The sequence below is a fragment of the Pseudomonas sp. NBRC 100443 genome, from assembly GCF_030268185.1.
Taxonomy (GTDB): Bacteria; Pseudomonadota; Gammaproteobacteria; order Pseudomonadales; family Pseudomonadaceae; genus Pseudomonas; species Pseudomonas citronellolis.
In genome coordinates this window covers 1-54,479 of the sequence record NZ_BSQE01000018.1, presented here as the reverse complement: position 1 = coordinate 54,479, position 54,479 = coordinate 1, and the positions used below count along the sequence as shown (strand labels likewise).

The following is a 54,479-nucleotide window of genomic DNA, read 5'->3' as shown; positions in this document are numbered from 1 at the left end:
CAGCAGCTGAGCCTGGAACAGGCCCTGGACCTGCCCGAGGAGCTGCTGGCCGAAGTGCAGGACGCCTTCCTCGAAGAGGACGGCGAGCTGCCGCCGGTAGCGGCTCTGGCCGGGCGCTTCGAGGGCCGCGTGCCGCAGGGCGTGCTGCATTGCGTGCGCGCCGCGCTGCAGGCCGAACTGGAAGTCTGAGACCGGCGCCGGCCATGCTGGCGCTCTGATGGCTGACAGAAAAGTGGCGTTTCGAGGCGACAAACTTGTGACGCGCTTCGCAACGGGCTAAGGTGTGCCCAAGACCTCCACCAGAAGAGGCGGACGTGCCACACCATGCCTGGCTCGACGACGTGCGCGCCAACCCCTACGCCGAACAGCTCGCCCGCGGTTTCCGCCGCCTGCGCTTCGACGCGCCCGTGGAAGGCGAGTACCGCGCCTACCTGCTGGAAGACAACTTCGCCCTCAAGTGCAGCGCCCTCGGCTTCGCCGTGCTGGCCTGGCTGGCGCTGGCGGCCATCGACCTGCTGCTGATCCCGGGGCCGGAGCACTGGAGCATGCTCGCCGTGCGTGCCGCGGTGCTGGTGCTGCTGGTGGTCTGCGGCGGGCTGATCCTGCAACGGCGCTTCGTGCGCCTGGTGGTGCCGCTGAGCCTCGCCTGCATCCTCGCCGTGGGCATCGGCGCCGCCGTGGTGGTGGGCATCGCCCACCGCGTCGACCCCGGCTATCCCTACGAGGGCCTGCTGCTGGTCAGCATGGCCGCCTACTTCCTGGTCGGCCTGCGCTTTTCCGAGGCGCTGGGCTCGGCCTCGCTGATCCTCCTGGCCTACCTGGGCTGCGAGCTCTACGCCGGCCTGGCGCCGGCCAAGCTGCTGAACAACCTGGTGTTCCTGCTGCTGGGCAACCTGGTCGGCGCGGTGGGCTGCTACCTGCTGGAGTACAAGTCCCGCGAGCACTTCCTGGTCAGCCGGCTGATGCGCCAGATGGCCGACCACGACGCCCTCACCGGCCTGCACAACCGGCGCAGCTTCGACCGCCAGCTGGGGCGCCTGTGGCGCCAGGCCCAGCGCGACGGCACGCCGCTGTCGCTGCTGCTCTGCGACGTCGACCACTTCAAGGCCTACAACGACCGCTACGGCCACCAGGCCGGCGACGAGGTGCTGCGCAGCATAGGCAGGGCCCTGGCGGCCAGCGCGCGGCGGCCGCTGGACATGGCCGTGCGCCTGGGCGGCGAGGAGTTCGCCGTGCTGCTCTACGGCACCGACCTGGACGAGGCCCGGCAGCGCGCCGAGGTGCTGCGCCAGGCGGTGCAGAGCCTGGGCATCAGCCACGAGGGTTCGAGCACCGCCGCGGAGGTGACGCTGTCCATCGGCGTTTCCTGCCTGCAACCCGGCGCCGCCTCGGCCCTGCAGGCGATCTACGCCCACGCCGACCGCGCCCTCTACGAGGCCAAGGCGTTCGGCCGCAACCAGGTGGTGGCCTGACCCATTCGGTCCCCCGTCCTGGCGCCGCCGGTGACTGCGCCCGCCGGCACGCCGGTGCTAGGATGCCGCCGACCCCGCAGCCGAGCGCCCGCCATGCAGCGACTGATCCAGGCCAACGGCCAGCCCCACTACGGGGTATTCGCCGATACCCCGCAGGACGTCAACCACCGCGACTTCGACTACCGCTCGCCCATGGGGCGCAAGCTGGGCGCGCTGAGCAAGTGGCGCAACTTCCACCAGTTCCAGTACTTCGGCCTGATCAGCCCGCAACTGATCGGCGGCTGCGCCCTGGCCGAACTGAGCCTGGTGGCCGTCGGCTTCGTCTACCTCTACGAGCCGCGCAGCGGGCGCATGCTCGAACGTCGCTTCAAATGCCCGCTGGGCCTGGGCACGCGCTTCTCGCAGCGCCCGGACGACGGCGCCTGCGAACTGCGCCAGGGGCGCAACCGGCTGCGCCTGGAGAACTCTGCCGGGCCGCTGCGCAAGCGCCTGTTGGTGGAACTGGACGACGGCACGCGCATCGACGCCTGTTTCGACGAGGCTGAACCGGCCTTCCAGCCCATGAGCCTGTGCACGCCCGCGGCGGTGAACGGCTGGGTATACGCACGCAAGGTCGCCGGGGTGCGCTGCGAGGGCCAGGTGCGCAGCGCCTTGGGCGATTTCGACCTGCGCGCCATCGACGCCTTCGCCCACCACGACTGGTCGGCCGGCTACATGCGCCGCGAGACCTTCTGGAACTGGGCCTGCCTGTCCGGCGAAGCGCAGGGGAGGCGGGTGGGGCTGAACCTGTCGTGCGGGGTCAACGAGACCAGCTTCACCGAGAACTGCTTCTGGCTCGACGGCGAGCTGTGCAAGGTCGACAGCGTGCGTTTCGAGTTCGACCGCGACCGGGAGCTGGGCCCCTGGCGCATCCGCTCCTTCGACGGCCAGGTGGACCTCACCTTCGAGGCCCGCGGCCTGCACCGCGAGCGCCTGAACCTGGGCCTGCTGGCGAGCAACTTCAAGCAGATCTTCGGGCGCTTCCGCGGCGAGCTGTGCCCCCATGGCCGCGCGCCGCTGGTCATCGACGACCTCTGGGGCTTCGTCGAGGACCAGTACGCCAAATGGTGAACGGGTAAAGCCCTGCGACAAAATGTCATTGTACGGGCTTGATTAGCCGACTAATAATTAGCCAAATCAATTAGCCTGAAACTGCTGCAGCACAATGACAGATAAAGACAAGCACTACTTCGGCACCCAACTGGCCCAGGCCTCGCGTGCATGGCGCGCCGAACTCGACCGCCGCCTCAGCCACCTGGGGCTTTCCCAGGCCCGTTGGCTGGTGCTGTTGCACCTGGCGCGCAATTCCGGCATCCCCACCCAGCGCGAGCTCGCGCAATCGGTCGGCGTCGAAGGCCCGACCCTCGCGCGCCTGCTCGACGGCCTCGAATCCCAGGGCCTGGTGCGCCGCCAGGCGGTGGCCGAGGACCGCCGCGCCAAGCGCATCTGCCTGACGCCCAAGGCCGACGTGCTGATCGCCGACATCGAGAACATCGCCGCCAGCGTACGCAATGACGTATTGGCCGGCATCGATGAGTCGGACATAGCAATCTGTCAGAAAATCCTCTCCCGCATCCTCTCCAACCTGGAAAAGAACTGAGCGATTCTTCACACTTTTTCGAGTAGAATTGCCAAACTTCTGACGGCTCCTACGGGGGCCGTCATCCGTTCGGAGTGGTACCCAGACCTTTCGCCGGGTTTCCGACGAATTGTCTTGACCTAGACGGGGCCTGCGCCTAATCGTGATAGCAATGAGCCTTTATGGCGTTGCCGGGCCAACCCACGTCCCGGATGGGCGTCTATATTGCATGGACAGCACGACCGATCGCACAGCGAGGTCAAGGATGGCCTGCAGACCTGGACACAACTGGGATGGGACCTATGGCTCGACTCACTCGCTTGCCGCTGGCAATGGCCGTACTCTCGGCACTCATGACTTCCCAGGCCCATGCTCTGGGGCTCGGCGACATCACCGTGCGCTCGGCGCTGAACCAGCCGCTGGATGCGGAGATCGAACTGCTGCAGCCCGGCGACCTGAGCAGTGACGAACTCATCGCCCGCCTGGCCGACATGGCCACCTTCGAGCGCATGGGCGTGGACCGCACCGCCTTCCTGCAGAACCTGCGCTTCACCCCGGTGATCCGTAACGGTCGCGGTTACATCCGTGTGGTTTCCACCCAGCCGGTGCATGAGCCCTACCTGAATTTCCTCCTCGAACTGGAGCGTCCCAACGGCCGCCTGCTGCGCGAGTACACACTGCTGATCGACCCGCCGGGCTATGCCGATGGCAGCTATGCCCAGAGCGCTCCCACGCGCGGCGCCGACAGCGGATCGGCAGCCAGCCGCCCGGCCAAGCGCAGTACGGCAGCGCGCCCGGCACCCGTTCCAAGCGTGCCCGTCGCCGCGGGCGAGGGGCGCTACACCACTGCCGCGGGCGACACCCTGTGGAGCATCTCCGGCCGCCTGGGCGCCAAGGGCGCCGCCCGCCAGGCGCTGATGACCCAGCTGCAGCAGCTCAACCCGCAGGCGTTCATCGGCGGCAACCCGCACCGCCTGCGCCTCGGCTACCAGTTGGTGCTGCCCGCCGGCCAGGCCGCGCCTGCGGCTGCCACGAACACCGCTGCCGCCGCGCCGACCAGCGCCGCGCCTGCCGCGCCGGCGCCGAGCGAGGCGACTGTGGCCCAGGCCCAGGGGCAACTGGCTGGCCTGACCGCCGAGCGCGAGCGCCTGAACCAGCGCATGGACACCCTGCAACAGCAGCTCGACACCCTGCAGAAGGCCCTGGAAAGCCGCGACCAGCAGGTGCAGAGCCTGCAGGCCGAGCTGGCCCGGCGCCAGGCCGAGCAAGCGGCCGCGCCGGCCAGCGCTCAGGTGCCTGAAGCCGCGCCTGCCGCACCCGTGGCTGCACCGGCTGCTGCGCCTGCGCCGACGGCGGAAGCCGCCAAGCCGGCGCCCCAGGCGCCCGCCGCGCAGGATGAAGAAAACGCTTCCCTGAGCCGCTATTGGCCGTGGGCCGCCCTGGCAGCCCTGGTGCTGGCCCTGGGCCTGGTCTACAAGCGCCGGCGCAAGCCCAGCGGCGACGAGCCGCCCCAGGCGCAGCCCGAGGCCGTCAGCCTGCCGCCGCTGGCGCCGGCCCGCCCGGCAGCACCGGCCAGGCCGGTGGTGGCTTCCGCCGTCGAGCCGCTGGCCAGCGTCAACGAAGCCTCCCTGGCACGGCTGCCGGCGGCCAGCAGCGACAGCCTGGAAGGGGCGAACATCTACATCGCCTACGGCCGCTTCGGCCAGGCCCGTGACATGCTGGTCAAGTCCGTCGCCGCCGAACCGCAGCGCCGCGACCTGCGTCTGAAGCTGCTGCTGGTGCTCGCCGAGCTCGGCGACCGGACCGCCTTCCACGAGCAGGAGCGGGCGTTGCAGGCGATGGGCGGCGACCAGAAGCAGATCGACCAGCTCAAGGCCCGCTACCCCGCCATGCTCGAGCGCGAAGACGAGCAGGCCATCAGCGACGGCCTCGGCGAATGGGACGGGCTGGAACTGGGCGACATCGGCGAGCACCCCGCGCCGGCACAGCCGCCGCTGAGCGACGCCGGCGACCTGAACCTGGGCGAACTGTCCCTGGACCTGGACTGGAACAGCCTGGACGCCTTCGATTCGCCCAAGGGCTCGCCGGCCAAGGGCGGCAAGGACCACACCGACGATCTGCTGAAGGATTTCCGCAGCAACCTGCGCGAGTTGCCCGAAGTCACCGAGTTCGACCTGGACGACGAACAGGCCGGCGCCTTCGGCCTGCCGAGCCGTTCCGGCGGCGAGCAGGACAAGTTGCTGGCCAGCCTCGACCAGGCCCGTGCCTGCATCGACCGCGGCGACCTCGACGAGGCCTACCGGATCCTTGAGCAGGTGTTGCAGAAGGGCGACAAGCAGGAACAGGAAGAGGCCCGCGAGCTGTTGGCGCGGATTGCCTGAAGCATCCTGAGTCATCCGGAGCCCGGCCTTGTGCCGGGCTTTTTGTTGCCTGAAGCCGGTGAGGCTCGGCGCTCGGGCTTTCCCCTCACCCCAGCCCTCTCCCGGAGGGAGAGGGGGCAGTACGTGCCGGCTGGGAGTGAGGTTTCAGCCGGAGAATCCTTACTCTCCGGCTAACTCCAATCTCCCCGAGCACACCGAACGGTCCCCTCTCCCTCCGGGAGAGGGTTAGGGTGAGGGAGCCGCAGGCCTGCTCCCTCAATCCCGAGGGGAATGGCGCGGGGGAGCAACTGTCTTGCAGGCCACGCCGGAGGGCTCTTCGTAGGAGCGAGCCGTGCCCGCTCGTACGGTAGGAGCGGATCTCATCCGCGAATCGCGCTGGGATGTCCGGCTATCGCGGACAAGGTCCGCTCCTACAGGGGAAGGAATACCGTGCCTCCCGGCGACCTGTAGGAGCGGGCCCTGCCCGCGATATCGCGCGCAGGGCGCGCTCCTACACCACCACACACCCCGTAGGATGGGTTGAGCGAAGCGATACCCATCACTGTGGCCGCATGGGTTTCGCAGGCTCAACCCATCCTACGAAGAGCGCCCTGGCGCAGTCGGCAAGACAGTCGCTCCTACACCCGCGTCCGACCGTAGGGCGAATAACCGTTCGCGGTTATCCGCCGCCAGCCGGAACACCTGCGCCCGAGGACGGCAGGGCTCCCTCAGAAATTCCGCCCCAGGTTCAGGTACACCGCATGCTCGTCGGCATCGTTGAGCCCATAGCTGAACGACAACGGCCCCAGCGGCGTCTCGAAGCCGAGCATGATGCTCATGGCGTTGATATAGCCGGTGTCGTAGCTGTTGTCGTTGTTCCACACCCGCCCGCGTTCCAGGCTGCCGCCGAGGTAGAAGGGGAAGTCCAGGGGCAGGAACGAACGCTCGGTCATGCGTCGGTAGTAGATCACCCGGCCGAGGCTGTAGTTCTGCCCGGCCAGGGCGTCCTGGCGGAAGCCGGAGAGCTCGCGCGCGCCGCCGAGCAGGAAGCTCGACACCACCACCTCGGCGTCGTCCAGGGTGCGCCCGTAGCCGCCGCCGAGTACCCAGGTGTTCGGCCCGCTGCTCAAGGCCTTGTCCAGGCGCAGTTCCCACTGGCGGTAGCGGTCGTCGTCGCCCAGCGACGGCGTGTGCTCGCGGTAGCTGGCCTGGATGTCCTCGCCCTCGCGGGGGAAGTCGACGTTGTCCATGGTGTCGAAGGAGTACTTCAGCTCGGCGTAGCCTTCGTTGAAGTGGAAGTCCGGCAGGTCCTGCTGGCCCACGCGCACGTCGGCCTTGCCGAAGGCCTGGGCCACGCCCAGGCGGATCTCGCCGTTGTTGGCGATCTGCCGGCCGAGGTTGAGGCCGTAGCCGTAGCGCTCCAGGCGGTATTCGGCGATGGGGTCGTCGTTGTCGGTGGCCTCGACGTTGCGCGCCTCGTTGAACAGGTAGGGCGCCACGAAGTAGCGCGAGCCGGCGTCCAGCGGCTGGTAGAACTCGCTGTAGAGTTCCTGCTGGTCGCCGATCTGCAGGCGCGTCAGCCATTCCGCGCCCAGGCGGTTGATGCCGTTGACGCGGTAGCTGGCGCCGACGTTGAAGGTGCTGTCGCCGCGCAGGTCGTCCGACAGGTTCAGGCCCAGGCGCAGGTAGTCGGTGCCGCTGCGCTTGCCCAGGGCATGGATGACCAGGGCGTTGCCGTCCTTCTCGCGGACCACGCGGTACTGCACCTGGTCGAAGTAGTCCAGGCCGTAGAGGGTGCTCATGTCGCTCTGCAGGCGCTCCAGGTCCAGCGGCTGGCCCAGCGGCTGGCGGATGTAGTGGCGGATCACCTCGTCGCCGACCTTGGAGTCGTTCTCCACGCGGATGCTGCCGATCACCGGGGTGCGCTCGTCCGGCGTGCGCGCCTCGGCCAGGGCCACGGCCTCCTGGTCGCGGGGCTTGCGCAGGGCGGCCAGGCGCGTGGCGAGGATGCTGGTAGCGCGGTAGCCGGCGTCGATCAGCTGCGGCACGCGGCCGAAGTCGGTGGAGCTGTAGCCGCTGAGCGGCGGCTGGATGAGCACGTCGTCGGGCTTGAGGGTGGCCAGCTGCGCCTCGGAATTCTTGCGCGTCATCAGGGTGACCGACTGGTTGAGCATGTCCACCACCGTCGTCAGTTGCTTGCGCTCCAGCAGCGGGTTGCCGATGTCGACCACGATGACCACGTCGACGCCCATCCTGCGCGCCACGTCCACCGGGATGTTGTCGACCATGCCGCCGTCCACCAGCAGCTTGCCGTCGACCTCCACCGGGGCGAACACCGCCGGGATCGACATGCTGGCGCGGATCGCCTGGGGCAGGTGGCCGCGGTCGAACACCACCTTCTCGCCGGTGGCGATGTCGGTGGCCACGGCGCGGAAGGGGATGGCCAGCTTGTCGAAGTCGCGGGTACCGCTGGTGTGCACCAGCAGGCTTTCCAGGAGCATGGTCAGGTTCTGCCCCTGGATGGCGCCCAGTGGCAGGCCGAGGGAGCCGTCGTCGCGGAAGCTGAGCTTCTGCTTGACCAGGAAGTCGCGGTCGTCCTGCTTGCGCCGGAAGGGCACGTCCACCCGCGGCGGCGAGTCGGACAGCGCCTGCTGCCAGTCCAGGCCGAGGGCGATGCGCTCCAGCTCCTTGGGCGTGTAGCCGGCGGCGTAGAGCCCGCCGACCACCGCGCCCATGCTGGTCCCGGCGATGGCGTCGATGTGGATGCCCTGTTCGTCCAGGGCCTTGAGCACGCCGATGTGGGCCAGGCCGCGGGCGGCGCCGCCGGACAGCACCAGGCCGATCTTCGGCGGGTGCCCGGCGGCGAGGGTGGACAGCGGAAGGAACAGCAGCAGGGCGAACAGCAGGCGGCGCATGGGGCGGGGTCCGATCGGGCTTCCAGGCGGCTATTATAGGCATCCCAGAGCAGGAGCCCGGTCGCCATGAGCCAGCCCAGAGCGGAAATCGTCATCACCTATTGCACCCAGTGCCAGTGGCTGCTGCGCGCCGCCTGGCTGGCCCAGGAACTGCTCAGCACCTTCGCCGACGACCTCGCCCGGGTGAGCCTGGAGCCCGGCACCGGCGGGGTGTTCCGCATCACCTGCGACGGCGAGCAGATCTGGGAGCGCAAGGCCGACGGCGGCTTCCCCGAGGCCAAGGTGCTCAAGCAGCGGGTCCGCGACCGCATCGACCCGCAGCGCGACCTGGGGCACAACGACCGGCCGTGAGTCGGGTGTTTCGTTAGTGAGCTATCTTTTCCTGCCTTATATCAAAGGCTGCCGGCGTCGCGCGCAATAGCCTGTGGGCAACTCATTCTCCCCAGGGGAGGGTTGCCACATGAGCATCATCGTCACCGGGGCGGCCGGCTTCATCGGCAGCAACCTCGTCAAGGCGCTGAACCGGCGTGGTGAAACCGACATCATCGCGGTCGACGACCTGACCGAGGGCGACAAGGTCCGCAACCTGGCCGACTGCGACATCGCCGACTACCTGGACAAGCGCGACTTCGTCGAACGCTACGCCCGCGGCGGCTTCGGCGTGGTCCGCGCGCTGTTCCACCAGGGCGCCTGCTCCAGCACCCTGGAAGGCGACGGCCGCTACCTGATGGACAACAACTACCGCTACAGTTGCGACCTGCTGGAAGCCAGCCTGAAGCTCGGCGTACCGTTCATCTACGCCTCCTCGGCGGCGGTGTATGGCGCCGGCCGCGACTTCCGCGAGCTGCGCGAGTACGAGCGGCCGCTGAACGCCTACGGCTACTCCAAGTTCCTCTTCGACCAGCGCGTGCGCCGCGCCCTGCCGCAGGCGCGCAGCCAGATCGTCGGGCTGCGCTACTTCAACGTCTACGGCCCGCGGGAGCAGCACAAGGGGCGCATGGCCTCAGTGGCCTTCCACTGCTTCGAGCAGTTCCGCGCCAGCGGCAAGGTGCAACTGTTCGGCGAATACGGCGACTACCTGGCCGGCGGCCACCTGCGCGACTTCGTCTACGTGGACGACGTGGCGCGGGTCAACCTGCACTTCCTCGACAACCCCGGCCGCAGCGGCATCTTCAACCTCGGCAGCGGCCGCGCCCAGCCCTTCAACGACGTGGCCCTGGCAGTGATCAACAGCCTGCGCGCGCAGCAGGACCAACAGCCGCTGGACCTGCAGCAGGCCATCGCCCAGGGCCTGCTGGAATACATCGAATTCCCCGACAGCCTGCGCGGCAAGTACCAGTGCTACACCTGCGCCGACATCGCCTTCCTCCACGAGGCCGGCTACCGCGCGCCCATGCTGGGCGTGGAGGAGGGGGTGGAGCGTTATTGCCGGTGGTTGCTGGAACAGGCCGCCTGAGGCCCGCTCAGGCGGTGGGGTCCTGGCCGAGCACCTTGCCCAGCGCCACCCGGGCGTCTTCCAGCTGCACCAGCGAGGCGTGCCGTGCGCCCAGGGCGTCGTGGTTCTTGATCGCGGTGAGTATCGCCTTGTGCCGCGGCAGCGCCAGCTCGTGGAAGTTGGGGCGCTGGTTGGAATAGCGCATCGATTCCCTCAACGCCAGCGACAGCATGTTGCACAGGTAGGCCAGCAGGTCGTTGTGGGTGGCGTCGGCGATGCGCGTGTGGAAGTCCAGGTCCGGCTGCAGACGTTCCTCGTGGGTGCGCGCCGCCTCCATGCGTTGGTAGGCCTCTTCTATGGCCTCCAGGTCTTCCTCGCTGGCGTTGGTCGCGGCCAGGGCCGCGGCGGCCGGCTCGATGACCCAGCGCACGCTGGATAGGGTGCTGAAGAACTCCTGCTGCGGGGTGCACTGCATCAGCCAGTGCAGCACATCCGGGTCGAGCATGTGCCAGTCGCGCTTGGGCCGCACCAGGGTGCCCAGACGGGGCCGCGCGTAGATCAGGCCCTTGGCCGTGAGCACGCGCATGGCCTCGCGGAACACCGGACGGCTGACCGCGTACTCCTCGCACAGGCTGGCTTCGGAAGGCAGCTTCTGCTCGGGCTGCAGCCGGCCGGAAACGATCTGCATACCCAGGTCCTGGACCAGGGTGGCATGCATGCTCTTGCGCGGTTTGGGCTTGCGGTAGTCCATGTGCTCGGGCGGCGATCCATGAGGGCTGGGCGCCGCATCATAGCATCGCCGCCGGCACTGGCGCCCGGCCTGCGCCGGGAGCCCCGGCTTCAGTGGGAGTGGCGGGGCACGGCGCTGCCGCGGCAGCCGACCAGGAAGTCGAAGTCGCAACCTTCGTCGGCCTGCATCACATGGTCCACGTAGAGCCGCGCGTAGCCGCCGCTGATCAGCCTCGGTGGCGGTTGCAGGTCGGCCAGGCGAGCGGCGAGTTCCTCGTCGGGGATGTCCAGGTGCAGGCGGCCCTGGTGGCAATCCAGCTCGATCCAGTCGCCCTCGCGGACCACCGCCAGCGGGCCGCCGGCGGCGGCCTCCGGGGCGACGTGGAGGACCACGGTGCCGTAGGCGGTGCCGCTCATGCGCGCGTCGGAGATACGCACCATGTCGGTCACGCCCTGGGCCAGCAGCTTGGCCGGCAGGCCCATGTTGCCGACCTCGGCCATGCCCGGGTAGCCCTTGGGCCCGCAGTGCTTCATCACCAGTACCGAGCTGGCGTCCACCTCCAGCTGCGGGTCGTTGATCCGTGCCTTGTAGTCCTCGAAATTCTCGAACACTACCGCGCGGCCGCGGTGGCGCATCAGTTCGGGGGTGGCCGCCGAGGGCTTGAGCACCGCGCCCTTGGGCGCCAGGTTGCCGCGCAGCACGCAGATGCCGCCATCGGCCACCAGCGGCTTGTCGATCGGGCGGATCACCTCCTCGTCATACAGAGGCGCCTCGCGGCAGTTGTCCCATAGCGCCTTGCCGTTGGCGGTGAGTGCGGCGGGATGGGGAAGCAGGCCGTTCTCGCCGAGGCGGCGGATCACCGCGGGCAGGCCGCCGGCGTAGTAGAACTCCTCCATCAGGAAGCGCCCGGAAGGTTGCAGGTCGACCAGGGTCGGGGTGCTGCGGCCGACGCGGGTCCAGTCGTCCAGTTGCAGGTCCACACCAATGCGCCCGGCGATGGCCTTGAGGTGGATCACCGCGTTGGTCGAGCCGCCGATGGCGGCGTTGACGCGGATAGCGTTCTCGAAGGCCTCGCGGGTGAGGATCTTCGACAGCCGCAGGTCCTCGTGGACCATGTCGACGATGCGCATGCCGGACAGGTGGGCCAGCACGTAGCGGCGCGAGTCCACCGCCGGTATGGCGGCGTTGTGCGGTAGCGAGGTGCCCAGCGCCTCGGCCATGCAGGCCATGGTGGAGGCGGTGCCCATGGTGTTGCAGGTGCCGGCCGAGCGCGACATGCCGGCCTCGGCGGAAAGGAATTCGTTGAGGTCGATCTGCCCGGCCTTATAGGCCTCGTGCATCTGCCAGACGATGGTGCCGGCGCCGATGTCGCGGCCCTTGTGCTTGCCGTTGAGCATGGGCCCGCCGGTGACCACGATGGCCGGCACGTCGCAGCTGGCGGCGCCCATCAGCAGGGCGGGAGTGGTCTTGTCGCAGCCGGTGAGCAGCACCACGGCGTCCACCGGGTTGCCACGGATGGCTTCCTCCACGTCCATGCTCGCCAGGTTGCGGGTGAGCATGGCGGTGGGGCGCAGGTTCGATTCGCCGTTGGAGAACACCGGGAACTCCACCGGGAAGCCGCCGGCTTCCAGCACGCCTTTCTTCACGTGCTCGGCGATCTTGCGGAAGTGCGCGTTGCAGGGAGTCAGCTCGGACCAGGTGTTGCAGATGCCGATGATCGGCTTGCCCTGGAACTCGTGGTCCGGGATGCCCTGGTTCTTCATCCAGCTGCGGTACATGAAGCCGTTCTTGTCGGCGGTGCCGAACCACTGGGCGGAGCGCAGGACGGTTTTTTTGTCAGGCATGGGATAGGTGCTCTTATTGTATTACTAATTTGTCGGTGTTTCGGCAATCTACTGCGTGATTTGCGCTTTGTGAAGGGTTGTTGTGATTAATAGTAATACTATATAGTCGATTCTACCGAGCTGAAGGCCTGCCAGAAATGCCTCGGCCGTGCGCAGTTCCCATTACAAGAACAATCGGAGTCCCCGCCATGATTCAGGAACAGCGGCTCGTCCGCCGGATCACGCTGAAACTCATTCCCTTCCTGGTGCTGCTGTACCTGGTCGCCTACGTGGACCGTTCCGCCGTCGGTTTCGCCAAGCTGCACATGGGGGCCGACGTGGGCATCGGCGACGCCGCCTACGGCTTCGGCGCCGGTCTCTTCTTCATCGGCTATTTCCTCTTCGAAGTACCCAGCAACCTGTTGCTCGACCGCTTCGGCGCACGCCGCTGGTTCGCCCGCATCCTGATCACCTGGGGCGCCATCACCATCGGCATGGCCTTCGTCAGCGGGCCCAACAGCTTCTACGTGATGCGTTTCCTGCTCGGCGCCGCCGAGGCCGGCTTCTTCCCCGGGGTGCTGTACTACATCACCCAGTGGTACCCGGTGCGCCACCGCGGCAAGATCCTCGGCTTCTTCATCCTTTCCCAGCCGCTAGCGATGCTGGTGACCGGGCCGCTGTCCGGCGCACTGCTGGGGCTCGACGGTCACTTCGGGCTGCATGGCTGGCAATGGCTGTTCATCTGCATCGGCACGCCGGCGGTGCTGCTCGCCTGGCCGACCCTGCGCCTGCTGCCGGACGGCCCGGACAAGGTGCGCTGGCTGAGCGAACCCGAGCGTGCCTGGCTCAAGGAGCAGTTGCAGAACGACCTGCGCGAGTTCGGCCAGACCCGCCACGGCAACCCGCTGCACGCCCTGAAGGACCGCCGTGTGCTGCTGCTGGCGCTGTACTACCTGCCGGTGACCCTGAGCATCTACGGCCTGGGCCTGTGGCTGCCGACGCTGATCCACCAGTTCGGCGGCAGCGACCTGGTCACCGGCTTCGTCTCGGCGGTGCCCTACCTGTTCGGCATCATCGGCCTGCTGGTGGTGCCGCGCAGCTCCGACCGCCTCAACGACCGCTATGGCCACCTCGGCGCGCTCTACGCCCTGGGCGCCCTGGGCCTGTTCCTCAGTGCCTGGCTGAGCGTGCCGGTGCTGCAACTGGCGGCGCTATGCCTGGTGGCTTTCGCGCTGTTCTCCTGCACGGCGGTGTTCTGGACCCTGCCGGGACGCTTCTTCTCCGGCGCCAGCGCGGCGGCCGGCATCGCGCTGATCAACTCCATCGGCAACCTCGGTGGCTACCTGGGCCCGTTCGGCATAGGCGCGCTGAAGGCGTACACCGGGAACCTGGCCTCGGGCCTGTACTTCCTGTCGATGGTGATGCTGCTGGGCCTGGTGCTCACCGGCGTCGTATACAGCCGCCTGGAGCGGCGCCAGCGCGAAGGCGCGGCGCTGGCCGGCAGTTCCCGTTGAACCCGACAACCGACAAGCGAGCAAGAGCATGCGACTGATCCAATTCGAAACCGCCGCCGGCGAACGCCGGGTCGGCGTGGTGGAGGGCCGGCGCGCCCTCGAGGTCCAGGACGCCAGCAGCGTACGTGTCCTGGCCCTGGCAGCCATCGAGGCCGGCCGGGACCTGACCGGCGAAATCCTGGCCAGGGGCCAGGGCGAAGCCCACGACTACCCGGCGCTGCTGCGCGAGGGGCGCGTCCTGCCGCCGCTGGACCACGAGGACCCGGCGCACTGCCTGGTCACCGGCACCGGCCTGACCCACCTGGGCAGCGCCGCCACCCGCGACAAGATGCACCAGCAACAGGCCGAGGCGGCTGCCGTCACCGACAGCATGCGCATGTTCCAGTGGGGTGTGGAGGGCGGCCGCCCGCCTGCCGGCCAGGCTGGTGCGCAGCCGGAATGGTTCTACAAGGGCGACGGCGGCATAGTCGTGCGCCCCGGCGCCGCGCTGCCGCTGCCGGATTTCGCCGAGGATGCCGGCGAGGAGCCGGAACTGGTCGGCCTCTACGTCGTTGGCCCTGATGCGCGGCCCTACCGTGTGGGCTTCGCCCTGGGCAACGAGTTTTCCGACCACGTGATGGAGCGCCGCAACTACCTGTACCTGGCGCATTCCAAGCTGCGCTTCTGCAGCTACGGCCCGGAGCTGCGCCTGGGCGAACTGCCGCGCCACCTGGAGGGCAGCAGCCGCATCCTGCGCGACGGCCAGGTGCTGTGGGAGAAACCCTTCCTCTGCGGCGAGGAAAACATGTGCCACAGCCTGGAGAACCTGGAGTTCCACCACTTCAAGTATGCGCAGTTCCTGCGCCCGGGCGATGTCCACGTGCATTACTTCGGCACCGCCACCCTGTCGTTCGCCGACGGCGTGCAGGCGCGCCCCGGCGACGTCTTCGAGGTCAGTCTGGGCGAGTTCGGCGAGCCCCTGCGCAATGGCATCGCTCCGGCCGCCGAGACTCCGCGGCCGGGGCTCGTCCGGGCGCTCTGAGCGCCCACCCCCCGCGCGTCGGCCAGGCGCCTATCCGGGGCCTGCAGCGCGGCTTCCGCCACGGCCCCAGGTCCGACCCGCCCCCCAGGGGCCATGCGGGCCCACGAGGCCCGGCAGTTTTTTCCGTAGAACCAGGAGACCCTCCATGTTCGGACACAACTTCATCGGCGGCGCACGCACCGCCCAGGGCAACCTGACCCTGCAAAGCCTCGACGCCAGCACCGGCGAGGCGCTGCCCTACAGCTTCCACCAGGCCACCCCGGAAGAGGTGGACGCCGCCGCGCTCGCCGCCGAAGCGGCCTTCCCGGCCTACCGCGCGCTGCCCGACGCGCGCCGCGCCGAATTCCTCGACGCCATCGCCGCCGAACTGGATGCCCTGGGCGAAGACTTCATTGCCATCGTCTGCCGCGAGACCGCCTTGCCGGCGGCGCGTATCCAGGGCGAGCGCGCTCGCACCAGCAACCAGCTGCGCCTGTTCGCCCAGGTGCTGCGCCGCGGCGACTACCACGGCGCGCGCATCGACCGCGCGCTGCCGGAACGCCAGCCGCTGCCGCGTCCGGACCTGCGCCAGTGCCGCATCGGCGTCGGCCCGGTGGCGGTGTTCGGCGCCAGCAACTTCCCGCTGGCGTTCTCCACCGCCGGCGGCGACACCGCAGCGGCGCTGGCCGCCGGTTGCCCGGTGGTGTTCAAGGCCCACAGCGGACACATGGCGACCGCCGAGCACGTCGCTTCGGCCATCGTCCGCGCGGCGCAGGCCACCGGCATGCCGGCCGGGGTGTTCAACATGATCTACGGCGGCGGCGTCGGCGAGCGGTTGGTCAAGCACCCGGCGATCCAGGCCGTCGGCTTCACCGGCTCGCTCAAGGGCGGACGCGCGCTGTGTGATCTGGCCGCGGCCCGGCCGCAGCCGATCCCGGTGTTCGCCGAGATGAGCAGCATCAACCCGGTGCTGGCGCTGCCGGCGGCGTTGGCCGCGCGTGGCGAGCAGGTGGCTGCGGACCTGGCCGCCTCGGTGGTGCTGGGCTGCGGGCAGTTCTGCACCAACCCCGGCATGGTGATCGGCATCGCCTCGGCCGAGTTCTCCGCCTTCGTCGCCAGCCTAACCGGGCGCATGGCCGACCAGCCGGCGCAGACCATGCTCAACGCCGGCACCCTGAAGAGCTACGAACGCGGCATCGCCGCCCTGCACGCGCACGCCGGCATCCGCCACCTGGCCGGCCAGCCGCAAAAAGGCCGCCAGGCGTTGCCACAGCTGTTCCAGGCCGACGCGCGCCTGCTGATAGAGGGGGACGAACTGCTGCAGGAGGAGGTCTTCGGGCCGGTCACCGTGGTCGTCGAAGTGGCCGATGCCGCCGAGCTGCAGCGTGCCTTGCAGGGGCTGCGCGGCCAGCTCACCGCGACCCTGATCGCCGAGCCGGAGGACCTCTCGTGCTTCGCCGCCCTGGTGCCCCTGCTCGAGCGCAAGGCCGGGCGCCTACTGCTCAACGGCTACCCGACCGGCGTGGAAGTCTGCGACGCCATGGTCCACGGCGGCCCCTATCCGGCCACCTCGGACGCCCGCGGCACCTCGGTGGGCACCCTGGCCATCGACCGCTTCCTGCGCCCGGTGTGCTACCAGAACTACCCTGACGCACTGTTGCCCCCCGCCCTCAAGGACGCCAACCCGCTGGGCATCGCCCGCCTGGTGGACGGCGTCGCTAGCCGCGAGCCCCTCTAGCCGCCCCGACATCGGCTGCATCGCCCGCGCCGGCGGGCGATGTATCGGTTGTTTTGCCTGGTACGGGTAGCTGTTGCCGTACCCGGTGTCGGCCGTCGCAAACTTTGCTTAAGACGCCCCTGCACGCCATGTGATTTATGACTGTTCGGCACATGGGGTGGTAAGGGGAGTGCTGCCCGGGTTTTGTTCATTTCTCTATTGGCTGCGGGATTCTTCCTGAGGCTAGGTTTTGTCCGCGTAATTGATTGCCTTGTGTTAGTTATCGTCGTGGGTGACTGACCGAGGAGGTGAACGTGGCAATCCATGGATATCTGCGTAAGGCAGGCAGCAGCGGCGAAGCGAAGAAAGGTACGTATCGAGGTTGGGTCAGGGAAGCTGGTCGAGCGAATGGCGTGGCAAGCAAGACCGATGCATAGGGAGTGTGCGGATGAGCAGAATATATTGCTATGCGGACGAGTGCGGCTTTACCGCGGCGGATTTGTTTTGGACTGTCGCGATTGAAACTACGTTGGAAGAATTGGGGCTCGATGATGTTGCCGCTGCTTTGGCTATCATTGGCGGTATGAATATCGTGGCACCGCCCCGTGGAAAACTCGCGGGCACTACACCCAATACGAGTTTGCTGTCCTTGCATTTGCGGCGTGTGCTGAAAAAGAAAAAAATTCCGGGTAGCTTGCGATTACCAAGCTTGACTGGCTGGGCGCCACCCAGAATAGCCTATACAAAGAGCGTAGGGGCATTCATCGCTCGAGCTATACCGGTTGTAGGTTGGGCCTATACGGTGGTCGAAATCGGGACGATTGCATATAAAATCGTCACGAAGTACGACTCGCTTGTTTCGACCGAGGACAGGTTCTTTTGAATGTATTGCCCGAACTGCCAATAGATAGAAAGTTGCTGGACGAGGTTGTGATCTTCTATCAGGAGAGTCTTGGCTTCGGAAAAAGAGACTTCGAGACGCTCAGTTTCGCGACCCGGATCAATCAAGACCTGGGCGTCGATGGCGATGACTCCAATGATCTGGTTCCGCCTTTCTTCCAGCATTTCCAGGTGGACACCGCGGAATACGATTGTCTGCGTTACTTCCGCCCCGAAGGATTCGGTCCCTTCTACAGGAGACCGAAAGACAAGGCGCGCCAAGGTGACAAGGCCTTTACGTTCGGCATGCTTTACCAGGCGGCCCTGATGAAGAAGTGGTGCCAGGCGGCATTCGAGTCGGCCCAATGGCGGAGCGAGAGGCTCTATGTGCGGACGGAGGAATTGCCTGTGAAGGGGTTCGTCATCCGCAATTGATGGCTACCAGGCTTCGCGCCGATTGCGTTCCCTCTCCACATGAACCGTGTTGCGGATGTATCGGTTGTTTTACCCAGTCTTTACCAAGCGCTGACAACCGACAGGCCCCGGACGAGCGATGATAGGCACCATGAAAGGCGGGTGCTTGGGCGCCCGTGTCCGGAGGTGCAATCAAGATGTCGTCGCAAGCCGTGTTCAAGTCGATCGCCGCTGCCTTGGCCCTGAGCCTGTCGGCCGCCGCCGTGGCCGGACCGCCCGGTTATGGTCCCGGCCCGGGGCATGGCTGGGGGCCGGGCCCCGGGCATGGCCATGGCCTGCCGGATTATGCGCGGTCGCTGTGGATCGGCAGTGCGCTCTATTTCGTCGCTGCGGGCACCTACTACCTGTGGAACGCCGACCGTCGCGAATACGTGGTGGTGGAGCCGCCGCCGGCGGTGCAGCAGGCGCCGGCAGGCGTGAGCTACGACGTGATTGCCTACCCGGCGCGCGGGCAGACGCCCGACCAGCAGAGCCGCGACCGCTACGAGTGCCACACCTGGGCCGTTGGCCAGAGCGGCTTCGACCCGGCCGCGGCCAGCCAGGCGCCGGCACCGGGTGTGGCGGATACCTACCGGCGGGCGCTGGGCGCCTGTCTGAACGGGCGCGGCTACAGCATCAACTGAAACAACCGGCCCCGGGCCGGACCGAACAGGTCGCTTCGCAGGCAATCGTGCGGTGATTCCTTGGCAATCCCTCCCCAGGGCAAGGAGTCGGGTTACGCATGCTGCGGGGCGGCCTTCTTATTTTTCCCGACGCTATTGGAGCGGAATCATGCCCTCACCCCAGCCCTCTCCCGGAGGGAGAGGGGGCCGTTCGGAGCGGGGCTGAGTCCGGAGCCATCCTGAAACGTCTACGGCGTATTCGCCGAATCGCGGACAGAGTCCTGCACCTTCCGGCAGTGCCCCGTAGGATGGCGTTGAGCGAAGCGATACCCATCGCCATGGTCCGATGGGTATCGCAGGCTCAACCCATCCTACGAAAAGCGCCCCGGTGCGCTGGGCAAGACAGTTGCTCCTACAGCTCCAGGGAAGCACGGGCGTAGGAGCGGACTCCGTCCGCGATTGGATTCACCGGCCACGCCGGACGTCCCGGCAGCACAGGCTAAGCGGCACTACGCGCACTGAGGAAGGTGGCGAAGATGATCAGCGCGCCACCGGCCAGCATCCGCAGGCTCGGCTGTTCGCCGAACAGCACGGCGGCGAAGGCGATGCCGTAGACCGGTTCCAGGGCGAAGATCACCGCCGCGGTGCGCGCCTTGATCAGTTGCAGGCTGGCGACGAACAGGCTGTGCGCCACGCCCGTGCACAGCACCCCCAGCAGCACCAGCCACAGCCAGTCCAGCGCGCGCACCTTGGGTAGTTCGAACAGGGCCAGCGGCGCCAGGCAGAGGACGATGGTGAGGTTCTGCGCGAAGGCCGAGAGGATCGGGTCCAGCCCGCGCACGCTGGCGCGGTTGGCCAGCGACAGCAGGGCGAACAGCAGGCCGGAGGCGATGCCCCAGAACAGCCCGGCGGTGGCGCCCTGGCTGAAGTCCAGGTTCGGCGTCACCAGCACCAGGCCCAGGCACACCAGCCCCACCACCAGGTACTCGGCGCGACGGATGCGTTCGCGGAACAGCAGCCCTTCCAGCAGCACGGTGAAGGCCGGGAAGCTGGCGAAACCCAGGGTGGCCACGGCGACGTTGCCCACCTTCACCGCGAGGAAGAAGGTCAGCCAGTGCGCGCACAGCAGCAGCCCGCTGCCGGCCAGCGCGGCGGCCTGGCGCAGGCTTGGCCGCGGTTGCGCCGCCAGGTGCCCGGCGAAGGCGCCGCCCAGCGCCGCCAGGCCGAACAGCGCGCGGCCGAAGACGATCACCAGCGGGGCGGCGAGGATGAGTTTGCCGAAGATGCCGCTCAGGCCGAACATCAGGGCGCCTACGTGCAGGCCGACCAGGGCCGAGCGGGGTGTCAGTCGGGGAACGCGCATTGCTTCTCTATCTATCGCGGGATCGCAGGTGCTCGATGAGCCAGTCGCCTGGCGGTTGAAGGCCTCAGGCCAGGCGCGCGCCGTTGGGCAGCGGCTTGTCGAAGCCGGCCAGCACCACTTTGTCGTCGCTGTCGTAGACGCCGGTGACCAGCACTTCCGAGCGCACTCCGGCGATGGACTTGGGGGCGAAGTTGCAGACGCACAGGACCTGGCGGCCGAGCAGTTCGTCGAGGGAATAGTGCGCGGTGATCTGCGCGCTGGAGGTCTTCAGCCCCAGCGGGCCGAGGTCGACCTGCAGGATGTACGCCGGCTTGCGCGCCTTGCTGTTGGGTTCGGCGTGGACGATGGTGCCCACGCGCAGTTCGACGCGTTCGAAATCCTGCCACTCGATGGTCTCTGCCGACATCGCCGATCTCCTCAGCTCATCTGCTCAATGATGGGGCGGCAGTCTAGGGCGTGGCGGGGCGTTTGTCTGTCGCGCGGCTAGCGGGAATTGTCGCGCGCCTCGCGGCGGATCTGCCGCGGCGTGCTGCCGAACTGGCGGACCAGTGCGGCGGTGAAGGCGCTCTGCGAGGCGTAGCCGACCCGCGCGGCGATCTCGCCCACCGCCAGGTGCGTGGCGCAGAGCAGTTCGCGGCCCAGTTGCAGGCGGCGCTGGCGCACGTAGTCCATGGGCGTCTGCCCGGTTTCGGCGAGGAAGCGGGTGTGGAAGCGCGCCGCCGACAGCCCGGCCAGCTGCGCCAGGTCGGCGACCTGCAGCGGGTGCCCGGCGTGGCGGTCGACGTAGGCGTCCAGGCTGGCCAGCGGCAGGCGCGCCGGTTCCTCGGCGGCGTGCATGCCGGCCAGGCTGGCGAGCAGCAGCAGGGCGCCCTGGCGGGCGATCACCGGGTCCTGCAGGGGGCTGGCGGCCAGCCAGTGCACCAGTTGCCCCTGGGCCGGGTTCAGGGCCAGGGCGGCGGGGCGTTCCAGCAGGCGGCGGATGCTCTGCGCGTGTTCGCCCAGGCCGCGCAGCAGCAGGTCCTCGTCCTCCAGGTCGAACACCAGGCACTGGCTGCCGCCGGGGGCGGCGCAGGCGTGGTGCGCGCCGCGCGGCACCACCGCGAAGTGCTGGCGGGTGACGCGGCTGCCCAGGCCGTCGACCTCGAACTCCAGGTCGCCGGACAGCCCCAGGACCAGTTGCGCGTGGTCGTGGCTGTGGGCGAGGTGCTCGTGGCTGTAGCGGCGCAGGGAGAGGATCTGGCTCATGGCGGGCTCCGGGGGCAGGCCCACAGTCTAGCGCGGCGCAGGCTGTCACGGGACTGTCGCACGGCCGTCACGCGCGGGTCACCGCCGGGCCGGAAAATCGACTAAACCCCGCCGGAGGCCGCCCATGACCAGCGCCCAACGCCTGATGCCGACCAAGAAACAACGGGTGCGCACCCTGTGGATATCCGACGTCCACCTGGGCACGCGCGACTGCCAGGCCGAGCACCTGGCGGGCTTCCTCAAGCGCTACCACGCCGAGCGCATCTACCTGGTGGGCGACATCATCGATGGCTGGAAGCTGCGCGGCGGCATCTACTGGCCGCAGGCGCACACCAACGTGATCCGCCGCCTGCTGACCATGAGCAAGCGCGGCACCGAGGTGATCTACGTCACCGGCAACCACGACGAGTTCCTGCGCCGCTACTCCACGCTGCTGCTGGGCAACATCCGCCTGGTCGACGAGATCGAGCACACCACCGCCGACGGCCGCCGCCTGCTGGTGATCCACGGCGACCAGTTCGACGTCATCACCCGCTACCACCGCTGGCTGGCGTTCCTCGGCGACTCGGCCTACGAGTTCACCCTGACCCTCAACCGCTGGCTGAACCACTGGCGCAGCCGCTACGGCTATGGCTACTGGTCACTGTCGGCGTACCTCAAGCACAAGGTGAAGACCGCGGTGAACTTCATCAGCGACTTCGAGGAAGCCATCGCCCACGAAGTCCACAAGCGCGGGCTGAACGGCGTGGTCTGCGGGCACATCCACCACGCAGAGATCCGCCGGATCGGCGAGGTGGAATACCTCAACTGCGGCGACTGGGTGGAGTCCTGCACGGCGCTGATCGAGCACTGGGACGGCAGCATCCAGCTCTACCGCCTGGCCGAGGAGCAGCTCCAGCACGCCAGCGAGGCCATCGTCGCCGAGCCGGCGGCATGAGGCTGCTGATCGTCAGCGACGCCTGGGCGCCGCAGGTGAACGGCGTGGTGACCAGCCTGCGCGCGCTGGTCGCCGAACTGGAAGCGATGGGGCACCAGGTGCGCCTGCTGTCGCCGGCCGAGTTCCGCAGCCGGCCCTGCCCGAGCTACCCGGAAATCCCCCTGGCCTGGGACCTGTGGAAGGTCGGCCCGGCCATCGAGGCCTTCGCCCCGGACTGCGTGCACTTGGCCACCGAGGGCCCGTTGGGCTGGGCCGCGCGGCGCTGGCTGTTGCGCCGCGGCCTGGCCTTCACCACGGCGATCCACACGCGCTTCCCGGAATACCTGAACAACCGCTGGGCCTGGTTGCCGCTGGCGTTCGGCTATGCCGTGCTGCGCCGCTTCCACGCCCCCAGCGCGGCGGTGCTGGTGAGCAGCGAGCGCATGCGTGGCGCCTTCACCGATTGGGGCGTGCAAGGTCTGGAGTTGTGGCGCAAGGGCGTGGATATCACGCAATTCCAGGCGGGACCGGGGCCTGTCGAGGGCCCGGTGTTCCTCTATGTCGGGCGCCTGGCGCCGGAGAAGAACCTGGAAGCCTTCCTCGACCTGGACTTGCCCGGGCTCAAGCGGGTGGTCGGCGACGGCCCATTGCGTAGCGCATTGCAGGCGCGTTATCCCCAGGTGGAATTCCTCGGCTACCGCCATGGCGAGACGCTGGCCGAAGCCTATCGCGCGGCCAGCGTGCTGGTGTTTCCCTCGCGTACCGACACCCTCGGCCTGGTGATGTACGAGGCCCTGGCCTGCGGCACGCCGGTGGCCGCCTTCCCGGTGCCGGGCCCGCTGGACGTGCTGGAGGAGGGCGTCACCGGAGCCATCGATCCCGACCTGGGCAAGGCCTGCCTGCGCGCCTTGCGGCTGGACCGCCAGGCCTGCGCCGAGTGGGCCGCCGGGCAGTCCTGGCGGCTCTCGGCGCAACAGTTCCTGGCCCTGCAGCGGCCGCTCGGCGAGCCGGGCGGAGTGGTCGAGGCCGAGGTCCTGGCCGACTGAGGCCTAGTGGAACAGGTCGCGGTCGCTGTCCAGGCTCTGGTCCACCAGCCACTTGCCGTGGGCGATGGAGGCGTGCTGCGCGGCGTCCAGATCGGCGAGGAAGGCCATCTTCGTCGGCAGCGGCTGGCGCCGCGTGCTGCGTCCGTCCGGGGCGATGATCTGGCAGCCGCCGGCATAGGGCGTGGGCAGCCCCGGGTGTTCGAAGACGCGGGCGATGATGGTGTAGTCGCGATGGGTGCATTGCAGGGTTTGCATGGCATGGACCTCGCTGTCGGGCCAGGGGGCGCCGCCTGCGCCATTGCCGGCGCCAGGCGCCGCGCCGCTCTGGCGTGGCTGTCCCGCCGGTGGCGGGGCCTGTGCTTTCGCGTATCCCCACCTTAGAACAGCGGGCCGGCCGTGCAAGGACGGGGCGACGAAGGGCGCCGCGGCACTTTTCTTCCGCCGCGCCCGGCGCCAGACTGTCGGCATGCCTATCCATAGACTTTCCCGCCTCGGCGACCTCGCGCCCGGCCAGTGGGACGCCCTGCTGCCGGACGCCCAGCCGTTCCTGCGCCACGCCTTCCTCGCCAGCCTGGAGGACAGCGGCAGCGTCACCGCGCGCACCGGCTGGCGCCCGGCGCACCATGTGCTGCTCGACGACGCCGGGCGGCTGCGTGCGGCGCTGCCGGCCTATGTGAAGGCGCATTCCTACGGCGAATACGTGTTCGACTGGGGCTGGGCGGACGCCTGCCAGCGCGCCGGCATCCGCTACTACCCCAAGCTGCTGGTGGGCGTGCCCTTCTCGCCGGTGAGCGGTGCGCGCCTGCTGGGCTCGGACGAGGGCATCGCCGAGTTGCTGGGCGTGCTGGCCGAGGGCACTGCGGAAGGCGTGTGGTCCGGCGTGCACGTGAACTTCACCGATCCGCGCGCCGACGGGCTGATCGCCGCGCAGGGCTGCTGGCTGGAGCGCCTGGGCTGCCAGTACCACTGGTTCAACCGCGGCTACCGGGATTTCCAGGACTTCCTCGACGCCCTGGCCTCGCGCAAGCGCAAGCAACTGCGCAAGGAGCGCGAGCAGGTGGCCGGGCAGGGCATGGAGTTCCGCTGGATGGAGGGGCCCGAGCTGGCCGAGGCCGACTGGGACTTCGTCTACGCCTGCTACGCCAGCACCTACGAGGTGCGCGGCCAGGCGCCGTACCTGACGCGGGAGTTCTTCAGCCTGCTGGCCGAGCGCATGGGCGAGGCGATCCGCGTGGTCTTCGCCCGCCGCAACGGACGGCCGGTGGCCATGGCCTTCAGCCTGGTGGATGGCGACACCCTCTACGGGCGCTACTGGGGTTGTCTGGCGGAGTACGACCGCCTGCACTTCGAGACCTGCTTCTACCAGGGGCTGGACTATGCCCTGGCCGCCGGGCTGCGCCGCTTCGACGCCGGCGCCCAGGGCGAGCACAAGCTGATCCGTGGCTTCGAGCCGGTGCTCACGCGCTCCTGGCACCAACTGGGGCACCCGGGCCTGCGCGCCGCGGTGGACGACTTCCTCGCCCAGGAGCGCGCCGGCATCCGCGCCTACGCCGAGGAGGCGCGGGCGGCGCTGCCTTACCGGCAGGCGGAGTAAGGGAAAGTCGGGTAGAAGGTCGGCCCCCGGCCGCTACGACAGGCTCGCGGGGTGGCCAAGTCGGCCAGGGACCGAGACCGGGTCGGGGGCTCAGACGTGGCTCGCCTGGCCGCCCCATTCGAGGAAGCGCACGCGGTGCGTGGTGCCCTCGTGGTCCTGGTACACGAGGTAGGCGGGGACCATGCCCACCTTGTGCGAGTTGTCGGTACGGTGCAGCACCTTGTCGATATCCAGCGACATGCCGTAGTGATATTCGACCGTCGGAAGGTCGGCGCCCGGCTCCTTGATCGCGTCCTGGGCGAAGACCATGGGAGCGAGGCTGGAAAGCACCGCCGATACGACAGAAGCAATCTTCATTCTGGTGGTCCTCATAGCGAAGGGGATGAAGCCCCGCCCTGGAGCACTGGCATCCGATGTCTGGCCGCGGGTCCGGGGGCGGGCAGGGGGCGATGCGTCAGGCGTCCACCGCGTGGCGGGGCGTGGAACAGATATGACCACCGAACCACCCCACGCGAGAAATTGATGTGCTTGCTAATGATCATCGACCAGGGTGATGCGGCGACTTGTCGCAGGGTTCGGGATGGAGGCTTAAGGCTTCATTAACGGACTGGGCGATATGCCGCAGGAATCCTGTAGGAGCGGGCCCTGCCCGCGATTCGCGCGCAGGGCGCGCTCCTACAAGGTGCGGTGCTTTGCGAATGGGCAGGGCAGGAGATTCGGCGTCAACCTGTAAGCGGGCCCTGCCCGCGATTCGCGCGCAGGGCGCGCTCCTACAAGGTGCGGTGCTTTGCGAATGGGCTGGGCAGGAGATTCGGCGTCAACCTGTAGGAGCGGGCCCTGCCCGCGATTTCGCGCGCAGGGCGCGCTCCTGCAGCCAGACCGCGTTCCAGAAGGGGTAGTCGCCAACCTTGGCCACCAGGCCGGCACGTAGGGGATTGGCGACGACGTAGCGTGCGGCGGCACGCAGGTCCTCGTCTCGGCGCAGTGCGCGATCATGATACGCCCGTGCCCATAGTGTTCCGGACCTGCCCAGGCACTGGTTCACGTGCCGGGCACTGCATGATTTCAGACGGTTCACAAGACTGTTCAAGCTCGCCCCAGAACCGATCTGGAGCAGCCAGTGGGCATGGTCGGGCATCAGTACCCAAGCCAGCATATGGCTGTCGTCGAGGAGCCTCGGGTCGCCGAAGCAGCGCGCTGCCGCACAGGCGGCAGGAAAACAGCGAAAAATGGGGGTGCGGTCGTATGTGGTGGTCGTAACCAGGTAGGTCGTATGAGGTTGGGAAAACCGACCTTTGCGCAGCGCCGAATGGCCTGGGGATTGCTCGTCCATATTCAGTCCTCAGGGGAAAGGACTGAATATCGCTTCCAACCCCTGAGGAAAGAGCGCTGGCCGCCACCGAATGCGCTGCCTGCCCTGTAGGAGCGGGCCCTGCCCGCGAAATCGCGCGCAGGGCGCGCTCCTACAGGGGGGATTGCGGGTTAATCCACCCCCACGAACCCGCCGGTCTGGTGGCGCCACAGGCGGGCGTAGAGGCCGCCGTGTTCGATCAGCTCGGCGTGGCTGCCGCTTTCGACGATGCGGCCGTGTTCCAGCACCACCAGGCGGTCCATGCGGGCGATGGTGGAGAGGCGGTGGGCGATGGCGATCACCGTCTTGCCCTGCATCAGCGTCTCCAGGCTTTCCTGGATGGCCGATTCCACTTCCGAATCCAGCGCCGAGGTGGCTTCGTCGAGGATCAGGATCGGTGCGTCCTTGAGCAGCACGCGGGCGATGGCGATGCGTTGGCGCTGGCCGCCGGAGAGCTTCACGCCGCGCTCGCCGACGTGGGCGTCGAGGCCGGTGCGGCCCTGGGCGTCGTACAGCTGCGGGATGAACTCGCTGGCGCGGGCCTTGCGCACCGCCTCCTGCAACTCCTCCTCGCTGGCGCCGGGGCGGCCGTAGAGCAGGTTGTCGCGGATCGAGCGGTGCAGCAGCGAGGTGTCCTGGGTGACCATGCCGATCTGTGCGCGCAGGCTCTCCTGGGTCACGTGGGCGATGTCCTGGTCGTCGATCAGGATGCGCCCGCCTTCCAGGTCATACAGGCGCAGCAGCAGGTTGACCAGGGTCGACTTGCCGGCACCGGAGGGCCCGACCAGGCCGATCTTCTCGCCCGGGCGCACCACCAGGTCCAGGCCCTGGATCAGGCCGCTGCCCTTGCCGTAGCTGAAGTCCACCTCGTCGAAGCGCACCTCGCCGCGCGTCACCACCAACGGCTTGGCGTCGGGCGCGTCGACCACCTGGCGGGGGATGGCGATGGTCTGCATGCCGTCCTGCACCTGGCCGATGTTCTCGAAGATGCCGCCGACCACCCACATGATCCAGCCGGACATGTTGTTGATGCGGATCACCAGGCTGGTGGCCAGGGCGATGGCGCCCACCGAGATCAGTTCCTGGCTCCACAGCCACAGCGCCAGGCCCGTGGTGCCGGCGATGAGGATGCCGTTCATGATGGTGATGCTGACGTCCATCGAGGTCACCACGCGCCCGGCGCGCTGGGCCTTGTGCGTCTGGTCGGCGATGGCTTCGCGGGCGTAGTCCTCTTCCTGGCGGGTGTGGGCGAACAGCTTGAGGGTGGTGATGTTGGTGTAGCCGTCGACGATGCGCCCCATCAGCTTGGAGCGCGAGTCCGAGGCGGCCACCGAGCGGCGCTTCACTTGCGGCACGAAGTAGGCGAGGGCGCCGACGTAGGCGATCACCCAGAGCACCAGGGGGATCATCAGCCGCCAGTCGGCCTCGGCGAACAGCACCAGGGCGCTGATGGTGTAGATCGCCACGTGCCAGAGCGCGTCCACCACCTGCACCGCCGAGTCGCGCAGCGAGTTGCCGGTCTGCATGATGCGCTGGGCGATGCGCCCGGCGAAGTCGTTCTGGAAGAAGCCCAGGCTCTGCTTGAGCACGTAGCGGTGGTTCTGCCAGCGGATCAGGTTGGTCATGCTGGGGTTGATGCTCTGGTGCACCAGCATGTCGTGCAGGGCGTTGAACAGCGGGCGCAGCACCAGCGCCACCGCGGCCATCCAGGCCAGTTCGTTGCCGTGCAGGCGGAAGAAGTCGGCGGGCGCGGTGTTCTGCGCCAGGTCGACGATGCGCCCCAGGTAGCTGAACAGCGCCACCTCGATCAGGGCGACGATCAGGCCGACCACCAGCAGGACCGAGAACACCGGCCAGACCTGGCGCAGGTAGTAGGTGTAGAAGCGCCAGACGTCGGCCGGCGGCATGTGCTCGGGGGCGTCGCGGAAGGGGTCGATGAGCTTTTCGAAGCGGCGGTAGAGCATGATGTCTCTCGGTTGTCGCGGGCCCGTCCCGGGCCCGCCGTTTCAGGCCTCCGTCAGCGTGGGAATCGGGGATTCTCAGAGACGCTTGGCGGAGAGTATGACCACCGGCTCGGTGGGCACGTTCTGGTACATGCCGCGGTTGGTGGTGGGCACCTTGGCGATCATGTCGACCACGCCCATGCCGCGCACGACCTTGCCGAACACGGCGTAGCCGAAGTCGCGCTGGCCGTGGTCGAGGAAGTCGTTGTCGGTCAGGTTGACGAAGAACTGGCTGGTGGCCGAGTTCACGTCGCTGGTGCGGGCCATGGCCAGGGTGCCGCGGGCGTTGAGCAGGCCGTTGTCGGCCTCGTTCTTGATCGGCTTGCCGGTGTCCTTCTCCTGCATCTTCTCGGTGAAGCCGCCGGTCTGCACCATGAAGCCGGGGATCACCCGGTGGAAGATGGTGCCGTTGTAGAAGCCGCTGTCGACGTAGCCGAGGAAGTTCTTCACGCTGATCGGCGCCTTGGCGCTGTCGAGTTCCACCTCGATCTCGCCCAGGGTGGTGGAGAGCAGCACGTGGGGTTTCGCCGGGTCGGCGGCGAGCGCCGAGGTGGCCAGGACGAGGGTACAGGCGGCGAGCAGGAAGCGTTTGAACAGGGTCATTTTGCGGATGTTTCCTGAGATGTTTTAGGAATGGTCTACCTGCTCGAGGAAGTCGAGCAGGGTGCTGTTGAAGGCTTGCGGCTGGTCCAGCGGGGTGGCGTGGCGCGAATCCTCGATCACCACCAGGCGCGCGTTGGGCAGGCGCTCCACATAGGCCTGCTTGAGCGTCACCGGGGTGTAGTCGCGGTCGGCGCTGACCACCAGCGTCGGACAGGTTATGCGCCCCAGGCGCTCCTGCACACCCCAGCCGATGATGGCGTGCAGGCTGGAAAGGTAAGCGCGTTTGTCGTTCTGCGGCCAGCGCTGCTCGATCTTGCGCCGCAGGTCGGCCTGCTCCGGCTTGGGGAACAGCAGCTTGCCGAGGGCCTTGCCCACGGTGTCCAGGCCCAGCACGTGGGCGAGGAACAGCCGGCGCGCCACTTCCAGGTATTCGCGCAGGGTGCGCGGCTTCACTTCCGGGGCGCTGTTGACGATGGTCAGGCTCTTGAGCAGTTCCGGCCGGCGGGTGGCCAGCTCGAAGCCGATCATCCCGCCCATGCTGATGCCTACCAGGTGCACCGGGGCCAGGCGCAGTTCCTCGATCAGCGCCGCCACGTCCTCGGCGAAGCCGGCGATGCTGTAGCGCTCGCGGGGCTTGTCGGACTGGCCGTGGCCGCGCACGTCGAGGGCGATCACCCGGTGCCGCCGGAGCAGCTCCGGCACCTGGTACTCCCAGTCGCGGCTGCTCGAGCCCAGGCCGTGCACCAGCAGCACGGGCGTGCCCTGGCCGCTGTCCTCGAAGTACAGGCGCTGGCCGTCGTGGTGCAGGTAGGGCATCGGCGATTCTCCGGGTCAGGCGCTCGGCGGCGCGGCGAAGGGGGCGTCCAGGGGCACGTTGGCGAAGGTCTTCAGCAGTTCGACGAGGATCTGCGTGGCCGGGCCCAGGGGTTTTTCCTTGTTCGGGTAAAGATAGAAGCGGCTCTCGCGGGTGACGCCCTGGATCAGCGGCAGCGGCTTGAGCGAGCCGTCGCGCAGTTCGCGCTCGATCATGTGCCGCGGCAGCCAGGCGAAGCCCAGGCCGTTGCCGACGAAGGTGGCGGCGGTGGCCAGGCTGCCCACCGTCCAGCGCTGCTCGGCGCCCAGCCAGCCGACGTCGCGCGGCTGCAGGCGGCCGGAGTCGCGGATGACCACCTGCATCTGGCTTTCCAGGTCCTGGTGCGTCAGCTCGCGCTGCAGGCGGTGCAAGGGATGGTCCGGGTTGGCCACGGCGACGAATTCCACGGTGCACAGGTCGGCGCCAAGGTAGCCGGCGATGTTCAGCCCGCTGATGGCCAGGTCCGCGTGGCCCTGCTGCAGCGCCTCTTCGACGCCGGAAAGCACCTCCTCGCGCAGCAGTACGCGGCAGCCGCGGCTCTGCGGCACGAACGCGGACAGCGCGCGGACCAGGCGCAGGGTGGGGTAGGCGGCGTCCACCACCAGGCGCACTTCCGGCTCCCAGCCCTGCTCCATGTGGTGGGCCAGTTCCTCCAGCTGGCCGGCGCTCTTCACCAGTTGCCGCGAGCGCCGCAGCAGCACCTCGCCGGCCTCGGTGAGCACCGCCTTGCGGCCGTCGATGCGCAGCAGCGGCACGCCGAGCTGCTCCTGCATGCGCGCCACCGTGTAGCTGATGGAAGACTGCGAGCGGTGCAGGGCCTCGGCGGCCTGGGCGAAGCCGCCATGGTCGACCACCGCCTGCAGCGTGCGCCATTGATCCAGGGTAACGCGGGGCGCTTTCATCCTCGCCTCCTCTTGTCTAATCTGGCGCTCTGCCTGAACCGAGCGAGACCGCCACATGAAAAGAATCTGCTGTGCGTTGCTGCTGTCGCTGCCGTTGACCGCCCTGGCCTACCCGATCGAGGTGGAGAAGTCCCTCAACGGCACGGAGATCGACGTCCAGACCCAGGACATCGGCGACAGCATGGGCGCCGTGCTGTTGCAGAACTACGGCAAGCAGGACGTGGCCTGCACCGCGGTGTTCCAGAACGGCCCGGAGTCGCCCAAGGTGCGCAAGACGGTGCTCGCCGCCGGCAAGTCCAGCAACCTCACCGCCAGCTTCGGCCGCGCCATCATCAAGCTGCGCATCAAGCTGACCTGCAACCCGGCCTGAGCCGGCAGCGCATGTTCTCCAGACTAGGAGCAGACGCGGTACAAATCAACTAAATCGATATTTTGAAGCAATTATTTCTGCTTTTTTATCGATAAGTCATTCCATAAGCTGACCTCCATCGACGCAAACGACCGCTGGAGGTCAAGCCCATGTCCCGTGTTCTGGTAATCGAAAGCAGCGCCCGCCAACAAGGTTCGGTCTCCCGCCAGCTGACCGCCGAATTCATCGCCAACTGGCGCGCCGCCCACCCCGCCGACGAGATCCAGGTCCGCGACCTGGCGCTGGAACAGGTGCCGCACCTGGACGCCGACCTGCTGGGCGGCTGGATGAAGCCGGCCGAGCAGCACAGCGCCGCCGAACAGGCCGCGCTGCAGCGTTCCAACCTGCTCACCGAGGAACTGCTGGCCGCCGACGTGCTGGTGCTGGCCGCGCCCATGTACAACTTCGCCATCCCCAGCACCCTGAAGTCCTGGCTGGACCACGTGCTGCGCGCCGGCGTCACCTTCAAGTACACCGAGACCGGCCCCCAGGGCCTGCTCGGCGGCAAGCGCGCCTACATCCTGACCAGCCGCGGCGGCGTCTACGCCGGCGGCCCGCTGGACCACCAGGAGCCCTACCTGCGCCAGGCCCTGGCCTTCATCGGCATCCACGACGTCACCTTCGTCCATGCCGAGGGCCTGAACATGGGCCCCGAGTTCGCCGAGAAAGGCCTGGCCAAGGCCCGCGAGCAACTGGCCGCGGTGGCCTGACCCCTGATTCCGGCTTACCACTTGCGCGCCCGTCGCTCCTGGGCGCGACGCCCGGTCGACGCACTTCCCCCCTGCGAATGTCGACCGGGCTTTTTCTTTGCCGGGGTTCGCGATGACATGGGGCGCCGGCCCTGCCGGCGGGATCGCGGATGAATCCTATCCACGTCGTTCCCATGTAGGAGCGCGCCCTGCGCGCGAATCGCGGGCAGGGCCCGCTCCTACAGGCCGACGCTGAACCTCCCGTTCATGCCGGACAGTACCCTGGCCCTTTCTTCGCCCCGGCAAAACCGCTATGTTCCACGCCCCTTTTCGGTGCGCCTGTCCGGTCATGCCTTACCTGCTTTTCGTAACCGTCCTCTGGGCGTTTTCCTTCAGCCTGATCGGTGAATACCTCGCCGGCCAGGTCGACAGCTATTTCGCCGTGCTCTCCCGGGTGCTGCTGGCCGGCGCGGTGTTCCTGCCGCTGACGCGCTGGCGCGAGGTGGCGCCGCGCTTCATCGGCGGGGTGATGCTGGTCGGCGCGCTGCAGTTCGGCATCACCTACGTCTGCCTGTACCAGAGTTTCCGCGTGCTGACGGTGCCCGAGGTGCTGCTGTTCACCGTGCTCACGCCGCTGCACGTGGCGCTGATCGACGACGCCCTGAACCGCCGCTTCAACCCCTGGGCGCTGCTGGCCGCGGCGGTGGCCGTGCTGGGCGCGGCGATCATCCGCTACGATGGCGTCAGCGGCGACTTCGTCGAAGGCTTCCTGCTGCTGCAACTGGCCAACGCCACCTTCGCCGCCGGCCAGGTGCTGTACAAGCACCTGGTGGCGCGCTACCCGTCGGACATCCCGCAGTACCGCCGCTTCGGCTACTTCTTCGTCGGCGCGCTGCTGGTCGCGTTGCCCGGCTGGATGCTGCTGGGCAACCCGGCCAAGCTGCCGACCACCGAGGTGCAGTGGCTGGTGCTGCTGTTCATGGGCCTGCTGGCCACTGCCCTTGGGCAGTTCTGGTGGAACAAGGGGGCTACCCTGGTAGATGGCGGCACCCTGGCGGTGATGAACAACCTGCACGTGCCGGTGGGGCTCCTGATCAACCTGCTGATCTGGAACGAACATGCCGACCTGGTCCGCCTGGCCCTGGGCGGCGGGGTGATAGTGGCGTCGCTCTGGGTGAACCGCCTGGGGCTGGCGCGGAGGGCCGTGGCATGAACATTTCCGGTCGCGGCGTCGTCCTCTCCCTGGCCGCCTCGGTGCTCTTCGTCACGCTGCCGGGCTACCTGCGCTGGCTGGCGCCGCTGGACAGCATCCAGATCGTGGCGCACCGGGTGGTCTGGTCGATCCCCATGGTCCTGCTGCTGGTGGCCTTCACCGGCCAGGGCGGCGTATTGCGCGAGGCCGGCCGGCGCCTGCTGCGCGAGCGCTGGCTGCTGCTGTGCTTCCCGCTGAGCGCGGCGATGATGCTGGTGCAGTGGGGTGTGTTCATCTACGCGCCCATGGTCGGCCAGACCCTGCAGCTGTCCCTGGGCTACTTCCTGCTGCCGCTGACCATGGTGCTCTGCGGCCGGCTGTTCTACGGCGAGCGCCTGACGCCGCTGCAGGGCATCGCCGTGGCCTGCGCGCTGGTCGGCGTGCTCCACGAACTGTGGCTGACCCGCGCCTTCTCCTGGTTCAGCCTGATCACCGCCCTGGGTTATCCACCGTATTTCATGCTGCGCCGGCGCATGGGCGTGGACGCGCTGTCCGGCTTCGTCTTCGAGATGCTGGTGCTGCTGCCCTTCGCCCTGTGGACCATCTGGCACTTCGGCGACCTCCAGGTGTTCGCCGAGACGCCGCGGCTGTGGGCGCTGCTGCCGATGTTGGGGCTGATCAGTGCCCTGGCCTTCGCCGCCATGATGGCCTCCAGCCGGCTGCTGCCCATGGGGCTGTTCGGCATCCTCAGCTATGTCGAGCCGATGCTGCTGTTCCTGCTGGCGGTGCTGTTCCTCGGCGAGGCGTTCCAGCCGCAGCAGTTGTGGACCTACGGGCCGATCTGGCTGGCCATCCTGCTCACCGGCTGGGACAGCGCGCGGCTGCTGCGCAAGCAGGCGCGGCGCGAGCGGCGGGGTGGTGGGGTGTGATGAGGCATGCTTTCAGCCACGCCATTTCAATGTAGGAGCGCGCCCTGCGCGCGATTCGCGGGCAGGGCCCGCTCCTACAGCCCTGCCCAACCGTGGGGCGAATAACCGTTCGCGGTTATCCGCCGTTGGCCCCGCGCCCATGAAAAACGCCGTTTTCCCGGGCAGGGAAAACGGCGTCCTTGTTCTTGCGGCGCGGGCCCTTACTCGAAGCGATTGCCCGGCAGGTCGGCCTTGGCCAGGGTCTCCGGCAGCACGCGCTTGGCCGCCAGGTAATGGCGTTGCCAGTACTTGTCGTTGAGGTTGGCCACCTTCACCCGCTGCCCGCGGCGCGGGGCGTGGACGAAGCGGTCGTTGCCGACGTAGATGCCCACGTGGTCGACGTTGCGGCTGCGGATGCGGAAGAACACCAGGTCGCCGGGCTGCAGGTCGCGGCGCGCCACCTTGGGGTTGCTGCTCTGGTAGATGGCCCGGGCGGTGCGCGGCAACTCGACGTCGTCGACGTCGCGGAACACGTACTTGACCAGGCCGCTGCAGTCGAAACCCTTGGGCGAGGTGCCGCCCCAGCGGTAGGGCGTGCCGATCATGCTGAAGGCGCGCTGGGTGACCTGGTGGGCGTCACTGGGCTGCTGCTTCGCCGGTTGGGCGATGCTCAGCAGCTCCTTGCCCTGTACCGGGACACGGAGTTCGAGAGGGGCGGGCGCGTAGGAACGCGAGGCCCGTGGGGAAGCTTCCACCCCGGTTACAACGGCGGCCAAACTGGCTGCCAAGCCTATGGAAAGGCATGTCAAAAGGGTACTGCGCATTCGGCATGTCTTCTTTCTGGTTGTGGATGTAACCCAGACTCCGCTGGATCGCCGTTGCTCTTCGGCGGGCGATGGTTTCCTTTGGTCCGCGAAAAATTCCGCGCATTCTGACCGACTTTTCGTGACAGTGTTTTGACCGTCCGTCGCTTGTGGGGAGCGCCGTGTGACTCGACGGGCATTCGGTGACATGTGTTCGGACTGCCCGGTCGGGCGCCGACCTTATAGCCGAAAGCCCTATGCCAGGCGGGTTGCCGGGAGATGGCCAGGGTTCGGGCGAGGGTGACCGGAAGGGGGCGGGAAGGGCGTGGAGTGGGACCTGATGTCGCAGGGAAAAACCCGACGAAATGCAGGTCCTCTGACGATTTCCGTCAGTCGGCGAGGTGTTCGCGTAGCGCCGGCAGGACTTTTTCGCGCAGCAGCGGCGCCAGCGGCTCGGGGTGGCGGCCGTCTTCCAGCCAGGCCAGCTCTTCCGGTTCGGCGGCGGCGCGGGGGCTCACTTGAGGACCTGGTAGCGCACCTGCACGATGCCGCTGGGGAAGCTGCGCTGTTCCAGCAACTGCAGGCGCCGTTCGAGCCCGATGCCGAACAGCGGGATGCCGGCGCCGAGCAGGTGCGGAATGATGCTGACGATCACCTCGTCGAGCAAGTCCGCCGCCAGGCAGTTGCCGGCCAGGCTGCCGCCGCCCACCAGCCAGATGCGCTGGCAGCCGCGGGCCTCCAGGTTGGCCAGGGCTTCGCTGGGCGGGCAGTGCTGCAGTTCCACCTGGGGCGAGGCCAGCGGCAGTTGGTTGGCGCGGGTGAGGACGATGGCCGGCTTGTCCGGGTAGGGCCAGTCGCCGAAGTCCAGGCATTGCAGGTAGGTGCCGCGGCCCATCAGCAGGCCGTCGATGCCGGCGTAGAAGGCTGAATAGCCATGGTCGTCGTCATGGCCGTCGAATGCGTCCAGCCAGTCGACGCTGCCGTCGGGGCGGGCGATGTAGCCGTCCAGGCTGCTGGCCACGTAATAGATGAGGGTGGCGGACACGGCGTTTCTCCGGGAAAGGCGCGCGGAAGCGCGCGCCTGCCTTGAGCATGGCACCGGCCAGGCGAGGCAGCCAGGCCGGGGGCTGTCGCCCGTCCGATCGGAGCCTGGCGCGGGTTCTCAGGCCTGTTCCATGTCCAGCGCCGGGTGGCGTTCGCTACGAGCCGCTGGCGTCGGCAACAGGCCCTGCAGCCCGCCACGCAGGTCCTGGCCGCTGGGCTGCTGGTAGACGCCCAGGCCGAACTCCGGCAGCACCGCCATCAGGTAGTCGAAGATGTCGCCCTGGATGCGCTCGTAGTCCAGCCACGCGGTGGTGCGGGTGAAGCAGTAGATCTCCAGGGGCACGCCCTCGGCGCCGGGCTGCAGCTGGCGGACCATGCAGGTCATGTGCGGATGGATGTCCGGGTGGGCCTTGAGGTAGGCCTCGGCGTAGGCGCGGAAGGTGCCGATGTTGGTCAGCCGGCGGCGGTTGGCCGACAGCGGCACGTTGCCGGCGTTGGCCTGGTTCCACTCGCTCAGCTCGTCCTGCTTGCGCCGCAGGTAGTCGGTCAGCAGGCGCACGCCGGACAGCCTCTGCGCCTCGGCCTCGTCGAGGAAGCGCACCTGGCTGGCATCGAGGTACAGGCTGCGCTTGATACGCCGCCCGCCGGACTGCTGCATGCCGCGCCAGTTCTTGAACGATTCGGACATCAGGCGCCAGGTGGGCACCGAGACGATGGTCTTGTCCCAGTTCTGCACCTTCACCGTGTGCAGGGTGATGTCCACCACGTCGCCGTCGGCGCCGACCTGGGGCATCTCGATCCAGTCGCCCACGCGCAGCATGTCGTTGCTGGTCAGTTGCACGCTGGCGACGAAGCTCAGCAGGGTGTCCTTGTAGACCAGCAGCAGGACCGCGGACATGGCGCCCAGGCCGGAGAGCAGCAGCATCGGCGAGCGGTCGATGAGGATCGACACCACCACTATGCCGCCGAAGACGAAGAGGAACAGCTTGGCCAGTTGCACGTAGCCCTTGATCGAGCGGGTGCGGGCGTGCTCGGTGCGCGCGTAGATGTCCAGCAGAGCGTCGAGCAGGGCGCTCAGGGCCAGCAGCAGGAACAGCGCGGTGACCGCCATGGCCAGGTTGCGCAGGAAGGCCTCGGGCCTGCCGGCCAGGTTGGGGATCAGCACCAGGCCGAACTGCACCACCAGCGACGGCACGGTCTGCGCCAGGCGCTGGAACACGCGGTTGTCGCGCAGGTCGGCGAGCCAGCTCAGGGCCGGCTGGCGCGCCAGCAGGTCGGCCGCGCGGCGGACCAGGAAGCGGGCCAGGCGGCCGACGATCCAGGCCACTGCGAGGAGGATGACGAGGCCGAGGGCGGCGCTGGTCAGCGGGTGTTGGTCGAGCAGGGCCCAGTAGCCCTGGAGGGTGGCGAGGGGAGAGGAAAGGTCCATAGGCCGGAAACATCCTTTGGATCGGGGCGCCAGTGCGGGGTGGCGCGTGGTGCGGAGGCTACGGGGTAGCCGCGAAGGCCCGGCCGCAGTGGCCGGGATGAGCGCGGCATTGTAACGGCAGGCTAGCGGCAGGGCCGAGCAGGATATTTCCGAAATGTAACCTCAGCCCGCCAGCTCCTCCAGGGTGCGCCCGCGGGTCTCGATGCCGAAGCCCCAGACCACCGCCGCGGCGACCAGGAAGCACAGCGCGCCGAGGGTGAACACGCCGCCCTGGCCGGCCACCGGCAGGACCAGGCCGCTGACGGTGGGCCCGAGCAGCGAGCCGACGCGCCCCACCGCCGAGGCGAAGCCCGAGCCGGTGGCGCGCGCCGAGGTGGGGTACAGCTCCGGAGTGTAGGTGTAGAGCACCGCCCACATGCCGAACAGGAAGAACTGCATGGCCAGGCCGAAGCCGATCAGCAGCGCCAGGCTGCCGCCGAACACCGCGGTCTGGCCGTAGGCGTAGGCCATGGCGCCACCGCCCAGGAGCATCAGCACGCAGCTGGGCTTGCGGCCCCAGCGCTCCACCAGCCAGGCGGCGCAGAGGAAGCCGGGGATGCCGGCCAGGGAGATCAGCACCGTGTAGTACACCGACTGCGTCACGGCGAAGCCGGATTGCTGCAGCAGGGCGCTGAGCCAGGAAGTCAGCCCGTAGAAGCCGAGCAGGGCGAAGAACCACAGGCTCCAGACCGTCAGGGTGCGGCTGCGGTAGGCCGGCGACCAGAGTTCGGCGAAGGCGCTGAAGAAGCCCGGGCGGTTCGGCTCGGGGCGCGCCAGGGCCTGCGGCTCGGGCAGGCTGGATAGCTTCAGCGAGGCTATCACCCGCGCCTCGATGCGCTGCAACGAGCGCTCGGCCTTGTCCGCCAGCCCGGCCTGTTCCAGCCAGCGCGGCGATTCCGGGACCATGAAGCGGATGGCCAGGACGAACAGGGCGGGGAAGGCCAGCAGCAGGAACAGGCTGCGCCAGCCGGCCGCCGGCAGCACGAAGTAGGACAGGCAGCCGGCGGCGATGAAGCCCAGCGGCCAGAAGCCGTCCATGAGGGCGATGTAGCGGCCGCGGGCTCTGGCCGGGATCATCTCCGAAAGCAGCGACTGGGCGATGGGGAATTCCATGCCCATGCCGATGCCCAGCAGCACGCGGTACAGCGTCAGGCTCTGCACGTCGCCGGCGGTGGAGCACAGGTAGCTGGCCAGGCCCCAGAGCACGATGCTCCACTGGAACACCGGCTTGCGCCCGAAGCGGTCGGCGAGCATGCCCGACAGCGCCGCGCCCAGGACCATGCCGAAGAAGCTGGAGCTGGCCAGCAACCCGGCCTGGGCGCTGGACAGGCCGAACTCGGCTTTGATCGAGCCGAGCAGGAAGGTCATCATCGCCAGGTCCATGGAGTCGAAGAAGAACGCCAGGGCGATGATCACGAAAATCAGCCGGTGGTAGGGGCTCAGCGGCAGGCGCTCGAGGCGCTCGGCGGCGGTGGGGCGATGCGGCATCTCGACACTCCTTAGGCTGTCCTGCGGCCAGTCTGGGACGGGCCTGCGCGGCGGACTTGCCCGAGGGCGACACGGGGCGTGCGGATCGCGACCGGCGAATAAAACCTGCTTTCGGGCGCGGCAACCGTTAGGCTATGCAGCTATTTGGTCTTTTCGTCTTCCCGAGGTTTGCCTTGTTCGCCCAATTCGCCCTCCACGAACGCCTGCTCAAGGCGCTGGAAACCCTGTCCTTCACCGAGCCGACCGCCGTCCAGGCCGCGGCCATCCCGAAGGCGCTGGAGGGCCGCGACCTGCGCGTGACCGCGCAGACCGGCAGCGGCAAGACCGCCGCCTTCGTGCTGCCGCTGCTGCACCGCCTGCTCAGCGAGGAGAAGCCCAAGACCGGCGCCCGCGCGCTGATCCTGCTGCCGACCCGCGAGCTGGCCCAGCAGACCCTCAAGGAAGTCGAGCGCTTCGCCCAGTTCACCTTCATCAAGGCCTGCCTGATCACCGGCGGCGAGGACTTCAAGGTGCAGGGCGCGCGCCTGCGCAAGAACCCGGAGATCATCATCGGCACCCCCGGCCGGCTGAACGAGCAGTTCAACGCCGGCAACCTGCCGCTGGGCGATGTCGAGGTGCTGGTGCTGGACGAGGCCGACCGCATGCTCGACATGGGCTTCGCCGAGGACGTGCTCAAGCTTGCCGGCGCCTGCCCGGCGCAGCGCCAGACCCTGCTGTTCTCCGCCACCGCCGGCAGCGGCCTGCACGCGATGGTCGAGCAGGTCCTGCGCGAGCCGGAAAGCCTGCAGCTGAACCGCGTCAGCGAGCTGAACGAGGACATCGCGCAGCAGGTCATCTTGGTCGACGACAACGCCCACAAGGAAGCCATCCTGCACTGGCTGCTGGAGAACGAGACCTTCGAAAAGGCCATCGTCTTCACCAACACCCGCGTCCAGGCCGACCGCCTGACCGGCCGGCTGATCGCCGCCGGGCACAAGGTCTTCGTGCTGCACGGCGAGAAGGACCAGAAGGACCGCAAGCTGGCCATCGAGCGCCTGAAGCAGGGCGCGGTGAAGATCCTCGTCGCCACCGACGTGGCCGCCCGCGGCCTGGACGTCGAGGGCCTGGACCTGGTGCTGAACTTCGACATGCCGCGCCGCGGCGACGAGTACGTGCACCGTATCGGCCGCACCGGCCGCGCGGGCGAGGCCGGCCTGGCCATCTCGCTGGTGTCGCACAGCGACTGGAACCTGATGTCGAGCATCGAGCGCTACCTCAAGGTGCGTTTCGAACAGCGCACCATCAAGGAGCTCAAGGGCAGCTACAAGGGGCCGAAGAAGGTCAAGGCCTCGGGCAAGGCCGCCGGCACCAAGAAGAAAAAGACCGATTCCGGCAAGAAGGCCGGGGCCAAGCCCGCCGCCAAGCGCAAGCCGGCGAACAAGCCGAAGGCGGCGCCCTCGTCGGTGGTCAGCAACGACGGCATGGCGCCGCTCAAGCGCAAGAAGCCGGCTGCCGAGTAAGCCGTAGCCCGCGCGGGCCCTGCCCGCGATCGCGCGCAGGGCGCGCTCCTACAGGTTGACGCCGACCTTCTCGCGCACGCCGAACAGCCCCGTAGGATGGGTTGAGCGAAGCGATACCCATCGCCATGGCAGCATGGGTTTCGCAAGCTCAACCCATCCTACGAAGAGCGCCTCGGCGTAGTTTGCGCCAGGGCTTTTCGTAGGAGCGAGCTCCCGGGACCTGGCGGACGTCCCGGTTCACTCGAAGGCGAAATGCTCCGCCTTCAGCCCCATCACCGAACGCACCGGCTTGCCCATGGCCGCCGCGTGGCCCTTGGCGCGGGGCAGCAGGCGGGCGAAGTAGAAGTCGCTGGTGGCGATCTTGGCCTTGTAGAAGTCGCTGGACTCGCTGCCGCCCTGGCGCAGGCGCTTGCGGGCCGTGGCTTCCTGCAGCGCCCAGGCGTAGGCCAGGGCGACGTAGCCGGAGAACATCAGGTAGTCGTGGCTGGCGGTGCCCACCAGGTCGCGCTGCTTGCGGGCGCTCAGGGCGATGCGCAAGGTCAGCAGGTTCCATTGCGCGCACAGTTTCAGCAGCGTCAGCGCGCGGCCGCGCATGGCCGGTTCTTCCTTGAGCAACCCCGTGGCGAATTTCGCCACGATCCTGGTGAAGTCGCGCACCGCCTTGCCCTGGGTCATCAGCAGCACCTTGCGCCCGAGCAGGTCCAGGGCCTGGATGCCGGTGGTGCCTTCGTAGAGCGTGGCGATGCGCGCGTCGCGGACGATCTGTTCCATGCCGTGCTCGCGGATGTAGCCATGGCCGCCGAACACCTGCATGCCCAGGTTGGCGCTCTCCAGGCCCAGCTCGGTGAGGCAGCCCTTGAGGATCGGGGTGAGGAAGCCGAGCTTGTCGTCCCAGCGCTCGTACTCGGCGTTGTCGTTGGTCAGCAGGCCCTGGATCATCTTGTCGGCGTACTGCGTGGCCAGGTAGACCAGCGCGCGGCCGCCCTCGGCCACGGCCTTCTGCGTCAGCAGCATGCGCCGCACGTCGCCGTGGTGCATCAGGCTGTCGGCCACCTGTTCCGGTTCCTTGGCGCCGGACAGCGCGCGCATCGAGCGGCGCTCGCGGGCGTAGGCCAGGGCGCCCTGGTAGGCCAGCTCGGCGGTGGCCACGCCCTGGATGGCGGTGCCGATGCGCGCGCTGTTCATGAAGGTGAACATGCATTCCAGGCCCTTGTTCGCCGGGCCGATGAGAAAGCCCGTGGCGCCGTCGAAGTTCATCACGCAGGTGGCCGAGGCCTTGATGCCCATCTTCTTCTCCAGCGCGCCGCAGACCACGCCGTTGCGCGGGCCGAGGCCGCCGCCTGCGCCGGGCAGGAACTTGGGCACGATGAACAGCGAGATGCCGCGGGTGCCCCTGGGCGCGTCGGGCAGGCGGGCGAGGACGATGTGCACGATGTTCTCGGTGAGGTCGTGCTCGCCGGAGGAGATGAAGATCTTGCTGCCGGTGATGGCGTAGCTGCCGTCGGCCCTGGGCTCGGCGCGGGTCTTCACCTGGCCGAGGTCGGTGCCGCACTGCGGTTCGGTGAGGCACATGGTGCCGCCCCAGCGGCCTTCGGTGAGGGGCGTCAGGTAGGTGCGCTTCTGCTCCTCGGTGCCGTGCTGCATCAGGGTGTTCATGGCGCCCAGGGACAGCCCCGGGTACATGGAGAACGGCCAGTTGGCGGTGCCGAGCATCTCCTGCTTGAGCGCGCCCAGGCTCATCGGCAGGCCCTGGCCGCCGTATTCCACCGGGTGCGACAGGCCTTGCCAGCCGCCGGCCACGTAGGCGTCGTAGGCTTCCTTGAAGCCCTTGGGCGTGCGCACCTCGCCGTTCTCCAGGTGGCAGCCTTCCTCGTCGCCGGAGTGGTAAAGCGGGGCGATCACTTCCTCGCAGAGCTTCGCGCATTCGCCGAGGATGGCGTCGACCATGTCCGGCGTGGCCTCGGCGCCGTTGATCAGGTTGCGGTAGTGCTCGGGGAAGTCGAAGACCTCGTTGAGCAGGAAGCGGGTGTCGCGCAGCGGGGCTTTGTAGACGGGCATCGCGGTGATCTCGGAAGGACGGTGGCGCAGTTATACGGCCGCGCACCCGGCCTGGCCTTGGCAGCGGCAACAGCCGGCGCCTGGCAGATCGGACAATCGACCGCGATTGACCTTCACGGGTATCGCGGGTATATACACGTATCATGCTGACCACCCAATGCCTCTGCACCCAGCTGCGCCGCGCCGCCCGAGGTGTCACCCGCGTCTATGACGATGCCCTGCAGGGCATCGGGCTAACGGTCGCGCAGTTTTCCCTGCTGCGCCACCTGGCGCGCCTGGAGCGCCCGAGCATTTCCGAACTGGCCGAGGCCATGGGCCTGGACCGCAGCACCCTGGGGCGCAACCTGCGGCCGCTGCAGGCCGAGGGCCTGGTGGAGCTACAGGGCGATGTCGGCGACCAGCGCAACCGCCTGGTGCTGCTCACCGCCGCCGGGCGCGAGCGCCTGGAGCAGGGCGCGCAGCCCTGGGAAGCGGCGCAGCGGCGGATGTACGAACGCCTCGGGGTGGAGCGCCGCGAGCAGCTGATGGCGCTGCTGGGGGAGTTGGAAGCCCTCGATTGAACGCCCTGCCAAGGCGTTCGTATGGATGAATGCGGGTATATACCCCTGTTGGAGCGAGAAGAACAATGTCCAAGCTGTCGCGTGCGGGTTTCTGGATACTGCTGTCCGGCGCCCTGATCCTGGCCCTGTCCCTGGGCGTCCGCCACGGCTTCGGCCTGTTCCTCGCGCCCATGAGCGCCGAGTTCGGCTGGGGCCGCGAGGTGTTCGCCTTCGCCATCGCCCTGCAGAACCTCATCTGGGGCATCGCCCAGCCCTTCACCGGCGCCCTGGCCGACCGCTTCGGCGCGGCGCGCGCGGTGCTGGTGGGCGGCCTGCTGTATGCCCTGGGCCTGGTCATGATGGGCTATTCGGACTCGGCAACCAGCCTGTCGCTGTCCGCCGGGCTGCTGATCGGCATCGGCCTGTCCGGCACCTCCTTCTCGGTCATCCTCGGCGCCGTCGGCCGCGCCGTGCCGCTGGAGCGGCGCAGCATGGCCATGGGCATTTCCGCCGCTGCCGGCTCCTTCGGCCAGTTCGCCATGCTGCCCGGCACTCTCGGCCTGATCGGTTGGCTCGGCTGGTCGGCGGCGCTGCTCGCCCTCGGCCTGCTGGTGGCGCTGATCGTGCCGCTGGCCGGGCTGATGCGCGACAAGCCGCTGCCGGTGCAATCCCATGAACAATCCCTGGGCGAAGCGCTGCGCGAGGCCTGCGGGCATTCCGGTTTCTGGCTGCTGTCGCTGGGCTTCTTCGTCTGCGGCTTCCAGGTGGTGTTCATCGGCGTGCACCTGCCGGCCTACCTGGTGGACCGCCACCTGCCGGCCACCGTCGGCACCACGGTGCTGGCGCTGGTGGGGCTGTTCAATGTGTTCGGCACTTACATCGCCGGTTGGCTCGGCGGGCGCTTCAGCAAGCCGAAGCTGCTGACCGGGCTGTACCTGATCCGCGGCCTGGTGATCCTGGCCTTCCTCTGGGCGCCGCTGACGGTGTGGACGGCCTACGCCTTCGGCATCGCCATGGGCCTGCTGTGGCTGTCCACGGTGCCGCTCACCAATGGCACCGTGGCCACCCTGTTCGGCGTGCGCAACCTGTCGATGCTCGGCGGCATCACCTTCCTGTTCCACCAGATCGGCGCCTTCCTCGGTGGCTGGCTGGGCGGCTACGTCTATGACCACACCGGCAACTACGACCTGGTCTGGCGGATCGCCATTCTCCTCTCGCTGCTTGCCGGCCTGCTCAACTGGCCGGTGCGCGAGCGCCCGGTGGCGCGCCTGGGCGCCGCGGAGGCGGCGTGAGGCCGCTATTGCGCCTGGGCGCGGCCGTGCTGGTCGCGGCGCTGCTGGGCCTGGCCTGGTGGGGTTGGCGGCATGGCGGCCTGGCGCTGCTGCAGGCCGGCCTGGGCCATTGCTTCTGAGGATTGCCGCGGGCGGGGCAGGGGAGTAGCGTCCTTCGATCGAAGAAGGAGAATCGCCATGTCCCGCTACCTGTTCCTTGGCCTGCTGTGCTGCCTGCCCCTGGCCGCCCAGGCTGCCGACTGCCCGCCGCTGCTGGCGCAGCAGGGGCACCTGCAGAAGCTGCGCTCGAAGGTCGACCTCGACCTCTGCGGGCTCTACGCCGGCAAGCCGCTGCTGGTGGTCAACACCGCCAGCCACTGCGGCTTCACCCCGCAGTTCAAGGGCCTGGAGGCGATCTACCAGCGCTACAAGGGCCAGGGCCTGGAAGTGCTGGGCGTGCCCTCGGACGACTTCAAGCAGGAGGCCGACGACGCCGCCGAGACCGCCCAGGTCTGCTACGGCAACTACGGCGTGACCTTCAACATGACCCAGGTGCAGCCGGTGCGCGGCGACGACGCCATCCCGCTGTTCCGCGAGCTGGCGCGCCAGGCCGACCAGGCGCCGCGCTGGAACTTCTACAAGTACGTGGTGGACCGCCAGGGCAAGGTGGTGGCGCAGTTCCCCAGCCTGACCAAGCCGGACGATCCGGCCTTGCAGGCGGCTATCGAGAAGGCCATCGCCAGCCAGCCGTGAAGATGGAAGAGCCGGACGATGCTTGGTTCAGCGGAGGTGCCAAGCCTGGCTCCGCTCCCTCACCCCAGCCCTCTCCCGGAGGGAGAGGGGGCCGTTCGGAGTGGGCGGATAATGCAGCGTCAGCCGGCAAGTTCGTAGGGCGGATAACCGTTCGCGGTTATCCGCCGTTGGCCGTGCCGCCGGGGTGTCCGGCGTGGCCGGTGAGTCCAATCGCGGACGGAGTCCTACGGTTCCAGGAAGCACGGCTTTTCGTAGGATGGCGTTGAGCGAAGCGATACCCATCACCACGGCAGCATGGGTATCGCAAGCTCAACCCATCCTACGAAGAGCACCTCGGCGCAAGACAGTTGCTCCTGTGCCCGCGCTCGCCATCCCAAATGAAAAAATGCCGTTTCCCCCATGGAGAGAAACGGCATTCTTTTTAAGGAAACAGCATCAGGGCATCTGCCCGGCTCTTCCCCGTGCGCTGGCGCCTATCAGAAGCGATAGGTCACTTGCGCGGTCAGGCCGTTGGCGCTGTTGTCGTACTTGGCGCTGTAGGCCGGTTGCAGGCCGATGCCGGTGCCGTCCTTGACGTTGACGCTGGCGGTGTCTTCCCACAGGTAGGCGTAGGCGAAGTCGACGGTCAGGTCCGGGTTCGGCGACCAGCCGGCGCCGAAGGTGACGATCTGACGATCACCCACCGGGATGCGCACGTTGCGGTAGTCGTTGTCGGTCGGCGACGGGTCGTAGGCGTAGCCCGCGCGCAGCACCCATTCCGGGTTCAGCTGGTAGGACGCGCCGATCGAGCCGGACCAGGTGTCGTGCCACTTCAGGTCTTCGCCGATGGTGCCGAAGCCCAGTGCCTGGCCCAGGGCCGGTACGCCGCTGTTGCGCACTTCGATGGCTTCCAGGCGGCTCCAGCGGGTCCACACGGCGCCGATGTAGCCGGTCCACTTGTCGTTGAACTTGTGGGTGATGGAGGTATCCACGGACTCCGGCAGGGTGATGTCCAGCTTGGCGTCGTAGCTGCCGTTCAGGCCCAGGGCGCCAGGGGCGTTCTTGACCTTGGTGTGGCCGCCCAGGTGGTAGTCGACCTTGGAGTGGTAGGTCAGGCCCCAGGTGGTGTCGTCGGTCAGGTCGACCATCACGCCCAGGTTGTAGCCCAGCGCGGTGTCGTCGCCCTTGATGTCGATGTGGGTGTCGCCATTGCCGCCGTTGAGCGCATTGGTCGCCAGGTCGTTCTTCAACTGGCCGTCGATGCGGTTGAAGGTCGGGCCGAAGCCGACGGAGACCTTGTCGTTGATCTTGTAGGCGATGGTCGGCTGGACGGTGATCACCTGGACCTTGCTGTAGGAGCCGTGGTAGCTGCCCTGGAAGCCGTTCTCGTAGTCGTTGATGATGCCGTAGGGCACGTAGATGCCCAGGCCGACGGTGAAGTCTTCGTTGATCGGCGTGGAGAAGTAGCCGAACGGTACGGCAGCCAGGGGCACGGAATCGCCCTTGTTGGAGCCCGGGCCGGAAGCGCCGCTGATGTCGTCCTTGGCGTCGACGATGGCCAGGCCGCCGCTGACTTCGGTGCGCTTGAGCTTGGACAGGCCGGCCGGGTTGCCGTAGATGGTGCTGGCGTCGAGCGCGGAGGAGGCACGGCCCGCGTAGGCGGTGCCGGCGCCGCTGGCGCTTTGTTCGTTGATGGCGATGCCGTTGGCCAGGGCCTGGGCAGAGGCAGCGCTAATCGTCAGTGCGAGAGTGGTTTTGAGCCATGTTGTTTTCATTGTAAGAGCAACTCCTGTGGTCAACGGCGCGCAAGCTACCAAGATTCCCAGGCCTTTGGTAGTACCTCTGGGGGCTCTATATCGGGCATCTGCGCGTAAAGTACCGTCCTTGTGCGAGGTTTTCCCTTCGTTAATGTATGTAAACGAAAGTTGACTGATCGGTCATTGATCGTGGTCAGGCTGCGAGGAGCGAATCGCCGATGTACGCCTGCCAGGCGTCGAGGAAATCACGCAGGTGGCCGTGGGGCTGGAAGACCCGTCGCCAGACCCTGGCCTGGCCGAGGTGATCGCAGGCTTCGGGCAGTGGCAGGCGTTGGGATTCCACCAGCATCCAGGCGATGGCGGTGCTGTAGCGCAGGTTCACGGTCAGTTCCAGGTGCGGAGCGTCGAGGAAGGCGTGCTGGCTGGCCAGGCCGCGCACGCGGCTGGCGAGGTTCGGGTCCAGGGCCAGGTAGCGATCCCAGAGCTGTTGGTGGCGGTGTTCGTCGATGCGGAAAAGGCCGTGTCCGCGGCCGCTGTCCAGGCTGCTGCCAAGCGCCGATTGACAGGCCGCCGCTCCCAGCAACAGCGCCTCGGCCGCCCCGCTGTGACGTTCCAGGTACAGCAGGGTGGGCCGGATGACGTGCTGTCGCAGGTCGCAGGCGGCGATTCCCATGGTCTTGTCCCTCAATGAACGGCGGGGCTGGGCGTCTTGGCAGCTTCTGATGTTCTCCTGGGCCCCGCCGTAAGCGGACTTAGCCGCTCGATTTGAAGTGTAGTGCGATAAACCCGCTGTAAAGGACTGTTTTTAAATTGTTTTGACTTTCTGCAGCGCAGGCATATTCCTCGATGTGATTAACCGGGAATGGGTTACCGCGTCGGGAAAGGAGCCCCAGGCCGCGCCAGATGCGGCCTGGGGCGGCGTATCAGGCGCCGGTGGCCACCGGGTGCCGCGGGTCGGTGATCCACTCGCTCCAGGAGCCGGCGTAGAGACGGCCCAGGGGATAGCCGGCCAGGCTCAGGGCGAACAGGTTGTGGCAGGCGGTGACGCCGGAACCGCAGTAGGCCACCAGCTCCTGGGCCGGGCGGCCGCGCAGCAGGTGGGCGAAGCGCTGGTGCAACTGCGCCGGCGGCAGGAAGCGGCCGTCGCTGCCGAGGTTGTCGGTGAAGGCCGCGCATTGCGCGCCGGGGATGTGCCCGGCGACCGGGTCGATGGGCTCCACCTCGCCGCGGAAGCGCGGTTCGGCGCGGGCGTCGATCAGCGGCAGCTGCGGGTCGGCCAGCAGCGCCGAGAGTTCGCCTGCGTCGATCAGCAGGCCGTTGTCCGGCTCGCCGTGGAAGGCGCCCGTCGGCACCGCCGGCTCGGCGGTGGTCAGCGGCAGGCCGGCGGCGCGCCAGGCGTTCATGCCGCCGTCGAGCAGGTACACGCCGTCGCGCTTGCCCAGCCACAGCAGCAGCCACCAGGCGCGGGCGGCGAAAGCGCCGGGACCGTCGTCGTAGAGCACCACCTCGTCGCTGTTGTCCAGGCCCCAGGCGCGCAGGCGCTGGATCAGCGCGTCGGCGTCGGGCAGCGGGTGGCGGCCGGTCGTGCCCTTGACCACCGGGGCCGAGAGGTCGCGTTCGAGGTCGGCGTACTGGGCGCCGGGGATGTGGTTCTCGGCGAACGCGCGGGCGCCGTAGCCCGGGTCGTCCAGGGCGAAGCGGCAGTCGAGGATCAGCAGGCCGGGTTCGTCCAGGCGGGCTGCCAGTTGTTGCGGGCTGAGCAGGCGGGCGAGTGACATCGTGCGGGTTCCTGTGTCGTGACGGTTTCCTCGCGCATCATAAGGCTTGTGCAATGGAAAACGCCGGTTCGCGGCGGCTTTCTTCGATCCGATGGAGTTTTCGCCCATGTTCAGTCTGCAACCGGCGACCCAGGCGGCCTCGCGGGCGCGCGTCTGCGCCATCGCCCTGGCGACCGGCCTGATCACCCTCTACTACAGCCTGCTGGTGCTGTCCCTGGCCGCCATCGGCCGCCTGCGCCGCGAGCGCGTGGACCGCTACACCCGCCAATGGTCGGGCCTGCTGCTGCGCCTGGTGCGTATGCGCCTGAGCGTGCACGGGGCCATGCCGGACTTCGGCGACGGGCGGCGCTACATGATCCTCTGCAACCATTCCAGCCACTACGACATCCCGGCCAGCTTCGCCGCGCTGCCCGGCTCGATCCGCATGCTGGCCAAGAGTGAGCTGTACCGCATCCCTGTGCTCGGCCGGGCCATGCGCGCCGCCGAGTTCCCCTCCATCGACCGGCACAACAGCCAGCGCGCCCGCGCCGACCTGCAGCGCGCGCGGCAAATGATGGAGAGCGGCATAGTGCTGTGGGCGGCGCCGGAAGGCACCCGCTCGGACGACGGGCGCCTGCTGCCGTTCAAGAAGGGCTGTTTCCGCCTGGCCCTGGACACCGATGCGGTGATCATCCCGGTGGCCATCCGCGGCATCCACCGGGTGCTGCCGGCGCGCACCTTCGACCTCAACCTGGGCCAGCCGGTGGACCTGCTGGTGGGCCGCCCGGTGGACGCCGCGGCCTTCCGCGGGCAGGGCCTGGACGCCCTGATGGGCGAGGTGCGCGGGCGCATGCAGGAGTTGCTGGAGCCGGGCGCCGCGAAATGCGCCGAAGCGGCCCGCGAGGAGCCGCTGGCGCTGGGCTGAGGTGCTTCAGCGAATCTTCAGGCGGCCGATGCGGTCGTTTTCCAGGCTGCCGAAGTAGAGGTAGTCGCCCACCGGCTTGGCCGAGGTGATCATGCGCAGGTGCTGGCCGCTGGTGTCGTGCAGGCTGCGCACTATCTGGCCGTTCTCGTCCACGGCGATGACCAGGCCATAGGGCACCGGCTTGGGCAGCAGCGCGCGCGGCAGCTTGGTCAGCTGGCGCTTGAGCCAGGGTTGGCCGAGGATGAAGTCGGCGTCGGCCTTGCGCGGCGTCGGCAGGGCCACCCAGAAGGTGCCCTTGCGGTCGCCCTGGAGGTTGTCCGGCAGCCCCGGCAGGTTGTCGATGAAGATGTCCTGCTGCCCGGCCTTCGGGCCTTTCAGCCAGTAGCGGGCGATGCGGTAGCGGTAGGTCTCGTTGACCAGCACGAAGTCCTCGTTGGCCGACAGCGTCACGCCGTTGGCGAAGTACAGGTCCTTGAGCAGCGTCTCGGTCTTGCCGCTCGCCGGGTCGTAGCGCAGCAGGCGGCCGTGGGGGCGGGTCTCCAGGTAGTCGAGGATGTAGTCGGGCTGGTGGAAGCGGCTGGAGGCGTCGCTGAAGTAGATGCGCCCGTCGCTGGCGATGTCCAGGTCGTCGGCGAAGGCGAAGGGCACGCCGTCGGCCTCGGTGCTGAGCACCGTGATCTTGCCCTGCGCGTCGATCTTCAGCAGGCCCTTCCAGGCGTCGGCGACGATCAGGTTGCCCAGGGCGTCGAAGTCCATGCCCAGCGGGCGGCCGCCGGTCTCGGCGAAGGTGCTGACCTGGCCGTTGTCCAGGCGCACCACGCGGCCGTCGTCCAGGCCGGCGTAGACGCGGCCCTGGGCATCCACCGCGGTGTCTTCCGGGCCCTTCACCTGGCCCAGGCCGAGCAGCTCGGCCTTCATCAGGGTGTCGTTGGGTTCCAGCACGCCGGTCATCGATGGCGCCGGCGGCGGGTTCCAGGCCACGGGGTCGATGGGGCTGGGGGTGATGGCGAGGTAGACCGCGGCGGCGGCGATCAGCAATACCAGCAGGCTTGCGAATTTCTTCATCATGAAGGCTCTTGTCATGGGTCCTGGGGCAGGAAAGATAAGCCTTCGTTCGCGTCTGTACAGCCTTGTAGGCAAAAGCGGAATGCTCGGACATCATCCAGCCCGATATACTGCGCTCCACGTGAAGCAAGGAGATGTTCGTGAGCGCCCTCGATATCCGGTGGATCCGCGACGATGCCAGCCTGGCGCAGCAATGCCGGGACTGGAAACAAAGGCCGTACCTGGCACTCGATACCGAGTTCATGCGCGTCGATACCTTTTACCCCGAGGCCGGCCTGGTGCAGGTCGGTGATGGCGAGCGGGCGTGGCTGATCGACCCGCTGCTGATCCGCGACTGGTCGCCCTTCGCCGAGGTGCTGGAGGCGTCCTCGGTGGTCAAGGTGTTCCATGCCTGTGGTGAGGACCTGGAAGTCTTCCAGCGCCTGACCGGCAGCCTGCCGCAGCCGCTGTTCGACACCCAGCTGGCCGCCGCCTACCTGGGCATGGCGCATTCCATGGGCTACTCCAAGCTGGTGCTGGAAATCCTCGGCCTGGACCTGCCCAAGGACGAGACGCGTTCGGACTGGCTGCAGCGCCCGCTGACCGACATGCAGGTGCGCTACGCCGCCGAGGACGTGCAGCACCTGGCCGAGGTCTACGTGAAGCTGGCGCCGCGCCTGCCCGAGCACAAGCTGGCCTGGCTGCTGGCCGATGGCGCCGACCTGGTCGCCAACCAGACCCGCGTCAGCGACCCGCGCCAGGCCTGGCGCGACGTCAAGCTGGCCTGGAAGCTGGCCCCGCAGCAACTCGCCGTGCTGCGTGAACTCTGCGCCTGGCGCGAGGAACAGGCGCGCCTGCGCAACCAGCCGCGCAACCGCATCCTGCGCGAGCAGACGCTGTGGCCGCTGGCGCGCCTGCAGCCGAAGGACAAGCTGGCGCTGTCGCGCATCGACGAGATGCACCCGCGCACCGTGCGCCAGGACGGCGACACCCTGCTGGCGCTGCTCGCCCATGCCGCCGCGCTGCCCGCCGAGCAATGGCCCGAGCCGCTGCCCGAGCCGCTGCCGCGCGAGGTGGCGCCGCTGCTCAAGCAACTGCGCGAGGTCGGCCAGCGCGAGGCCGAGCGCCAGGGCATGGCCCCGGAGCTGATGCTGCGCAAGAAGATTCTCGAGGCGCTGCTCAAGACCGGCTACCCCGATGGCCCCTACCGCCTGCCCGATTCCCTGCAGGGCTGGCGCCGTGAACTGATGGGCCAGGCCCTGCTGGACTGCCTGGCCGCCCCGGAGAAACCATGAAACGCATCTGCTCCATCTACAAGAGCCCGCGCAAGAACGAGATGTACCTGTACGTCGACAAGCGCGAGGCCCTGAGCCGCGTGCCCGAGGCGCTGCTGGCGGCGTTCGGCGCGCCGCAGCACGCCTTCGACCTGGTGCTCAGCCCCGAGCGCAAGCTGGCCCGCGAAGATATCCACAAGGTGCTGGAGAACATCGAGAAGCAGGGCTTCCACCTGCAGATGCCGCCGGCGGAGGAGGAGTACATCGAGCACCTGCCCGAAGAGTTGCTACGCATGAACGATCCGTTGTAAGCGTCGAAAAGCCGTCGCTTTCGCGAATTGGTACGAAATTGCTGTGCAAGTTGTAGGCTCAAGAGCATTATTGCGTCAGAAATTGCCTGAGCAGGCGGAACGCCTGGGCTTCCTGCCGGTCTACAGGCCCTTCGTTCAACTCGCACAAAATCGCCGCTGCATGCAGGGACGATAACGACAATGCCAATCAACGTGCCTACGCCTTGCCACCCCGGTGCGATCTAGACCATGCGCCTGCTCATCCTCGATCGCGAACACACCCTCTACGCCGCGCTGACCATGGCTGCCGAGCCCGGTCTCAGCGTGGTATCCGGCGACAAACCCGACAACCTCGTCGAGGCCGCCGCCGAATGCCCGGTATGGCTGGGCGAGCCCGACCTGGTGGCGCAGCTGCTGCGCAAGGGCGTGCACCCCGTCTGGGTGCAGTCCACCTGGGCCGGCATCACCCCGCTGCTGGCCGACGACCTGCCCAAGGACTATGCCCTTACCCGCGCGGTGGGCATCTTCGGCCAGGTGATGAGCGAATACCTGCTGACCTACATGCTGGCCCACGAACGCCAGTTCCTCGGCCGCCTGGCCAGCCAGGTCGGCAGCCAGTGGGACGACCGCGCCCCCGGCAGCCTGCGTGGCCGCCACGTGCTGTTGGTGGGCACCGGCGAAATCGGCCTGGCCGTGGCGCACATGCTGGCGGCCTTCGGCGTCGAGCTGACCGGCGTGGCGCGCACGCCGCGGCCGCTGCAGCCGTTCCAGCGGGTGGGCGCGCTGGACGAGTTGCCGCGTCTGGTGGAAACCGCCGACTACGTGGTCAACCTGCTGCCCGACACCCCGGATACCCAGGACATCTTCGACCTGGCGCTGTTCCAGCGGATGAAGCCCTCGACGCTGTTCATCAACGCCGGGCGCGGTGTTGCGGTGGTCGATGCCGACCTGATCAGCGCCCTGGAAAACAATCGCCTGGCCGGCGCCGTCATCGATGTCTGCCGCCAGGAGCCGCTGCCGCCGCAGCACCCGTTCTGGAGCGCGCCGCGCCTGCTGCTCACCGGCCACACCGCCGCGCCGACACTGCCGGGGCCGATGGTGGAGCTGTTCCGCGAGAACCTGTCGCGCTTCTGGGCCGGGCAGCCCATGCGCGGCGAGGTGGACTTCACCCGCGGCTATTGAAAGTGGGCGCCCCGTGCGGGGCGCCCTGTCCCTCACAGGCTGAAATCGCCCTCGGCGGCCAGTTGCTCCAGCGGCCGGCGCGGGCTGGGGACTTCGCGCGCCTGCAGGCTTTCCGAGAGGATCGACTTGTCGCCGAGCCTGCCGATGGCGATGGCGGCGTGGATCTCGTGGTCGTCCGGTACCTTCAGTTCGACGCGGGTGGCCTCGCGGTCGAAGCCGGCCATGCCGTGGCTGTGCCAGCCGGCCAGGCTCGCCTGCAGGGCCAGGAAGCCCCAGGCCGCGCCGGTGTCGAAGGTGTGCCAGAGCGCCGGTTTCTCTTCGCTGGAGCCGGGCGGGGCGAAGGTGGTCTTGGACAGCACTATCACCAGCGCCGCGGCGTTCTGCGCCCAGCCGCGGTTGAACTCGCCCAGCAGGTCCAGGTAGCGCTGCCAGTTCGGCGTGTCGCGGCGCGCGTAGAGGAAGCGCCAGGGCTGCGAGTTGAACGAGGAGGGCGCCCAGCGCGCGGCTTCGAGGAAGCCCAGCAGGGTTTCCTCGGGGATGCTCTCGCCACTGAAGGCGCGGGGCGACCAGCGATTGATGAACTGCGGGTCGATGGGATAGTCGGCAACGCGGGGATTGGCGCTCATGGCGGCTCCTGCTGGCAAAGGGGGATGGTGCCGTGGACGGCTGGGCATCGCGGATCGTGGGTGAGGCGGCGGCCCGCTCGGGCCTGATGGTGGGGGAAAGCTACCCAGCCGCGCGGCCCCTGGCAAGCGCTCCGGCGGTCACCTGCGCTTGGCCGGCGCGGCGCCTGGGCATAGACTTGGCGCCCCCGTGAAAGCCCTACCTAGAAAAACGATGGCCGCCAAAGTCGAACCCTTCTGGAAACGCAAGACCCTCGAACAGCTCGACCAGCAGGAGTGGGAGTCGCTGTGCGACGGCTGCGGCCTGTGCTGCCTGCAGAAGCTCGAGGACGAGGACGACGGCACCGTCTACTACACGCGCATCGCCTGCAAGTTGCTGGACCTGAAGACCTGCCGCTGCACCGACTACGCCAACCGCCGCGCCAGCGTGCCCGACTGCATCCAGCTCACCCCGGCCCAGGCCGACGAGTTCCGCTGGCTGCCGCCGACCTGCGGCTACCGCCTGGTGGCCGAGGGCAAGGACCTGCCGCTTTGGCATCACCTGGTCTGCGGCGATCCCGATGCGGTGCATCATGAGCGGATTTCGCAGTCGGGGCGGATGCTCAGCGAGACTGTGGTGGCTGAGGATGACTGGGAAGAGCATCTGATCTTCCGGGCGGGGTGAGGTTGCTGGGCGGGAATTGATTTTCGTGGGAGCGAGCTTGCTCGCGAATCTTGTCCCTTCGCGCTTCCCTTAACCTCGTTATTCCCGCGAATGCGCACTACTGTCCGGCACGCCTCATGCTATTAACAGCTGCCCCTGACGCAGGTTGATCTCGCGTATTCGCTCCTGCCGTCGTCGGTAACGTTCGGCCTCCAGGCCAGGACGCTGAAACAGCGTCGCCTGCACCTCCACCATCAGCATCCACAGGCTTTGCCGCGTACCCGTCCTGCGTTGGTAAAGGTTCAGCAGCAAGTAGCTGATCAGCGCACAGAGAATCTGGATGCGCACGGCATTCTCGCTACGGCCCAGGAAACGCCTGACCTTCAGGTGTTGCTTGATCCATTTGAAAAACAGCTCGATCCGCCAGCGATCCCGATAGCGCTCGGCGATTTCTGCCGCCGGGCTGCTC

The 54,479-nt window shown here is 68.0% G+C and carries 55 protein-coding genes (1 of these 55 running past the window's edge); 30 read left to right on the top strand and 25 right to left on the bottom strand.

Annotated elements, in window-relative coordinates; genetic code table 11:
- The 5 genes from recQ to QSJ95_RS22210 form a co-directional block, all read left to right on the top strand.
- Positions 1-189, top strand: the 3' portion of a protein-coding gene (recQ, locus tag QSJ95_RS22230) for a DNA helicase RecQ (RefSeq protein ID WP_269962613.1). Its footprint begins 1,956 nt before the window's first position; only the last 189 of its 2,145 coding nucleotides appear in the window; its start codon lies beyond the left edge, outside the window; its stop codon occupies positions 187-189.
- A 125-nt stretch (positions 190-314) separates the two neighbouring features.
- Positions 315-1,472, top strand: a complete 1,158-nt coding sequence (locus QSJ95_RS22225) for a GGDEF domain-containing protein (RefSeq protein ID WP_269962614.1) — start codon at positions 315-317, stop codon at positions 1,470-1,472.
- Positions 1,473-1,565: 93 nt separating this feature from the next.
- Positions 1,566-2,582 carry a DUF2804 domain-containing protein gene (locus tag QSJ95_RS22220; protein ID WP_285645349.1) on the top strand — a complete coding sequence of 339 codons (1,017 nt, stop codon included), beginning with the start codon at positions 1,566-1,568 and terminating at the stop codon, positions 2,580-2,582.
- A gap of 94 nt (positions 2,583-2,676) precedes the next feature.
- Positions 2,677-3,111, top strand: a complete 435-nt coding sequence (gene slyA, locus QSJ95_RS22215) for a transcriptional regulator SlyA (RefSeq protein WP_009620445.1) — start codon at positions 2,677-2,679, stop codon at positions 3,109-3,111.
- 281 nt (positions 3,112-3,392) lie between these two features.
- Positions 3,393-5,471 carry a motility hub landmark protein FimV gene (locus tag QSJ95_RS22210; RefSeq protein ID WP_285645346.1) on the top strand — a complete coding sequence of 693 codons (2,079 nt, stop codon included), beginning with the start codon at positions 3,393-3,395 and terminating at the stop codon, positions 5,469-5,471.
- Positions 5,472-6,178: 707 nt separating this feature from the next.
- Here the strand turns inward: QSJ95_RS22210 and QSJ95_RS22205 are convergent.
- Positions 6,179-8,365 carry a patatin-like phospholipase family protein gene (locus QSJ95_RS22205; RefSeq protein ID WP_009620441.1) on the bottom strand — a complete coding sequence of 729 codons (2,187 nt, stop codon included), beginning with the start codon at positions 8,363-8,365 and terminating at the stop codon, positions 6,179-6,181.
- Positions 8,366-8,431: 66 nt separating this feature from the next.
- On the opposite strand from QSJ95_RS22205, the gene QSJ95_RS22200 reads away from it, so the two are divergent.
- Together QSJ95_RS22200 and rfaD are read left to right on the top strand one after the other, a co-directional pair.
- Positions 8,432-8,716 (top strand): Rdx family protein, encoded by a 285-nt coding sequence (locus QSJ95_RS22200; RefSeq protein WP_009620440.1) that lies wholly within the window; start codon positions 8,432-8,434, stop codon positions 8,714-8,716.
- A 109-nt stretch (positions 8,717-8,825) separates the two neighbouring features.
- A complete protein-coding gene (gene rfaD / locus QSJ95_RS22195; protein ID WP_009620438.1) occupies positions 8,826-9,821 on the top strand; it encodes an ADP-glyceromanno-heptose 6-epimerase in 996 nt (331 codons plus the stop codon).
- Between the two features lie 7 nt (positions 9,822-9,828).
- On the opposite strand, the gene QSJ95_RS22190 is transcribed toward rfaD, so the two are convergent.
- Together QSJ95_RS22190 and QSJ95_RS22185 are read right to left on the bottom strand one after the other, a co-directional pair.
- Positions 9,829-10,551, bottom strand: a complete 723-nt coding sequence (locus QSJ95_RS22190) for a FadR/GntR family transcriptional regulator (protein ID WP_009620436.1) — start codon at positions 10,549-10,551, stop codon at positions 9,829-9,831.
- 89 nt (positions 10,552-10,640) lie between these two features.
- Positions 10,641-12,374 carry an IlvD/Edd family dehydratase gene (locus QSJ95_RS22185; protein WP_009620434.1) on the bottom strand — a complete coding sequence of 578 codons (1,734 nt, stop codon included), beginning with the start codon at positions 12,372-12,374 and terminating at the stop codon, positions 10,641-10,643.
- A 188-nt stretch (positions 12,375-12,562) separates the two neighbouring features.
- Here QSJ95_RS22185 and QSJ95_RS22180 point away from each other — a divergent pair, with 188 nt between their 5' ends.
- From QSJ95_RS22180 to QSJ95_RS22155, 6 genes are all read left to right on the top strand, one after another.
- Positions 12,563-13,867, top strand: coding sequence for an MFS transporter (locus QSJ95_RS22180; RefSeq protein ID WP_009620433.1), 1,305 nt, complete (start codon positions 12,563-12,565; stop codon positions 13,865-13,867).
- 28 nt (positions 13,868-13,895) lie between these two features.
- Positions 13,896-14,888 carry an AraD1 family protein gene (gene araD1, locus QSJ95_RS22175; RefSeq protein WP_009620432.1) on the top strand — a complete coding sequence of 331 codons (993 nt, stop codon included), beginning with the start codon at positions 13,896-13,898 and terminating at the stop codon, positions 14,886-14,888.
- A gap of 145 nt (positions 14,889-15,033) precedes the next feature.
- Positions 15,034-16,605 (top strand): aldehyde dehydrogenase (NADP(+)), encoded by a 1,572-nt coding sequence (locus QSJ95_RS22170; protein ID WP_285645343.1) that lies wholly within the window; start codon positions 15,034-15,036, stop codon positions 16,603-16,605.
- A gap of 427 nt (positions 16,606-17,032) precedes the next feature.
- Positions 17,033-17,467, top strand: a complete 435-nt coding sequence (locus tag QSJ95_RS22165) for an STM2901 family protein (RefSeq protein ID WP_285645342.1) — start codon at positions 17,033-17,035, stop codon at positions 17,465-17,467.
- On the top strand, positions 17,464-17,898 hold the full coding sequence (locus QSJ95_RS22160; RefSeq protein WP_285645341.1) for a DUF1493 family protein: 435 nt from the start codon (positions 17,464-17,466) through the stop codon (positions 17,896-17,898). The genes QSJ95_RS22165 and QSJ95_RS22160 overlap by 4 nt, the downstream gene beginning before the upstream one ends.
- A 176-nt stretch (positions 17,899-18,074) precedes the next feature.
- A complete protein-coding gene (locus tag QSJ95_RS22155) occupies positions 18,075-18,560 on the top strand; it encodes a hypothetical protein (RefSeq protein ID WP_009620429.1) in 486 nt (161 codons plus the stop codon).
- Positions 18,561-19,038: 478 nt separating this feature from the next.
- Here the strand turns inward: QSJ95_RS22155 and QSJ95_RS22150 are convergent, their stop codons facing one another.
- The 3 genes from QSJ95_RS22150 to QSJ95_RS22140 form a co-directional block, all read right to left on the bottom strand.
- A complete protein-coding gene (locus QSJ95_RS22150) occupies positions 19,039-19,902 on the bottom strand; it encodes a DMT family transporter (RefSeq protein ID WP_082936833.1) in 864 nt (287 codons plus the stop codon).
- A gap of 64 nt (positions 19,903-19,966) precedes the next feature.
- A complete protein-coding gene (locus QSJ95_RS22145; RefSeq protein ID WP_009620426.1) occupies positions 19,967-20,308 on the bottom strand; it encodes a tRNA-binding protein in 342 nt (113 codons plus the stop codon).
- A gap of 77 nt (positions 20,309-20,385) precedes the next feature.
- Complete coding sequence (locus QSJ95_RS22140; RefSeq protein ID WP_058072867.1) at positions 20,386-21,147, bottom strand: helix-turn-helix transcriptional regulator; 762 nt, start codon at positions 21,145-21,147, stop codon at positions 20,386-20,388.
- A 124-nt stretch (positions 21,148-21,271) separates the two neighbouring features.
- Between QSJ95_RS22140 and QSJ95_RS22135 the strand changes: the two genes are divergently transcribed.
- Positions 21,272-22,084: a UDP-2,3-diacylglucosamine diphosphatase gene (locus QSJ95_RS22135; protein ID WP_043270987.1), complete on the top strand. Its 813-nt coding sequence runs from the start codon at positions 21,272-21,274 to the stop codon at positions 22,082-22,084.
- Positions 22,081-23,109: a glycosyltransferase family 4 protein gene (locus QSJ95_RS22130; RefSeq protein ID WP_285645340.1), complete on the top strand. Its 1,029-nt coding sequence runs from the start codon at positions 22,081-22,083 to the stop codon at positions 23,107-23,109. The genes QSJ95_RS22135 and QSJ95_RS22130 overlap by 4 nt, the downstream gene beginning before the upstream one ends.
- 3 nt (positions 23,110-23,112) lie before the next feature.
- Here the strand turns inward: QSJ95_RS22130 and QSJ95_RS22125 are convergent, their stop codons facing one another.
- Entirely contained in the window at positions 23,113-23,364 is a 252-nt protein-coding gene (locus QSJ95_RS22125; RefSeq protein ID WP_009620418.1) for a hypothetical protein, read from the bottom strand.
- 211 nt (positions 23,365-23,575) lie between these two features.
- Between QSJ95_RS22125 and QSJ95_RS22120 the strand changes: the two genes are divergently transcribed.
- Positions 23,576-24,703 carry a GNAT family N-acetyltransferase gene (locus QSJ95_RS22120; RefSeq protein ID WP_285645339.1) on the top strand — a complete coding sequence of 376 codons (1,128 nt, stop codon included), beginning with the start codon at positions 23,576-23,578 and terminating at the stop codon, positions 24,701-24,703.
- Positions 24,704-24,793: 90 nt separating this feature from the next.
- Here the strand turns inward: QSJ95_RS22120 and QSJ95_RS22115 are convergent, their stop codons facing one another.
- From QSJ95_RS22115 to QSJ95_RS22090, 6 genes are all read right to left on the bottom strand, one after another.
- Positions 24,794-25,060, bottom strand: a complete 267-nt coding sequence (locus QSJ95_RS22115) for a DUF2790 domain-containing protein (RefSeq protein ID WP_009620414.1) — start codon at positions 25,058-25,060, stop codon at positions 24,794-24,796.
- A gap of 460 nt (positions 25,061-25,520) precedes the next feature.
- Positions 25,521-26,036, bottom strand: a complete 516-nt coding sequence (locus tag QSJ95_RS22110) for an REP-associated tyrosine transposase (RefSeq protein WP_285645338.1) — start codon at positions 26,034-26,036, stop codon at positions 25,521-25,523.
- A gap of 149 nt (positions 26,037-26,185) precedes the next feature.
- Positions 26,186-28,018: an ABC transporter ATP-binding protein gene (locus QSJ95_RS22105; RefSeq protein ID WP_285645337.1), complete on the bottom strand. Its 1,833-nt coding sequence runs from the start codon at positions 28,016-28,018 to the stop codon at positions 26,186-26,188.
- 75 nt (positions 28,019-28,093) lie between these two features.
- Positions 28,094-28,654: a peptidylprolyl isomerase gene (locus QSJ95_RS22100; RefSeq protein WP_285645457.1), complete on the bottom strand. Its 561-nt coding sequence runs from the start codon at positions 28,652-28,654 to the stop codon at positions 28,094-28,096.
- Between the two features lie 30 nt (positions 28,655-28,684).
- The gene (locus tag QSJ95_RS22095; RefSeq protein WP_009623639.1) at positions 28,685-29,476 is read right to left on the bottom strand and encodes an alpha/beta fold hydrolase; all 792 of its coding nucleotides are present in this window, start codon (positions 29,474-29,476) and stop codon (positions 28,685-28,687) included.
- A 15-nt stretch (positions 29,477-29,491) separates the two neighbouring features.
- Positions 29,492-30,415, bottom strand: a complete 924-nt coding sequence (locus QSJ95_RS22090) for a PA3225 family LysR-type transcriptional regulator (RefSeq protein WP_058072863.1) — start codon at positions 30,413-30,415, stop codon at positions 29,492-29,494.
- Between the two features lie 55 nt (positions 30,416-30,470).
- Between QSJ95_RS22090 and QSJ95_RS22085 the strand changes: the two genes are divergently transcribed.
- The 4 genes from QSJ95_RS22085 (at position 30,471) to rarD (ending at position 33,634) form a co-directional block, all read left to right on the top strand.
- Positions 30,471-30,785, top strand: a complete 315-nt coding sequence (locus tag QSJ95_RS22085; RefSeq protein WP_009623635.1) for a hypothetical protein — start codon at positions 30,471-30,473, stop codon at positions 30,783-30,785.
- 149 nt (positions 30,786-30,934) lie between these two features.
- Entirely contained in the window at positions 30,935-31,534 is a 600-nt protein-coding gene (locus tag QSJ95_RS22080) for an FMN-dependent NADH-azoreductase (RefSeq protein ID WP_043270972.1), read from the top strand.
- A gap of 328 nt (positions 31,535-31,862) precedes the next feature.
- Entirely contained in the window at positions 31,863-32,726 is an 864-nt protein-coding gene (locus QSJ95_RS22075) for a carboxylate/amino acid/amine transporter (RefSeq protein WP_285645336.1), read from the top strand.
- On the top strand, positions 32,723-33,634 hold the full coding sequence (gene rarD / locus QSJ95_RS22070; protein ID WP_285645335.1) for an EamA family transporter RarD: 912 nt from the start codon (positions 32,723-32,725) through the stop codon (positions 33,632-33,634). Before QSJ95_RS22075 ends, rarD begins: the two co-directional genes overlap by 4 nt.
- A gap of 200 nt (positions 33,635-33,834) precedes the next feature.
- On the opposite strand, the gene QSJ95_RS22065 is transcribed toward rarD, so the two are convergent.
- The 5 genes from QSJ95_RS22065 to QSJ95_RS22045 form a co-directional block, all read right to left on the bottom strand.
- A complete protein-coding gene (locus tag QSJ95_RS22065) occupies positions 33,835-34,437 on the bottom strand; it encodes a C40 family peptidase (protein WP_009623631.1) in 603 nt (200 codons plus the stop codon).
- 368 nt (positions 34,438-34,805) lie between these two features.
- Positions 34,806-34,934: an NUDIX hydrolase gene (locus QSJ95_RS22060; protein ID WP_009623629.1), complete on the bottom strand. Its 129-nt coding sequence runs from the start codon at positions 34,932-34,934 to the stop codon at positions 34,806-34,808.
- Positions 34,931-35,461 carry a dihydrofolate reductase family protein gene (locus QSJ95_RS22055; RefSeq protein WP_009623626.1) on the bottom strand — a complete coding sequence of 177 codons (531 nt, stop codon included), beginning with the start codon at positions 35,459-35,461 and terminating at the stop codon, positions 34,931-34,933. The genes QSJ95_RS22060 and QSJ95_RS22055 overlap by 4 nt, the downstream gene beginning before the upstream one ends.
- A 117-nt stretch (positions 35,462-35,578) precedes the next feature.
- Positions 35,579-36,889 carry a mechanosensitive ion channel family protein gene (locus QSJ95_RS22050; protein ID WP_285645333.1) on the bottom strand — a complete coding sequence of 437 codons (1,311 nt, stop codon included), beginning with the start codon at positions 36,887-36,889 and terminating at the stop codon, positions 35,579-35,581.
- A 162-nt stretch (positions 36,890-37,051) separates the two neighbouring features.
- Positions 37,052-38,416: an MFS transporter gene (locus QSJ95_RS22045; RefSeq protein WP_285645332.1), complete on the bottom strand. Its 1,365-nt coding sequence runs from the start codon at positions 38,414-38,416 to the stop codon at positions 37,052-37,054.
- A 134-nt stretch (positions 38,417-38,550) separates the two neighbouring features.
- On the opposite strand from QSJ95_RS22045, the gene QSJ95_RS22040 reads away from it, so the two are divergent.
- A complete protein-coding gene (locus QSJ95_RS22040; RefSeq protein ID WP_135499908.1) occupies positions 38,551-39,915 on the top strand; it encodes a DEAD/DEAH box helicase in 1,365 nt (454 codons plus the stop codon).
- Between the two features lie 237 nt (positions 39,916-40,152).
- On the opposite strand, the gene QSJ95_RS22035 is transcribed toward QSJ95_RS22040, so the two are convergent.
- On the bottom strand, positions 40,153-41,973 hold the full coding sequence (locus QSJ95_RS22035) for an acyl-CoA dehydrogenase C-terminal domain-containing protein (RefSeq protein ID WP_285645326.1): 1,821 nt from the start codon (positions 41,971-41,973) through the stop codon (positions 40,153-40,155).
- A 143-nt stretch (positions 41,974-42,116) separates the two neighbouring features.
- Here QSJ95_RS22035 and QSJ95_RS22030 point away from each other — a divergent pair, with 143 nt between their 5' ends.
- The 4 genes from QSJ95_RS22030 (at position 42,117) to QSJ95_RS22015 (ending at position 44,536) form a co-directional block, all read left to right on the top strand.
- Positions 42,117-42,533 (top strand): MarR family winged helix-turn-helix transcriptional regulator, encoded by a 417-nt coding sequence (locus QSJ95_RS22030; protein WP_009623615.1) that lies wholly within the window; start codon positions 42,117-42,119, stop codon positions 42,531-42,533.
- Positions 42,534-42,607: 74 nt separating this feature from the next.
- On the top strand, positions 42,608-43,804 hold the full coding sequence (locus QSJ95_RS22025) for an MFS transporter (protein ID WP_285645455.1): 1,197 nt from the start codon (positions 42,608-42,610) through the stop codon (positions 43,802-43,804).
- Entirely contained in the window at positions 43,801-43,923 is a 123-nt protein-coding gene (locus QSJ95_RS22020) for a hypothetical protein (protein ID WP_263866500.1), read from the top strand. The genes QSJ95_RS22025 and QSJ95_RS22020 overlap by 4 nt, the downstream gene beginning before the upstream one ends.
- Positions 43,924-43,981: 58 nt before the next feature.
- Positions 43,982-44,536, top strand: a complete 555-nt coding sequence (locus QSJ95_RS22015) for a glutathione peroxidase (protein ID WP_009623611.1) — start codon at positions 43,982-43,984, stop codon at positions 44,534-44,536.
- A 476-nt stretch (positions 44,537-45,012) separates the two neighbouring features.
- Here the strand turns inward: QSJ95_RS22015 and QSJ95_RS22010 are convergent, their stop codons facing one another.
- The 3 genes from QSJ95_RS22010 to QSJ95_RS22000 form a co-directional block, all read right to left on the bottom strand.
- Positions 45,013-46,290 (bottom strand): outer membrane protein transport protein, encoded by a 1,278-nt coding sequence (locus QSJ95_RS22010; RefSeq protein ID WP_069861198.1) that lies wholly within the window; start codon positions 46,288-46,290, stop codon positions 45,013-45,015.
- Between the two features lie 175 nt (positions 46,291-46,465).
- Positions 46,466-46,945 carry a hypothetical protein gene (locus tag QSJ95_RS22005; protein WP_009623606.1) on the bottom strand — a complete coding sequence of 160 codons (480 nt, stop codon included), beginning with the start codon at positions 46,943-46,945 and terminating at the stop codon, positions 46,466-46,468.
- A 250-nt stretch (positions 46,946-47,195) separates the two neighbouring features.
- The gene (locus QSJ95_RS22000; protein ID WP_285645321.1) at positions 47,196-48,050 is read right to left on the bottom strand and encodes a sulfurtransferase; all 855 of its coding nucleotides are present in this window, start codon (positions 48,048-48,050) and stop codon (positions 47,196-47,198) included.
- 106 nt (positions 48,051-48,156) lie between these two features.
- Between QSJ95_RS22000 and QSJ95_RS21995 the strand changes: the two genes are divergently transcribed.
- Positions 48,157-48,954, top strand: a complete 798-nt coding sequence (locus tag QSJ95_RS21995; protein WP_285645319.1) for a lysophospholipid acyltransferase family protein — start codon at positions 48,157-48,159, stop codon at positions 48,952-48,954.
- A 6-nt stretch (positions 48,955-48,960) separates the two neighbouring features.
- Here QSJ95_RS21995 and QSJ95_RS21990 read toward each other — a convergent pair whose 3' ends face one another.
- Positions 48,961-50,019, bottom strand: a complete 1,059-nt coding sequence (locus QSJ95_RS21990; protein ID WP_285645453.1) for an SMP-30/gluconolactonase/LRE family protein — start codon at positions 50,017-50,019, stop codon at positions 48,961-48,963.
- A gap of 134 nt (positions 50,020-50,153) precedes the next feature.
- Here QSJ95_RS21990 and rnd point away from each other — a divergent pair, with 134 nt between their 5' ends.
- The 3 genes from rnd (at position 50,154) to QSJ95_RS21975 (ending at position 52,744) form a co-directional block, all read left to right on the top strand.
- Positions 50,154-51,293, top strand: coding sequence for a ribonuclease D (gene rnd, locus QSJ95_RS21985; protein ID WP_043300128.1), 1,140 nt, complete (start codon positions 50,154-50,156; stop codon positions 51,291-51,293).
- The gene (locus QSJ95_RS21980; RefSeq protein WP_043312776.1) at positions 51,290-51,583 is read left to right on the top strand and encodes a YcgL domain-containing protein; all 294 of its coding nucleotides are present in this window, start codon (positions 51,290-51,292) and stop codon (positions 51,581-51,583) included. Before rnd ends, QSJ95_RS21980 begins: the two co-directional genes overlap by 4 nt.
- Positions 51,584-51,811: 228 nt before the next feature.
- Positions 51,812-52,744: a D-2-hydroxyacid dehydrogenase gene (locus QSJ95_RS21975; protein WP_009623594.1), complete on the top strand. Its 933-nt coding sequence runs from the start codon at positions 51,812-51,814 to the stop codon at positions 52,742-52,744.
- 32 nt (positions 52,745-52,776) lie between these two features.
- On the opposite strand, the gene QSJ95_RS21970 is transcribed toward QSJ95_RS21975, so the two are convergent.
- Positions 52,777-53,370 carry a nitroreductase family protein gene (locus tag QSJ95_RS21970; protein ID WP_009623593.1) on the bottom strand — a complete coding sequence of 198 codons (594 nt, stop codon included), beginning with the start codon at positions 53,368-53,370 and terminating at the stop codon, positions 52,777-52,779.
- A 211-nt stretch (positions 53,371-53,581) separates the two neighbouring features.
- On the opposite strand from QSJ95_RS21970, the gene QSJ95_RS21965 reads away from it, so the two are divergent.
- Entirely contained in the window at positions 53,582-54,031 is a 450-nt protein-coding gene (locus QSJ95_RS21965; protein ID WP_009623592.1) for a YcgN family cysteine cluster protein, read from the top strand.
- Positions 54,032-54,145: 114 nt separating this feature from the next.
- On the opposite strand, the gene QSJ95_RS21960 is transcribed toward QSJ95_RS21965, so the two are convergent.
- A partial coding sequence (locus QSJ95_RS21960; RefSeq protein ID WP_285645310.1) for a transposase occupies positions 54,146-54,479 on the bottom strand: 334 nt, incomplete at its 5' end.

Coding starts and splice junctions, on each gene's coding strand:
- QSJ95_RS22135 (WP_043270987.1), top strand. CDS start 21,272: ATGACCAGCGCCCAACGCCTGATGCCGACCAAGAAACAACGGGTGCGC.
- QSJ95_RS22210 (WP_285645346.1), top strand. CDS start 3,393: ATGGCTCGACTCACTCGCTTGCCGCTGGCAATGGCCGTACTCTCGGCA.
- QSJ95_RS22040 (WP_135499908.1), top strand. CDS start 38,551: ATGCAGCTATTTGGTCTTTTCGTCTTCCCGAGGTTTGCCTTGTTCGCC.
- QSJ95_RS22065 (WP_009623631.1), bottom strand. CDS start 34,437: ATGCGCAGTACCCTTTTGACATGCCTTTCCATAGGCTTGGCAGCCAGT.
- QSJ95_RS21975 (WP_009623594.1), top strand. CDS start 51,812: ATGCGCCTGCTCATCCTCGATCGCGAACACACCCTCTACGCCGCGCTG.
- QSJ95_RS22180 (WP_009620433.1), top strand. CDS start 12,563: ATGATTCAGGAACAGCGGCTCGTCCGCCGGATCACGCTGAAACTCATT.
- QSJ95_RS22165 (WP_285645342.1), top strand. CDS start 17,033: ATGAGCAGAATATATTGCTATGCGGACGAGTGCGGCTTTACCGCGGCG.
- QSJ95_RS21970 (WP_009623593.1), bottom strand. CDS start 53,370: ATGAGCGCCAATCCCCGCGTTGCCGACTATCCCATCGACCCGCAGTTC.
- rnd (WP_043300128.1), top strand. CDS start 50,154: ATGTTCGTGAGCGCCCTCGATATCCGGTGGATCCGCGACGATGCCAGC.
- QSJ95_RS21995 (WP_285645319.1), top strand. CDS start 48,157: ATGTTCAGTCTGCAACCGGCGACCCAGGCGGCCTCGCGGGCGCGCGTC.
- QSJ95_RS22010 (WP_069861198.1), bottom strand. CDS start 46,290: ATGAAAACAACATGGCTCAAAACCACTCTCGCACTGACGATTAGCGCT.
- QSJ95_RS22115 (WP_009620414.1), bottom strand. CDS start 25,060: ATGAAGATTGCTTCTGTCGTATCGGCGGTGCTTTCCAGCCTCGCTCCC.
- rarD (WP_285645335.1), top strand. CDS start 32,723: ATGAACATTTCCGGTCGCGGCGTCGTCCTCTCCCTGGCCGCCTCGGTG.
- QSJ95_RS22150 (WP_082936833.1), bottom strand. CDS start 19,902: ATGCGCGTTCCCCGACTGACACCCCGCTCGGCCCTGGTCGGCCTGCAC.
- QSJ95_RS22205 (WP_009620441.1), bottom strand. CDS start 8,365: ATGCGCCGCCTGCTGTTCGCCCTGCTGCTGTTCCTTCCGCTGTCCACC.
- QSJ95_RS21990 (WP_285645453.1), bottom strand. CDS start 50,019: ATGAAGAAATTCGCAAGCCTGCTGGTATTGCTGATCGCCGCCGCCGCG.
- QSJ95_RS22005 (WP_009623606.1), bottom strand. CDS start 46,945: ATGGGAATCGCCGCCTGCGACCTGCGACAGCACGTCATCCGGCCCACC.
- QSJ95_RS22190 (WP_009620436.1), bottom strand. CDS start 10,551: ATGGACTACCGCAAGCCCAAACCGCGCAAGAGCATGCATGCCACCCTG.
- QSJ95_RS22145 (WP_009620426.1), bottom strand. CDS start 20,308: ATGTCGGCAGAGACCATCGAGTGGCAGGATTTCGAACGCGTCGAACTG.
- QSJ95_RS22035 (WP_285645326.1), bottom strand. CDS start 41,973: ATGCCCGTCTACAAAGCCCCGCTGCGCGACACCCGCTTCCTGCTCAAC.
- QSJ95_RS21980 (WP_043312776.1), top strand. CDS start 51,290: ATGAAACGCATCTGCTCCATCTACAAGAGCCCGCGCAAGAACGAGATG.
- QSJ95_RS22220 (WP_285645349.1), top strand. CDS start 1,566: ATGCAGCGACTGATCCAGGCCAACGGCCAGCCCCACTACGGGGTATTC.
- QSJ95_RS22110 (WP_285645338.1), bottom strand. CDS start 26,036: ATGGACGAGCAATCCCCAGGCCATTCGGCGCTGCGCAAAGGTCGGTTT.
- QSJ95_RS22170 (WP_285645343.1), top strand. CDS start 15,034: ATGTTCGGACACAACTTCATCGGCGGCGCACGCACCGCCCAGGGCAAC.
- QSJ95_RS22140 (WP_058072867.1), bottom strand. CDS start 21,147: ATGAGCCAGATCCTCTCCCTGCGCCGCTACAGCCACGAGCACCTCGCC.
- QSJ95_RS21965 (WP_009623592.1), top strand. CDS start 53,582: ATGGCCGCCAAAGTCGAACCCTTCTGGAAACGCAAGACCCTCGAACAG.
- QSJ95_RS22105 (WP_285645337.1), bottom strand. CDS start 28,018: ATGCTCTACCGCCGCTTCGAAAAGCTCATCGACCCCTTCCGCGACGCC.
- QSJ95_RS22125 (WP_009620418.1), bottom strand. CDS start 23,364: ATGCAAACCCTGCAATGCACCCATCGCGACTACACCATCATCGCCCGC.
- QSJ95_RS22155 (WP_009620429.1), top strand. CDS start 18,075: ATGTCGTCGCAAGCCGTGTTCAAGTCGATCGCCGCTGCCTTGGCCCTG.
- QSJ95_RS22200 (WP_009620440.1), top strand. CDS start 8,432: ATGAGCCAGCCCAGAGCGGAAATCGTCATCACCTATTGCACCCAGTGC.
- QSJ95_RS22185 (WP_009620434.1), bottom strand. CDS start 12,374: ATGCCTGACAAAAAAACCGTCCTGCGCTCCGCCCAGTGGTTCGGCACC.
- QSJ95_RS22030 (WP_009623615.1), top strand. CDS start 42,117: ATGCTGACCACCCAATGCCTCTGCACCCAGCTGCGCCGCGCCGCCCGA.
- QSJ95_RS22045 (WP_285645332.1), bottom strand. CDS start 38,416: ATGCCGCATCGCCCCACCGCCGCCGAGCGCCTCGAGCGCCTGCCGCTG.
- QSJ95_RS22000 (WP_285645321.1), bottom strand. CDS start 48,050: ATGTCACTCGCCCGCCTGCTCAGCCCGCAACAACTGGCAGCCCGCCTG.
- QSJ95_RS22050 (WP_285645333.1), bottom strand. CDS start 36,889: ATGGACCTTTCCTCTCCCCTCGCCACCCTCCAGGGCTACTGGGCCCTG.
- araD1 (WP_009620432.1), top strand. CDS start 13,896: ATGCGACTGATCCAATTCGAAACCGCCGCCGGCGAACGCCGGGTCGGC.
- QSJ95_RS22095 (WP_009623639.1), bottom strand. CDS start 29,476: ATGCCCTACCTGCACCACGACGGCCAGCGCCTGTACTTCGAGGACAGC.
- QSJ95_RS22015 (WP_009623611.1), top strand. CDS start 43,982: ATGTCCCGCTACCTGTTCCTTGGCCTGCTGTGCTGCCTGCCCCTGGCC.
- slyA (WP_009620445.1), top strand. CDS start 2,677: ATGACAGATAAAGACAAGCACTACTTCGGCACCCAACTGGCCCAGGCC.
- QSJ95_RS22075 (WP_285645336.1), top strand. CDS start 31,863: ATGCCTTACCTGCTTTTCGTAACCGTCCTCTGGGCGTTTTCCTTCAGC.
- QSJ95_RS22085 (WP_009623635.1), top strand. CDS start 30,471: ATGAAAAGAATCTGCTGTGCGTTGCTGCTGTCGCTGCCGTTGACCGCC.
- QSJ95_RS22090 (WP_058072863.1), bottom strand. CDS start 30,415: ATGAAAGCGCCCCGCGTTACCCTGGATCAATGGCGCACGCTGCAGGCG.
- rfaD (WP_009620438.1), top strand. CDS start 8,826: ATGAGCATCATCGTCACCGGGGCGGCCGGCTTCATCGGCAGCAACCTC.
- QSJ95_RS22130 (WP_285645340.1), top strand. CDS start 22,081: ATGAGGCTGCTGATCGTCAGCGACGCCTGGGCGCCGCAGGTGAACGGC.
- QSJ95_RS22080 (WP_043270972.1), top strand. CDS start 30,935: ATGTCCCGTGTTCTGGTAATCGAAAGCAGCGCCCGCCAACAAGGTTCG.
- QSJ95_RS22120 (WP_285645339.1), top strand. CDS start 23,576: ATGCCTATCCATAGACTTTCCCGCCTCGGCGACCTCGCGCCCGGCCAG.